Raw genomic sequence first — 57,671 nt, forward strand, 5'->3', positions numbered from 1 at the left:
AAGGAATTCTTGGAGAAGCAAGGCTTATTGAAAAAATAATCGATTGTTAATTCAGCTGTTCTCGTTCTGAAATCTGAGGACAGCTGAGATTCTTCTATAAGCTGGGGGTGAACGATGTGCCAAATGATGCAATTGTATTCGATAAAGTGATTAAGCAGTTCCCAAAGGCTCTGAAACCATCCGTAAATGAAACAACTCTACACATTGAAGAAGGAAGCTTTGTCACCATTCTAGGTGCATCCGGCTGTGGTAAAACAACTTTGCTCAAAATGGTGAATCGAATCTATGACACAACTTCTGGCCGAATTCTGGTGCATGGACAGGACATCACTAAGCTACCGATTAACGAATTACGTCAAGGCATCGGTTATGTCATCCAGCAAATTGGACTGTTTCCCCATATGACAATCGAAGATAATATAGCAACAGTGCCCAAAATACTTGGCTGGGATAAGAATAAAATCGCTGAACGTGTTGATTATTTACTAGAGCTAGTCCACTTGAAGCCTGCGGATTTTCGAAAGCGCTATCCTCGGCAGTTATCTGGTGGTCAGCAACAACGGATCGGTCTCGCACGTGCGATGGCAGGTAATCCATCGATCATGCTGATGGATGAGCCATTTGGAGCTATTGATGCGATTACACGCAGCAGCTTACAGGATGAAATGCTGGTAATCCAGCGCAAGCTGCATAAAACGATTTTGTTTGTTACGCATGATATTGAGGAAGCGCTTAAACTTGGGGATAAAATTGTGATTATGAATGAAGGCGTCATTCAACAATATGATACGCCATTAAATATTGTCACTAAACCAGCTAATGATTTTGTTAGTCAGCTTGTTCATTCTGAAGATGTTTTACAGCATTTAAGCCTGATGAGAGCTGAGAATGTGATGTCTCCTCTAGATACTATGGTTAGCGATACGGAGATAAGCGTACACCAAGATGAGAACTTGAAAACAGTGCTGACCCATATCTTAAATGGCACATCTGATTCGGTTATCGTTAGGGATGAACATCAAGCACCAGTGGGATATATCGCATTAGAACAGTTAAAAACGTATATTGCTAAGAGTAAATCTGTTTCTGCTTCGTGATGATAAAGGCAGGTGATCCAGCATGTTTGATTTTTTATTAAAATACTATGATCGTATGTTCACGTTACTCTGGCAGCATCTTATATTAACTGTAGCTACACTTGCTATTGCCTTAGCTATTGCCATACCTGTCGGTCTCCTGTTGTCACGCTATAAGTGGGCTTCTGTACCCGTGCTCTCCGTGCTTGGTATTCTCTATTCGATCCCAAGTCTTGCGATGTTTGCTTTTCTCATCCCGCTTATTGGGCTTGGTGCAAAGACAGCGATTTTTGCACTTGTGGCGTATAGTCAATTAATTCTAGTCCGTAATGTGATGGTTGGATTCCAATCTGTCGATCCTGCAATTGTTGAAGCGGGTAAAGGTATGGGGCTGAGTAGCCTAGAATTGTTTTGGAAAATCCAGATGCCACTTGCACTTCCTATCATTCTTGGAGGACTTAGAATTGCAACGATATCAACGATCGGAATTGCAACGATTGCGGCCTGGATAAATGCAGGTGGACTTGGCGTTATTTTATTTGAAGGATTATATCAGAATCATATGCCTAAGATGATGTGGGGTACAATCTTTGTATCCTTGCTGGCAATTACTGCAAATCAAACTTTATTAATGCTAGAGAGAAGAACACTTCTCAAAGCGAAGGGAGAGTTATAATCTCCTAAAGGTTGTTGTAGCTAAGATAAATTACGAGGTGAAATGGTGAACGGTACCCAGACATTAGAAAGAGCACTTGATATCTTATTCGCCTTAACTGAGGCAGACACGACACTTACGGTCAGCGAAATTGCAACTAAGGTTGCCATTCCTGAGAGTACTGCTTATCGGTTATTACAGACATTAGAACGTAAGGGAATCGTAGAGCGTAAATCAATCGGTCAGATTGGGCTTGGTTTACGGATTCTCGATATAGCCCGTAGTTTGCATCAACAAACGGATGGAGAACTATTCAACGTGGCTCGTCCTATTATGGAGAAGCTTACCGAACAGACGAATGAATCGTCACTGCTTTGTGTGAAGGCAGGTATGCAGGTTGTTTGTGTTCAGCATGTGGAAACACGTCATATGATTCGATTATCGATAGAGAATGGTAAAACAATGCCGCTATTCCGAGGTGCATCAGGTAAGGCAATCCTAGCTTTTGAAACCAATCGCGTAATCGAACAGGTACTCCTGCAAACAAGTAGTGACGACAAAGTAAGAAAAAGCATATATACAGAATTAGAGCAAACAAGAGAACTTGGCTATAGTTTCACTATTGGTGAGGTGGATCCTTATATTTTTGGGGTAGCAGCACCGATCTTTGATGCTAGCAGAAGAGTGATTGCTTCGCTTACAGTTGGTGGACCAACAGTGCGAATGCCAAGCGGAGATAATAATCAGACTATTCAAGCTGTTATTAAAGCAGCAGATGAAATTACGACTCGAATGGTTCAGTTATCCAAATTATCTTTCTAAAATAATCACTTATCACTTATTATTTCTCATTTTGGAGGGAATCCAGCCTTGTCTATTCAGATGAAAACAATCATTCTTGACGGAGAGACACTAACGTATAAGCAATTAACTGAGTTTATTGAAAATCCATCTATCCAAGTCCAAATCTCATCGAAGGCTAAGGATAGAGTTCACCTATATCGTTCGACTGTTGAAAAATGGCTGGTGGAAGAAAAAAAGGTGATTTATGGCATCACAACGGGCTTGGGTAAATTAAAGGATTTTGTTGTAGAAGAACAGGATCAAAGTAATTTTCAACAAAAGATTCTACGTTCTCATGCGGTAGGACTCGGTCCCTATTTCCCTGAAACGATCGTTCGACTTGCAATGCTGATCCGAGTGAATGTGTTTTGCAGAGGCAATTCTGGTGTCAGAGTTGAGTTTATAGAGCGTATTTTGGAGCTGTTAAATAATGGTGTATGTCCGTTAGTTCCTCAAATTGGCTCATTAGGTGTAGGCGATCTGCAACCGATGGCGCATATTGGACTTTGTTTAATTGGTGCCGATGAAGGGCGTGTTCGCTATCAAGGTGAGGAGGGAAGTGCAGCTCAATTATTAAGTAAAGCGCATATCATTCCCGAATTTCATCTAGCAGCTAAGGAAGCTTTGGCTCTGATTGATGGTAGTACCATGGTATTAGCAGCATCTGTATATGCCTTATATAAGGCAGAAAATCTATGTACGCTAGCAGATGTGGCAGTTGCACTTAATTTAGAAGCAACAAGAGGCGAGTTAGCTGCTTTTGATGTTAGGACACATGAATTGAACAATATTGATAAACAAAAGGAAACGGCAACGTTTATTCGGAATCAGCTAGAAGGAAGCGAATGGATCACACCAATTGGCAGACAACGTCTAGGCGAAATGAAGCCAAGAGTACAAGATGCTGTAAGTCTAAGATCAACCCCACAAGTCCACGGTGCGATTAAGGATGTGCTTCAGTATGTCGAATCTATTCTTGCGCGTGAGATGAACGCATCTAAAGATAATCCTCTAATATTCTATGATGGTTCTCAGTTTGAAAGCTTGAGTGGTGGGAATTATCATGGTGCTCACTTAGCCTATGCAATGGATTTCCTTGGTATCGTGATGACAGATCTAGCGGTAATTTCAGAACGGAGATCTGCTAGATTACTAGATCCAATTATGAGCTATGGTCTCCCTGCAAATCTAATTTCCAAGTCAGCAGGTTTAAATAATGGTTTCTCTCTCACACACGCGAATACGACAGCGATTATAGGAGAAATGAGAATACTGGCTACTCCAGCAAGTATCGGTTCTATTCCAGCCAAAAGTAATCAAGAAGATCACAACAGCATGGCAATGGGGGCTGTCCGTAAAGCTTTAAGCTTGATCGACTATATGGAGCAGGTGATAGCAATAGAGTTATTATGTGCTTCACAAGCAATAGACGTAATTTCTGTTCAAATGAACGGTTTACATTTAGGCAAAGGAACCGCACGAACATACCAAATTATTCGTGAATCGATTGAGCCAATGTGGGAGGATCGTTATATATTGGCAGATATTCAAGCCATGATCGAACTCGTAAAAGCCGGTCGCTTAACAGATGGACTCACCTAAGATTAGAAGTGAGGAGGGAACCAGACATGACACACGGGCTGGATATGAGATCAGCACTAGACTTGCTTAAGAAGCTGGGTCTTATATCAGCTCCGCGATCGTAATCGCCAAAGATCCCGTTACAGGTAAACGGAAAAATCATCCGCCAATTACTGACGGATGATTTTTGAATATTACATCATCTCATTAAACACTAAGTCCAGTCTTACCTTTACTTCCAGAGCTGTAGTTATCAAGCTCTTCATCTTGGCCAACAAGGTTGAAGGCTTCACGGTCGAATTCTTTCTCTGATACACCAACTACTAGAGCGGATACTGTTGTACCTGTAGCGTTGACAGCAGTACGCGCCATATCGAGAATCGCATCAATACCAAGTACAAGTGCCATTCCTTCAATCGGAAGACCTGCTGCGCCGAGTACGACAGTTGTAGATATCGAAGCTGGGCCAGGTACGCCTGCGGTTCCAACCGATGAGATTGCCGCCGCTCCAATAATGATTAAGTAATCAACAAAACCAAGCTGTATTCCGTAGACATTGGCAACGAAGACTGCAACGATTGCAGGATACAATCCACCACAACCGTTCATATTAATAGTTGCGCCAAGCGGTGCAACAAATGAAGCTACTCGCTCAGATACCTTTACACGTTTCGTGATCGTTTCTAGGTTAACAGGTAAAGTTGCATAGGAGCTACGCGTTGTGAATGCAACTGCAATAACAGGATAAATTTTACGTAAGAAGCGTAATGGGTTTACCTTGGCTACGAAGGTTACTAGACTACCGTAAGTAATAATCATGTGTAGGAGTGAAGCCCCATACACGGCAATGGTTACGCCAACTAATCCTTTTAAGGAATCTAGCCCGTATTTAGATGCCATTACGGTCATTAATCCGAATACGCCATAAGGTGTTAATTTAATGATAAACTTGGTCACTTGGAACATAATTTGAACGAACGAGTTAATGAAATCTTTCACTGGTTTTACCGATTCTGGCTTTTTTGCTCCTGCTACAATGATTGCAACCGCAATGAAGATTGCAAAGATAATAACGGGAATCACTTTGCCGTTTGCCATTTCATTAATCGGATTGGATGGAATGTTATCCGTGATAATTTTAGAGAATACAGGCACTTCGCGTTTCTCGAAACCAGCTACGGTGCTTTGAGGGAAATCACCACCTACATTAAGTAGTAGGGCGATGATGAGTCCGATGGTAGCAGCAACTGCTGTCGTTCCAATGAAAAGTGCAATTGTTTTGGTACCAATCGTGCGTAGCTGTTTTGGATCTGTCAGTGTCGTGATGGAAGAAATGATGGAAGTGAATACGAGCGGAATTACGATCATTTTAATTAAATTGATATAAGCAGTTCCAAATAGGCCGATATCTGTTGCATTTTTGCCAAAAATTGATCCAACTGCTACACCGAGAATCATGGCAAGCAGGACACGCCAGCCAAAGCTTACTTTCGTTCTACTTAAATAGTACAAACCAACTAGAATAATAATAGCTACACCCCAAGTTAAATAAACCATGTTAAGCCCTCCTTAGATTTTTAGTACAAATGGCTTTATTCCGTTAAAACCAATTAGTTTTGTTGGAATTAAATTTATTACGAGTAGGGTTGAATGTCAAGATATTTTTTTATGATTCAGTAAACTCAATTTATTTTATGAAGCTCTATAAACGAATAGAAGCCATCATCCCGCATTGTGCTTGGCACAGTTTGGATTGACAGCTTCTTGAAATATTCGTGCTTGTTCATTTATTTAGTGACTTCTAAATATTCTTTGTATTTACTGTAGTCGATGCCCTCTTGGTTTAGAAACTTAACTAGAAAGTTATGGTCTCGTTTAGGAGTAGCAAGTATGTATCCTCGAATGCAGTGATCAGTTGTAACTGATTTGGCATGATCTTCAAGAGCAACCTGGCCAATCTTGGCTGCGATTGAATGACGTGCAATATCGCGGAATGCATTAGGTACAGGTGAAACCAGTTTATCTAGCATGGCTTTGGAAGCATCTGTCCATAAGTGCCGTGAAGCCTCGACATAATGATTCTGCCAATCAAGCTTAGATTTACCATCTGCTTTAGGTAGCACCTTCAAAAACTTGCGGAACATAAAAAATCCACCAATCGACATGAAAAAAAGTAAAACAAAACCCCAAAAGAAAGTAATCCATCCGAAACCGTCACTAATATCTGGTACCATATTTATTTTCACCTCACCTGAATCATTATACTAGAAAGTCCTGTAAAACCCAATCCCTTTGGGACCTTAAATCTGGCATTATTGCAACTTTCAGAGTACAATTGTGAATAATGATTCGGATATAAAGGAGTATAAGCTAAATGTTAAAAATAGGATCACATGTTTCATTTTCGGACAAGGGGTTATTAAACGCAGCAGAAGAGGCGATTACTTATGGCTCTTCAACGTTTATGATCTATACGGGAGCTCCGCAGAATACAAGACGCAAGCCAATTGAAGAGCAGTACGTCGAAGAAGGCTTGAAAGTGATGAAGGACAACCAAATCAATGAGATTGTGGTACATGCTCCTTATATCATCAACCTTGGCTCATATAAGGAATCTACTTTTGAATTAGCTGTATCTTTCTTGCAACAAGAAATTCGTCGCACAGATTATTTGGGTGTACGTAATATTGTTCTGCATCCTGGAGCTTACACAGATAAAGATGCAGAGTATGGCATTAATCGAATTGCCGAAGGCCTGAATCAGGTGCTTGAAGCATGCAAGGATACGAATGTGAATATTGCCCTCGAAACAATGGCAGGCAAAGGGACTGAAATCGGTCGGAGCTTTGAAGAGCTTGCCGAAATTATGGACAAGGTACAATATAATGATAGATTGACCGTGTGCTTCGATACATGTCACGTTCATGATGCAGGATACGATATTGTGAATAATCTTGAAGGCGTAATGGACCATTTTGATCGAGTCGTCGGTTTGGACAAAATAGCCTTACTACACTTGAATGATTCCAAGAATCCACGAGGAGCAGGGAAAGATCGTCATACACCCGTTGGATCAGGCTATATAGGTTATGATGCGATGCAAGCCATCGTTAATAACGAGAGACTTCGTCATTTACCTATGATTCTAGAAACACCTTGGATCGGCAAAAATGATAAAACTCAGCGTCCTATGTATGAAGTTGAGATTGCACTGCTAAGCGATCGTTTACAGGAGAGATTCGGCGGTTCTTTCTTAGAGGATGTTGAGAAGCTTGCCTTCTTTGCTGATAAAGAAGGATTTCATCACAGAGATTATGTATTGAATACATGGGAATTGCTCAAAACAGATGCCAAAGCTAAGAAAGCAGATGGTCGTGAGCCACTCGAACGTCTGTACGATTGGATCGTAGAACATAGAATATTTTCAGAGCTTACAGAAGAACAAATTAATCAACGATTAACGGTGTGGTTAGCAGGTCAGACAGCCCTTAAGGAAGCTTAATAGTAATTGAACCTTTAGATGAGGCCTAATTTTTAATGGGAGAGAGAGAAATGGAAAATAAATTAAGCAACAGACCGCAGATTCAGTGCGAGACTTCAAATCGGGCGCGGATGTTAATCTCGTGCCCTGATGGCCCGGGAATTGTAGCGGCTGTATCACATTTTTTGTATGAGCATGAAGCAAATATCGTCCAATCTGATCAATATACGATGGATCCTGAAGGCGGCATGTTCTTTATGCGCATCGAATTTGATTTACCTAATCTTAGTGATCATCTAGCAGCTCTCAAAAGTGATTTTATACAAGTCGCGGAGAAGTTCACAATGGAGTGGATGCTACTACCGGTTAGTTATAAGAAACGATTAGCTATTTTTGTTTCGAAGGAAGATCACTGCTTACTTGAGTTATTGTGGCACTGGCGTGCAGGTGATTTAGATGCAGAAATTACGATGGTCATCTCCAATCATGATGATATGAGGGGCCTTGTTGAACCATTCGGAATTCCCTATCATCATGTACCGGTGACCGCCGCAACGAAACAAGAAGCTGAGAGTAGACATTTGGAGCTATTAGAGGGTCAAGTTGATCTGATCATTCTCGCAAGGTATATGCAGATTATTTCGCCTCGGTTTATTGCACACTATAACCATCAAATCATTAACATTCACCATTCCTTCCTGCCGGCATTTGTCGGTGGTAAGCCTTATACACAAGCCTATAATCGTGGAGTCAAAATTATTGGCGCAACGGCTCACTTTGTAACCGAGGAGCTAGATGGTGGACCGATTATTGAGCAGGATGTACAGCGTGTAAATCATGGGAATTCAGTGGATGATCTGAAACGGATCGGAAGAACGATTGAGCGTACCGTTTTGGCTCGTGCAGTCTCCTGGCATGTGGAGGATCGCGTTCTTGTGCATGATAATAAAACGGTAGTATTTAATTAGTTTATCGAATTTAGGAATGTCTGAATTTGGGTGAACTATACTTCTGGATTCAGGGGGAAAATGGTAATCGTTAAAGTTAGTAAATGCTTTATGGTAGCAAAGTCCAAAAGTAAATGATAAAATGGCGAATAAGTCATAATTAAAAGTATAATTTATTCTTAGTAGGAGGTAGTTTATTTACTATGACAACTACGATAAAAACAATTCAAGAAAAAGCGGTAAATTCCATCCGAACACTTGGAATTGATGCGATTGAGAAATCAAATTCCGGACATCCTGGTATCGTGATGGGTGCAGCTCCAATGTCTTATGTACTTTGGACACAGCACATGAAGCATAACCCAGTAAATCCGAACTGGATTAATCGAGACCGATTCGTTTTATCTGCAGGACATGGCTCCATGTTGTTGTACGGCCTACTACACTTGTGTGGTTATGATGTAACAATGGATGATATTAAGAATTTCCGTCAGTGGGGTTCCCGTACACCTGGGCATCCTGAGTTTGGTCATACTGCAGGGGTAGATGCTACAACTGGACCACTTGGTCAAGGTGTCGGTATGGCAGTTGGTATGGCAATGGCAGAAGCTCATTTAAGTGCGACATATAACCGTGAAGGCTATCCGGTGGTTGACCATAATACTTACGTAATTTGCGGCGATGGTGACATGATGGAAGGCGTGGCTTCAGAAGCAGCTTCCATGGCGGGACATCTTAAGCTGGGCAAGCTAATCATGCTTTATGATTCAAATGATATCTCATTAGATGGCGAACTTAGCATGGCATTCTCTGAGAATGTAGCGAAGCGCTTTGATGCATACGGATGGCAAGTTCTTCGTGTTGAAGGGGAAAATGATCTTGAAGCGATCTCCAAAGCGCTTGATGAAGCGAAAGCGGATCAAACTCGTCCAACCCTGATCGAAGTTAAGACAACCATTGGTTTTGGTTCACCGAATAAAGGCGGTAAAGGTGGTCATGTTGGACCACACGGTTCTCCACTAGGTAAAGAAGAAACTAAGCTTACCAAAGAATTCTATGGTTGGCCGCTTGAGCCAGATTTCTATGTACCAGAAGATGTGCGTGAGCATTATGCACAAGTGAAGGTTAATGGAGCTAAGGCAGAAGATGCTTGGAAAGCGATGCTAGCTGAATATACGAATGCACATCCAGAACTTGCAAAGCAGTTTAACACAGCTGTAAGTAACGAGCTGCCAGAAGGCTGGGATGCTGATTTACCAACTTATTCACCGAGCGATAAAGGTATAGCAACTCGCGCAGCATCAGGTAACGCAATCAATGCGATTGCTGGGAAATTGCCGATGTTAGTTGGTGGCTCTGCTGACCTTGCTTCTTCTAATAATACTGAGATTAAAGGTGAGTCCCCATTCCATGCAACGAATTATGCGGGTCGTAATCTCTGGTTTGGTGTGCGTGAATTCGCAATGGGTACCGCTCTAAACGGAATGAGCTTGCATGGTGGTCTGCGTGTATATGGAGCGACTTTCTTCGTATTCTCCGATTACTTACGCGCGTCAGTTCGTTTAGCTGCGCTTATGAAGCAACCTGTCATTTATGTATTGACGCATGATTCAATCGGTGTTGGTGAAGATGGTCCAACTCATGAACCAATTGAACAGCTACCAGCATTGCGTATTATTCCAGGCATGACAGTATTGCGTCCTGCTGATGCGAATGAAACAAGTGAAGCATGGCGTTATGCTTTGAAGAATACAGATGGACCAATGGCACTAGTACTTACTCGCCAAGCATTACCTAACCTTGAGGGCTCTGCGAAGTACGCTCGTACGCACTTTGAGAAGGGTGCTTACGTAGTTGCTGACGCACCAGAAGGTACAACCCCTGATGCGATGATTCTTGCGACTGGTTCCGAAGTACAACACGGTGTTGCTGCTCAGAAGCTGCTTGCTGAAGAAGGCATCCATGTTCGCGTTGTATCCATGCCAAGCTGGGAGTTATTCGAGAAGCAATCACAGTCATACAAGGACTCCGTCCTATTGCCTGACGTGAAGAAACGCCTCGCAGTAGAAATGGCTTATCCGCTCGGTTGGGAACGTTACACGGGCGATCAAGGCGATATCCTTGGAATTAGCACCTTCGGTGCATCTGCTCCTGGTGATATCTTGATTCGTGAATTCGGCTTTACCGCTGAGAATGTAGCCGCTAAAGTAAAAGCTTTACTTAAATAAGTTGAATATAAAATGCGGTTTAGCCTATGAATAGGGCTAAACCGTATTTTTTGTGCCCAAGGCTAGTTAGCCTGAAATGATGATTCCTTGAGCACCCACGCATTTACCCCTGAATTTGTGGTATTCTAGAAGGAGTTTCATTTGATAAAGGAAGGTGAAACCGCTTGATTCACGGGAGTGTGTGTGAAGCGGATGTGAGCATATGAATATTTTGACAGCAGAAGGATTAAGTAAAAGCTATGGAGTGAAAATGTTGTTCGACGGAGTCGCATTCAGTATGGATGAGACCGATCGGGTCGGATTAATTGGTATAAATGGATCAGGTAAATCTACGTTATTGAAAGTTATTGCAGGGATCGAGCCGCCTGATGCGGGGAATATTGCAGTGGGGAATCGGATTTCAATTGAATATTTACCACAGAATCCTGCATTTGATGGAGAGGCTACGGTACTTGAACAGATTTTCAGTGGTGACTCACCTATTATGGAAGTACTTCGAGAGTATGAATCTGCCCTTCAATTGATTAATTTGGGACTAGTGGATAAAGCGCTAGAGCAGCGTTTCATGGAATTGACTACGAAGATGGATACCTTAGATGCTTGGCAAGTGGAAAGCGACGCGAAGAAGATTTTGTCGATGCTTGGAATTGATGATACTGAAGCGAAGATGGAGACATTATCTGGTGGACAGCGTAAGCGTGTTGCCCTTGCAGGTGCACTGATTCGCCCAGCGGACCTACTTATTCTGGATGAACCGACCAACCATATTGATACAGATACAGTTGATTGGCTGGAATCGTTCCTTGCGAAGCGTAGAAGTGCGTTATTAATGATTACCCATGATCGTTATTTCTTGGATCGTGTTGCTAACCGTATTGTTGAGCTTGATAATGCCAAGCTGTATAACTATAGCGGTAATTACAGCACATTCTTAGAGCAGAAGGCAGAGCGCCTTAAGCTAGAGGCTGCTACGGAAGATAAGCGTCAGAATCTATATCGCAGGGAATTAGCATGGATTCGCCGCGGTGCCAAAGCACGTACAACGAAGCAGAAGGCACGGATTGATCGTTTCGAAGATCTACAAGCGGCAAAGCCAGAGAGCCGTGGTGGCGACGTCGATATTGCGCTATCAGCGAGTAGGCTTGGTAAGAAAGTAATTGAACTTGATCATGTGAACAAAACATTCGGCAATCGTACCGTGATTCGTGACTTCAGTTATATTGTCCAGCGGGATGATCGGATTGGTATCGTTGGTGAGAATGGACAAGGTAAATCGACACTTCTCAAAATGATCGCGAACTGGATCACACCAGATTCAGGCACAATTGATATTGGGCCTACAGTAAGGATTGGTTTTTTCTCACAGGAAAATGAGCAAATGAACGATAGTTTACGCGTAATTGAATATATTAAAGAAGCCGCGGAGAATGTTCGTACATCGGATGGTTCAGTAATAAGCGCTTCACAGATGCTCGAACGGTTCTTATTCCCTTCTGGTATGCAAGGGACTCGCATCTCGAGCCTGTCGGGCGGTGAGAAGCGCAGGTTATATTTATTACGTATTTTAGTAGAGGCTCCGAATGTACTACTGCTTGATGAGCCGACGAATGATCTTGATATCCAGACACTGACTGTTCTAGAGGATTATTTAGAAGACTATCCTGGTGCAGTTATTACGGTATCACATGATCGCTTCTTCCTCGACCGGACAGCAGAAACTATTTTCGCTTTTGAAGGTGATGGACAGATTGTCTATCATGTAGGTAATTATGCTGAATATAGTGATGTCCGCAAAAAACGATTAGCTGAATCGCAGGCGTTGGGTAAATCGGAGAAACGAGAACATCATAATAACGCTGGTACAGCTGCAACTCAGTCAACTAGTCAGTCTGTTACTCATAGTGTGAATAACACTGCCTCTGCTGGAGATCGTAGTCCAGGTAGACCACTGAAGCTGACCTTCAAGGAACAGAAGGAATTTGACGAAATCGATGATCATATTTCAGCTACTGAGCAGCAACTTGCGGAGGCTAATGAGGGAATAGGGAATGCAGGAAGTGATTATGGACTGCTGCAAGAGTTAACCGCAAAGCAACAAGAGCTTGAAGCCAAGCTAAGTGAGTTAATGGAACGTTGGACCTATTTGAATGAGCTGGTTGAAGCAATTGAGCAAAGTAAGGGCAGAATCTAATAAGAATCTAATGATTTCGGGAGAAAATCGATGATGAAGTTTGTCTGAATATAGAATGAAATTAGATTCATGTGAAATGCTGCACTTGCAAACCTCATACAGACCAAGTATGCTATAGAAAAATCACAAATAGAGACTAAAAGGAGAGAAACGATAACATGAAACTTAAATTTGATTACACTCCAGCGCTTGCATTTCTTTCTCAACATGAAGTGGACTATCTAACAGATCAGGTGCGAACAGCACACGACCAATTACATAATAAGACAGGTGCAGGCTCCGATTATCTAGGGTGGATCGATCTTCCTGTTGATTATAACAAAGAGGAGTTTGTACGGATTCAGCAGGCAGCTAAGCAGATTCAATCTGACTCTGATGCACTTGTTGTCATTGGTATTGGTGGATCCTATCTTGGTGCTAGAGCAGCAATCGATAGCTTATCACATTCATTCTATAATTTGATGCCTAAGGATAAGCGTAAGACACCAGAAATTTATTTTGTAGGACAAAATATTTCTTCCACATATGTAACTCATTTGCTTCAATTATTGGAAGGTAAGAATTTCTCGGTTAATGTAATTTCTAAATCAGGAACTACAACTGAGCCTGCGATTGCTTTCCGTATTTTCCGTGAAGTTCTAGAGAAGAAATATGGTAAAGAAGAAGCACGCAAACGGATTTACGCGACAACAGACGCTTCCCAAGGTGCACTTAAGAAGCTTGCCGATGCGGAAGGCTATGAGTCTTTCATCATTCCTGATGATGTAGGCGGAAGATACTCTGTTCTTACACCTGTAGGCTTGTTACCAATCGCGGTAGCAGGTATTGACATTGAAGCTATGATGCAAGGTGCTGCAGATGCACGTGAGAAATATTCCAATCCTAATCTAAGCGAAAATGAGAGCTATCAATACGCAGCAGTGCGTAATGTACTTTATCGCAAAGGTAAAGCGATTGAAATTCTCGTAAACTACGAGCCATCCCTACACTATGTATCCGAATGGTGGAAGCAGTTGTTCGGTGAAAGTGAAGGTAAAGATAGCAAGGGGATCTATCCTGCATCGGTTGATTTCACAACTGATTTGCATTCCATGGGTCAATTTATTCAAGAAGGCTCTCGCAACCTATTCGAGACTGTCATTTCTGTAGATAAAGTAGCAGAAGAAATTGTAATCGGTAAAGATGCGGATAATCTGGATGGCCTTAATTTCCTAAGTGGTAAAACAATGGACTTTGTTAACAAGAAAGCTGCTCAGGGAACAATGCTAGCTCATACAGATGGCAACGTGCCTAATCTGAATGTGACATTGCCAGAACTAACTCCGTATACATTTGGTTATATGGTCTATTTCTTCGAGAAGGCTTGCGGGATTTCCGGTTATTTGATGGGTGTTAATCCATTTGACCAACCTGGGGTTGAAGCATATAAGAAGAATATGTTCGCGCTACTAGGTAAACCAGGATTTGAGAAGGAAAAAGCAGAACTTGAAGCACGTTTACAAAAGTAAGTTATTAATTAAATTCCAAGCGGCTCATTCCATGAGGATGAGCTGCTTTATTTGTGATATAGAATTTATAACTTTAAGATCATAAATTCTAACTATTTAATTTCATTGCAATAATATTCTGATTTATGTAAAATATATTAAATGGATCGTAGGGAAAGGTCGATTATGATTTCACAATATAGAACACTTAAACAGCAAAATTCAGCAGAGATTGTGATTAAGAAATCGCGTTTCATTGGTCATGCAAGACCAGTTGATTCGGAGGAAGAAGCAATTCGATTCATCGAAAGTATTCGGAAAGAACACTGGTCAGCTACACATAATTGCTTTGCGTACATGATTGGGGAGCAGGATCAAATCCAGAAGCAATCCGATGATGGAGAACCAAGTGGAACAGCAGGTAAGCCAATACTTGAAGTTATTAAGCATAAAGGCTTAAAGAACGTAGTGGTCGTTGTGACTCGCTATTTTGGCGGGATTATGTTAGGTGCTGGTGGGCTAATTAGAGCTTATACAGACGGAGCAGTTGTTGGTATAGAAGCTGCAGAGCCGATCTTACAAGTACTTCATCAAGAGATACTAATAGAAGTTGATTATACATGGCTAGGTAAATTAGAGAATGAGCTGCGCAATCGGCATACGAGGATGGGCGAGACGCGATTCGCTGATAAAGTAACATTAGTGTGTTATCCAACAGCAGAAGAGGCTGAACAATTCATTCTTTGGTTAACTGATTTAACGCAGGGACAGGGTCTGATTGTTCAGGGACCACAGCATTATTTAACGCATCAAGAAAATTTAGCATAACTAAATTTGGCTCTGAATCATAATCAGTGCTTGCTAAAGACAGAGCCATATGTAGATGTAGCGGAGGGGACGGAATTGTCCTGGAGAAGCGAAGCGTTCGCCTACAAGTTTTCCGAAGGAAAACTACTTCGTAAGCGTATGCTTTGCCACCGGATTTTTACCGCTATAGGCGGTATACGATCAAGAAATCTGGGGGCAACAGCGATCGTAAGGACAATCCGTCCACGCAGCGGTCATCTATCGGCACTATTACAATTTTTCAAGCACTAATTTTGGTGTTGAGCCCTAAATTTATGAGAATAGTTGAGCGGAGGTAATTCTATGGCAAGGAAAGTTGTTGCTGAAGAGCTTAACCGCGATCGCATATTGTCAAGTGCCCGGGAATTATTCGGCACTTGCGGCTATCGCGCTTTAACGATGAGAAGCATTGCCAAGTCACTAGGTTACAGTCATGGAGCGTTATACTATCATTTTAAAGAGAAGTCAGAGTTGTTATATGAACTTATAGTCGGTGATTTTAATGAGCTCCAATACAGGCTTCGTCGACTTATTTCTGAAGCGGCTTATACCAATCATGTGTTGCTTAAGAAAATGATGATTGAGTTTATTAGATTTGGTCTTGAGCATCCTCGTCATTATGAGATGATCTATATGATGGGTGATGAAGAGCTGCAGATTTATGCGAATCGGGAGCAAACGAGATGCTTTGAATTGTTCTCACTGGTTTTAAAACAACTTGCTGGGGGTAAATTAAATACAGAGCTAACAGAGCAGAAAAACTTATCGTGGAATCTATTTATGAGCTTGCATGGTTTTATTTCCTATAATATTTATTATGGGTACAAATTTGTGGATATTGAGAATATTGTAGAGGATCATATTCAATTCTTGTGCGGAATGATTGAAGTGAACCGTATCGAGAAAAGCCCCAGCATTCCACTACGCAATCATGTAATTGCTTAATAAATTTCCTATATCCTACTGTAGCATGATACAATAAACGCATAATAACGGTAAGAGGGTGGAAATAAAGTGGATTTATCTAAATGGTCCGAAGAAAATGTTACATTCATGTTCGATGAAATCAAAAAAAAACTACGAATGGCTACAGGCGGTTCGATATCAGGTGCTCACTTTGATGCAGCGATGTACGAGGACTTTAAAGATTTATATGAAATGGTGAACAGTAAAAATTCATTTTCGATTTCAGAAATTGATGCGATAACCTCGGAACTCGGTAAATTACGTAAGGTGTAACTTCATTTGAAATCATACAAGGCGATCTTATGATCGCCTTATTTTTATGCTTGATTTGATGGTCTTGTTCTGAATGTAATCGTTCTATGCCCTAGATAGTTCAATATGGTATACATACCGTTTCCAAACAGTATAGCGAAGTTATGAGTGAGCTGAGTGGAAGCCTTAGGCCATATAACATAAAGTATTTGTGATAACCATAAGGAAACACCATAAGAGATGAAATAACAGATCACGATAATAATCGCGAACTTCCACCAAGAGGAAGCTATGGACACACTAGACCTAAAAGTAAATTTACGATTGAGAAAATAGCTTGCAATGGCTCCAACTGTATTCCCACCGAAGGTCGACACCCAGTAGTCGAGTTCAAATACATTAAAAAGTATAAAACTCATCGATAACCCAATGATTGTATTTAGTAAGCCAACAAGCAAGAAACGTACGAACGATCCATTTAACATGGATAGTAGTTTACTCATGGCTATACCTTGGAATGTTCATATTCAGATTCTAGTGAAGCTGGTGTATACTTGGCTTGTTTATTGTCTGCTGATAGAAATTGTTCGATAATATAGAGTGGGCGGTGTTTAACTTCCCTATAAATTTTACCGATATATTCACCTATTAAGCCGATACCAAGGAGTTGTATACCGCCAATGAACCAGACCGAGATCATAATTGAGGTCCACCCAGACACGGTACTTCCCATGAATTTGCTGATAAGTGCATATATAGTTGCTATAACACTCATGACAAATAACAGGATTCCAATTAATGATACAAGTCGTATAGGTTTAATACTAAATGAGGTGATCCCATCTAGAGCAAAGGATATCATTTTCTTAAGCGGATACTTAGATTCACCTGCGAACCGTTCACTCCGATCATAGTATACCTCTGTTGAACGAAAACCGATAAGTGGTACGATTCCCCTAAGGAACAAGTTAACCTCACGGAACTCTTCAAGATGTTCAAGTGTACGTTTACTCATTAGACGATAATCTGCATGGTTATAATGTATTTGTACACCAAGCCCTGTCATGAGCTTGTAGAAAGATTGTGCAGTTGCACGCTTGAATTTGGTATCAGTTGTGCGGTTGCGTCTTATTCCATAGACGATTTCATATCCTTGATGATATTTCATGATAAATTTACGAATAGCTTCTACATCATCCTGTAGATCAGCATCAATCGAAATCACACAATCAGAATATTCTTTCGCTTGCATTAATCCAGAGAGTAGTGCACTCTGATGACCACTGTTACGTGCAAGCTTTAAACCTGTCACGAATGGATGTGTACGATGTAAAGCTTCGATTAGTTCCCAGGTTCGATCCCTACTGCCATCATCGACGAATAACACCGTACTGGTGTCAGCAATAAGCTTGTCTTGAATTAATCCGTGAAGCATGGATTCTAGTCGTTTGACAGTCTCAGGCAATACTTCTTCCTCATTATAGCAAGGTACAACAATGGTAATAATAGGTATAGATATATCGCTCATCATCAATACTTAACTCCATCCTTTGTTGAAAATCATAAATAATGCTACGAATTGGTCTTTATCTACCTCAATATTATAACTCAAATAATGACAAGATGGCAGTTGCCTATAACAAGCAATCCTATATTAATTTCTTTAATTGCATTATACTTGAGATATTTCATCATGAAATCATAGGAGTGTGTAAATACAATGAGTCAAGTTGTGATTGAAACCGTACAAACTGAGTTATGGGGAAATTGTGTTCAAATTCGTAATGACCATTATACGATAATTGCTTCGCTAGAATTTGGTCCTCGAATTCTACATTTTAGTCTTAAAGATGGAATAAATGTACTCAAAGTAGATGAAGAGAGACAACTAGGCAATGATGCGAAGGAATTAGAAGTATTCGGCTTAGGACCATTCAAATTGTATGGTGGTCATCGATTATGGACAAGTCCAGAAGAAATGCCAAGAACTTACTATCCAGATCATCAAGATGTAGCTTGTGAAATCATTCCTGATGGTGTTATTCTACGCGCTCCAATTGAATGTTGGACGAATGTACAAAAAGAAATCAAAATTGTTTTTGATCAAGACAAAGTCCATGTGAATCATGGTGTTCGTAATATGGGACCATGGCCAATTGAGCTAGCACCTTGGGCTTTATCGGTTGTCAAAACAGGTGGTGTAGCAGTTGTACCCCATGCACGCCGCGAAACGGGCTTACTCCCTAATCGTACAATCTCACTCTGGCCTTATTGCAATATGGCAGATACAAGATTACAATGKGGTGAAAAATACATAAAAGTAAAACAATGTATAGATGCAGAAGGACCTTTTAAACTAGGAACCAATAATGAAGAGGGTTGGGTAGGCTATCATGTTGACGAAGTGCTATTCCGTAAGCAGCATCATCATGATGTTCAGAGTGTATATCCTGACAATGGTTCATCGCTTGAAATTTATTCATGTGCTGAATTCCTTGAGGTAGAAACACTTGGCCCGCTAGTTACCCTTAAACGTGGTGAAGAAACTCGTCATCATGAGGTGTGGGAGCTTATTCCTGTTACTGATTTGGATGCGTACCTAGCTGCATTGTAATACAGAAAGGAAATTATGAAATCGTTATTTCGTTCCAATCGCGGTATACTATGGAGCATTCTGATTGTATCATTTGTGCTTAAAGTACTTGTAATTATTTTGAATGGACATCAATATATGTTAGATTCCGATGATGTTTCGTATTTGAATACAGCAAGAATTTGGTTGGACACAGGTGAATTTACTTATAATGATCCTGATCGACCTACGGTATTCATTACGCCTGCTTTTCCAGCATTTATTGCTGTGTTAATGAAGTTAGTCGGAGAGGGTTATGTACTCGAGCAAACCATTCGGATCATTCAAACGCTTATCATGACCTTCTCGCTGTATTTACTCTACGTCATTGGCAAACGTATATGGAATGAACGTGTCGCATTATGGGCTGTTGGGATCAGCGCATTTTACTTACCACTGTGGTTAGTATCTAATTTTATTCTGACTGAGGCTTTGTTCGTATTAGCACTTATGATTCTTGTTTATTGTGCACTGCGGGCGAAGGAGCAGCCAACTGTACTTTGGGCAGTCGCATTTGGGCTCGCATGGGTATTTGCTACCTATATAAGACCGACGATCGCTCTTTGGCCCGGTATATTCTTACTTCTATTACTTATATGGAAGCAAATTCCGTGGCGAAAGGTTGTTATGTGTGGTACTGTTGCTGCAGTGATTTTTGTGGCACTCCTTGCTCCGTGGTGGATACGGAACTATGAAGTATCAGATGGGCAGTTTATTCCACTAACGAAATCGGGTGGAAATCCACTTCTTCTGGGAACCTTCCCTTATGGAACTCCTCCTATTGAGGAGCAGCGCACTTGGCATAAAACGAACAATCTTTGGGAGAATGATGAGTTTGATAAGAAATGGGCCATTGAACGGATAAAGACAGGCTTTACTGAAGCTCCTCTACTTTATTTATCTTGGTATACTGTAGGTAAGTTCAGTTTCTTCTGGGGCGATGTTTATTACTGGAAACCAATAGCAAACATTCCACTGTTAGTTCCAATTGTCATGCACTATATTCTACTTGTGTTTGGAGCTATAGGGATATGGTTGTCCCGCACAAACCGTGGGGCGATTCTACTTATGACGATCTTCGCTTATTTCTCCTTGTTATATATGATTTATCTGGCTCACTCACGGTATTCAGTCGTGTTAATGCCACTATTAGCGTTATTTGCAGCGGTGGGGATAACTCATTTATTGAACAAGAGACAAAGTCACAAAACCAGGTAATCTCTAAGGTGAGAGCCTGGTTTTTTTATTGTAATCATTTAGCGACTTTGTTCAGTTTTCTTACGTTCATTATTTATGATATTATTGTAAATATTACCATTATTTATCAGAGTATCGAACATGATAAAGACCGGAATTTATTAATTTATAAAAAATGAGAAATGATGGTATGATGGTATGATGGTATGATATTTAAAAATCGAGATAAAATTTATTATGCTAAACTATTTTGCCTCCAAAAGGGCTTGAACTATAAAAACTAGACTTAAGTAGGGGAAATTGTCCGGCCAAGAGTCTGTTATGCTTTATCTTGAATAGGAATACAATAGAGACAAGAGTAAGACAAAGAAGGGGATGCAGGATAATGGAAATGAATGAGAAAATAATAATCCTGACAGGTAACTTTGGAGATGGACATTTGCAAGCAGCTAATGCTGTTCGTAAATTTTTAAATAATCGTAATCCTAATGCAGAGGTAATCGTCATCGACTTTATGGAGCTTGCTCATCCATTAATGCATTCTATATCACGGTATTTCTTCATACAGAGTCTTAAGAGGTTTCCTTCAATCTATGGATACATTTATAACAAGACAAGGGAAGTGAATCATTTATCCCTATTACTTAAGAAGACCAACAAGTTAGGAATGAGCCGATTATTTAAAATGCTTCAAGATGAGCGTCCGACAGTTGTCGTATCGACGTTCCCACTTGCATCAGGCACCATGTCTGCGATTAAAGCTGTTGGTGGTTTATCCAAAGTTCCAACGATGACAGTTATAACCGATCATACGGATCATAGCTATTGGCTATATCCATATACGGATAAATATTTTGTAGGCTCTGAGGTTGTTCGGGATGGACTAATTCGATCGGGCATATCACCTGATAAAATTGAAGTAACGGGTATTCCAGTACGACAAGAATTTAACCAATCGTATGATCGCTGTTCACTTATTCATAAGCATGGACTTGATCCCAATAAGCCAATTGTTTTTATTATGGGCGGCGGTTGTGGGATGTTCGGTGGCGAATTACTGAAGAAAATTAATGAGTTTGAGCAAATAGCACAGACCGTTCAATTTCTAATTGTTTGTGGTAGTAATGAAAAAATGAGACAGCAGCTATTAGAGGATACGAAGCATTCAAAGCACGACTATGTGATCATGGGGTATATTGATTTCGTACATGAATTAATGGCGATAGCTGATTTAATGATTACGAAGCCAGGTGGGCTGACCATATCAGAAGCGATGGCAATGCAGCTTCCAATGCTGCTTTATAAACCACTTCCTGGGCAAGAGGAAGACAATGCGCGGTTTCTTCTCGATTCAGGTGTTGCATTTAAGGCGGATTCAGTTGAGGAATTAGTCTTCACTTTAAATTACAGCTTAAGTAATAAAGCTTTACTTAGTGGAATGAAGATTAAATTAGCAGCACTGCATGACCTAACAATTGATACTGATTTTGCTGAATTAGTTCTTAATACTACAGTAGCACGGCAATTTGAAGAACGTTATGTCATGTGATTGGATATAATATCATTAATTAAATGATCATTAATGGGGATGTTCGTACAAGCGGATATCCTTTTATTTTGTTACACAGTCTTGAGTCATATTTACTCCATTTTAATTGGATGTTTGATCCGATCTTCATATAAATCAAAGTGCAAATTTCCATTCGTCCCTTTCACCGCATAGAAAACCTGGCTTAAGCTTAATCCCCTCTTACTTAGCTGCTCATCAAGCCACTTGGGACTTAGTCCATCTTGATGAATGTTATTGGTAATGATTTGCCCATCCATGATGAGTTCGATAGGGAAGCTGTTTTTGTCTACACTTAAGATTGCGAGGTCTTTGCGTGTAATATGTCGGTAATCTGGTTTTTTAAGAACAGATAGCTTACCATTCAACTCAAGTACAGCAAATTCTACTTCTTCAATGTCAAAAATGTTTTTTTCTCGTAGCTCTTGATTCAATGTATCCATCGATAGTGTTAGTTTTCGTAAGTTTTCTTCTAGAACCTTGCCGTTTTCTATTAAGATTGTAGGTCTACCTGATAACAATTTGCGCATGGTTCGACTTTTCAATGAAATTTTTGCGACAGTGTATGCGGCAAGACTGAATGCCACAAGAGCAACAATTAAATACTGTGATTTGATAGCTGTATTAAAGGCGATGTTCCCTGTTATTGCACCGAGCGTGATGGATAAAACAAAGTCATTGTAAGTTAATTGTGTAATCGTGTGCTTGCCGAGAATACGTGCAATGATCATAATCAGTGTAAAAGCAATCAAACTTCGAATAATAATTTCAAAGAATATACTCATTGCTGCACCTCTTGGATGAGTTTGGTAAAGCCCTTTATTAGAATTACCAAGCTGTGTTACTGTTATTCTTTCCTTAGCACCAGAGAGCGTGAATATAATCTCTGCGTTAAATCAAAAAGTGGATGTGCAGGATACTATCCTGCACATCCACTTTAGGTTTATTTGTTTATAACTTCGTATCATCCACATTGTCTAACCAGTTCTCAATTACACCAATAACAGACTCAACACATCCATCATTAAATGGAGAGATTAGATTCGCGTATTCGACTAGCTCTGTAAAGGACTTGCTTCCACCAGCTTGACATAATCTTAGGTAATCAGCCCACGCAAGTTCGCGATTCTCATGCATCCCTTTCCAGAATTGGAAAGCGCAGATTTGAGCCAGTGTATAATCGATGTAGTAGAATGGTGAACGGAAAATATGGGACTGCTGATGCCAATATCCACCACGTTCCAAATACTCATTCTCACTGAAATTGCGATGAGGGAGATATTTTTTCTCAATTTCACGCCATGCTGCTTTGCGTTCTGCCGGAGTTGCCTCAGGATTCTCGTAAACAAAGTGCTGAAATTCATCAACGGTTACGCCATAAGGGATGAAGAGTAATGCTTCAGCCAAATGATTATAGCGGTATTTATCCGTATCTTCCTTGAAGAAGAGCTCCATCCAAGGCCAAGTGAAGAATTCCATACTCATGGAGTGAATTTCGCAAGCTTCATATGTAGGGAAATTATATTCTGGAACTTCATAATTGCGACTCTGATACACTTGGAAAGCATGACCTGCCTCATGCGTAAGCACGTCAATGTCCCCTGATGTTCCATTAAAGTTAGAGAATATGAAAGGGGCACTATACTCGCTGATATAAGTACAATAGCCGCCGCCCTGCTTACCTTTCTTACTTACAAGATCCATGAGATCATTCTCAATCATGAAATTAAAGAACTCCGACGTTTCATCAGATAGCTCGGTATACATCTTTTTACCACCGTCAATAATCCACTCTGGACTTCCCTTAGGTGTAGCATTACCTGTTTTGAAGCTGAATTTATCATCGTAAAACTGTAGCTCATCGACACCAATACGGTTTTGTTGACGTTCCTTTAGCTTAGAAGCCACGGGAACGATATGCTCAAGCACTTGTGCTCTAAAGTTAGCAACCATCTGTGCATTATAATCCGTGCGATTCATACGATCGTAGCCAAGTTCTACATAATTCTTATACCCGAGCTTATGAGAGATTTGCGTTCTTACTTTAACGAGCTGATCATAGATATCATCGATTTTTTGTTCGTTTTCAGCGTAGAACTGATATTTTGCTTCAGCAGCACGTTTTCTCATGTCACGATCTGGGGATAAAGCGAATGGTCCGAGTTGTGATAGGTTACGTTCTTCACCTTCGAACATAATTTTGGCTGAAGCGGTTAATTTCGAGTATTCTGAGGCAAGACGATTCTCTAGCTGTAAATCCTCGATGATCTCTGGTTTGAACGTCTTCAGTGAAAGCTCAGCTAATTGAAATAACTGGTTACCCCACTTTTGTTCAAGCTGTGAGCGAAATGGAGAATCAATGAGGGCTTGATAATATACAGTTTCTAAGCCTTGAATAAGAGGTCTGAAGTCATCGATAAAATCTTGTTCCGCTTTATAGAATTCGTCATTCGTATCAATCGAGTGGCGAATCTCAGCGATTTGGATCGTGGAGTCTATTTTACCCCGCAGTTCATTAATAGCGCTCATCATGCTATCTTGCTCTTCAAAACTTGTTGACTCATTAAACTGTTTAAGTAGGGAGTTAAAGCGTTCCTCTGTTTCCTTAACATCGAGACGTTGATAAGGATATTGACTGAATTTTAACATAGAATTAATTCATCCTTTCCATACAAATAGATATAAATATCAATTCGATTAAGAAGCGTCCAAATCCTGTTTCTTGACTAAGAATATCCGGGTGTTTTACTTCTTCTTCACGATAGCTACTGTACATCTAGATACGCAGATCAGCTTACCTTCTTCGTCCGTAATTTGAATATCCCATATCATCGTTGTTCTACCTTTGTGAAGTGGTGTACCAACAGCAGTAACTATACCCTCTTGCTTGCCACGGATATGATTGGCATTGATTTCAAGACCAACAGCGAGTTCATTAGCTTGATCGATCAAATTCCATGTTCCTACACTAGCAATTGTTTCTGCAAGAACAACTGAAGCACCACCATGCAGCATGCCGAATGGTTGGCGTGTGGCATCATGTACGGGCATTGTAGCGACAACTCGATCTTCCGTAACCTCTGTTATTTGAATACCTATTACTTCATCAATAGTCCCTTTGAATGTTAAGTCCATTTGAATCGCCTCCTAATTTACATCCCATATAGTAAGAATATTCAATTTATTATTGAGATATCCTTTAACTTAATCTTGAAAGATTCTCTCTCACACAAAATATATAGGTAAATATACCTAAATAATTTCATAATTACGACTGTAATAGACATAAATGATGTAAGATGTATGCTATAATATTCCTGCTATCGACATAATTAGAGGTGGTTCAATGAAAAAGTACAAAGATTCGCTGATTTTATCGATTAAGAGACAACTAGAGACATGGCTTGACAGTGCAGAATTAGTTGCAAATGAAGATGTTTATCGGTTCATTCATTCGCTTAAGGGGACTGCTGCAACCATTGGTTTAAATGATCTATCTGAGATTGCTGAAATAGTCATGACTCAATTAACTGAGCACAACTACGAAGAATGGGACGCTGAACAACTACGACAATTACTATTCATGTTTATCAAATATAGCTATGAATACGAGATCAATCAGGAAGCTGACTGGGTAGATGAGGAAAATAAGCAACTGGAGCATGATACGGATAAACCAGTTATTCTTATTCTTGACGATGATATTACCCTCCTCATGTTTCTTAAAGAAGAGCTAGAGAAACAAGGTTGGGGTGTATTAACAACCAATGATCCAGACAAAGCGATTACATACTTCTACGAATTACAGCTCGATTGCTTTGTGACAGATCTTCATATTCCGTTTAATAATGGTTTTCTAGTAATTGACACTGTACGCAAGCACAATAATAAACAAACTGTTCCTATTATCGTCATTAGTGTTGATAGTGAAAAAGAGACTAGACTTAAGGCGTACCGCATGGGAGCAGATGATTTTCTGACTAAGCCTCTTGAAATGGAAGAGTTAATTGTTCGAATGAGGCGTCAATTAAACAGGAAAAAGACACTGGATAAGTTACTTTTTCTGGACGAATTAACAGGAGCATTTAATCGTAAATATCTCAGAGGAATTTTTGAAAGACAACGAACAGAATTGATGAGAACGAAACAGATCTTTTGTATCGCAATGCTGGATCTGGATTACTTTAAGCGTGTGAATGATCAATATGGACATTTGGTAGGCGATCATGTATTAGCTAGCTTTGCTTCATTAATGAAGCAAAAAATGAGAGGCACAGACATTCTATTCCGTTATGGCGGAGAAGAATTTGCAATGATTTTGCCCAATACGAGAAAGAAAGAAGCGAAGCTTGTGCTTGAACGACTGCTGTCTGAATTCTCGCAATTGTGCTTTGATGGTAAGGGTGATTCCTTTCACGTTACCTTCTCTGCTGGTATTGTCGAAGTAACAGGTGTGGAAGAAACCTGTGATCAATGGTTGAAATTAGCAGATCAAACACTATATGAGGCCAAAACACTTGGAAGAAATCGAATTGAAACAGCCAAACTCAGTACAAGCTTATCTTATAAACGTGTACTAAAAATAGCGATTCTTGATGATGATGCGATCATCCGGACCATGCTGTCAGAGAGTCTTAAGCATATTGGTTCTGAAAATATGGAAGTGGAGATTCGTTCTTTCCGTGATGGGGAGGAATTCTTTCAAGATCCATGGCATTCAGGGAATGAGCCATATGTAGTCGTTCTCGACGGTATTATGCCACGTATGGATGGGATGGAGGTTCTAGAACGCCTCCGCTCAATGCCGAGTTCTAAGCAGTATACAATTGTAATGTTAACGGGGCAGAAAAGTCAGCAAGATATCGCTAAAGCACTACATATGGGTGTGGATGACTATATTACGAAACCATTTAGCATTGAAGAACTCCAGCTAAGAATTAAAAGATTAATCCAGCAGCGCATCCATTAATATTTCATTCTATATACAAGGGGAATTTTGAGATGTATAAAATTTTATTAGCTGAAGATGAACCGGTAATTCGGATGCTCATTACAGATACTTTAGAAGATGAAGGGTACGATATCGATATTGCAACAGATGGTGCAGAAGCAATGACCTATATTGAGAAAAATCAATATGATCTACTCATTCTCGATTATATGATGCCGAGAATGACAGGTATGGAAGTGATTGGTAAGGTAAGGGAGATGCCTGAGAATCAACAATTAAAAATTCTTATGCTATCTGCGAAGAATCAGCATTCAGAGCGTGAGCGTGTTATGCAAATCGGAGCAAATGAATTTATGTCGAAACCGTTCAGTCCGATGGAACTCATCCGGAGAGTGAGGGAGATGTTAAGTGGAGCGAGTGTTTAATTATATGCGCCGAAGCCTAACAAGGCGGTTTGTGTTCCTGATGGTTGTATTAGTCCTACTCATTACGATTGGGGCAATATTCGTATTACAAATGAATAAGAACACACGTGAGCAGTATCGATTGACACTCCAGGATTCCAATCATAAACAAGATATCATTCGTAATATTGAAGTACATACGAATGGGATTTTTTATCGGGTGCGAGGCTATTTTGCTTATCAGGACAAGCAGGAGTATGACCGAATATATAGTGAGCGGGATAAATTGAAGAAATCCATTGATCAATTTAAACAATATCCCCTCAAGGATTCAGAGTTAGCCTTTGTATCTTCAATCGAGCTTTTTGTAAATACTTATTTTGCAAACACGTTAGAGCAGTCCATTAGATACATGGAAGACGAAGACTGGGCTAATTTGCGTAAGCTATCCGTTGGTACAAATACGATGATAGACGATATGCTAGTCGAAGCCGAAAACTTTCGCAGCGATGGCCGTAAGTTGTTAAATCAACAAAGTGAAAAAATGCTAGATGATTTGGCATCTCAGGAGCTATGGTTCATTGTTTACATTCTGTTTATTTTACTAGTAGCGATGTGGGTCACGTTCAAATCGACAAGAGACATCGGCCATCCATTAGCAGCCTTATCGACCAATGCAGAGGATTTTGCACGAGGAAATTACACGAATCTAGCGGGTGTTTCTCGTAAGGATGAAATCGGTATGCTAGCCAAATCGATGAATTACATGATGACCACGATTCAATCCAAAGAAGAGGAATTAGTAGCTCAGAATGAAGAGTTGCAAGCCCAGCAGGATGAGCTTCAAATGCAGCAGGAAGAGCTTCAGCAAGCGATGAGTAAAATGGAGGATAATGAGCAATATCTAGAACGTCGTAACTTGCTTATCCAGTCCCTTATGAACACGCTTGATCAACAAGAGCTACTCGAAAGTATCGCTCGTAACCTAGTTGAGGTGACACAAGCAGATAAAGGTATGATTGTACTGCTTAATCGCGAACGTAACTATGCAGCATTCGGGATCTCAGAGCAAGGTATTCAGCAATGTATGGATGAACTTGAGGATAGTATTCTTGTGCGTGTGATCCAAACCAAAGAAGCCTATAGCGTTACGAGAGAAAGTAAGTCTAATGAAAAGGGCTACCATCTAGAATCATCTCGTACATCTGATTTATATGTTCCCATTCTGAATGCTGATGGCGTTGTGATTGCATGTGCAATGCTCACTCATATTGGAAAACAGATGACTAAGCAAGCAGAAGTAGAAACGATGAGTCTTGCAACGCAAGTTTCACTATCACTAGAGAAGCTAGAGATGTATAAAGCAACAGAACAACAACGTCAAATGACGAGAGATATGCTCAATACAATCCAAGAGGGCGTACAGCTAGTTGATAAAGAAGGTAGTGTATTGCATATCAACACGAAGCTTTGCGATTTATTTGGGTGTGATGATGAACATAAGGCTGCTGGTATTTCCTTAGAGAAATTCTTTGAGGAAAAATCGTATCGTTTGAAGGATAGCGGCAAGTTGATGAACTTCATCAGTACGATTTATGATGAGCAAGAAATGAATGCAAGAAGTGCAATCTATGAAATGATAGAACCTGAGAAACGCGTGCTGCAGGTCTATTACGAACCCTTATATCGTGCTGGTAAAAGATTCGGTACCGTCATTGTGCACCGAGATATTACCAAAGAGTATGAAGTGGATCAAATGAAATCAGAGTTTGTAAGCACCGTGAGTCATGAACTGAGAACGCCTCTAGCAAGTGTACTAGGGTTTACAGAACTCTTGCTATACAAAGAATTAAAACCAGAGCGTCAACATAAATATTTAACGATGATTCATCAAGAGGCTACTCGATTGACAGCGCTGATTAATGATTTCCTTGATCTACAACGTATGGAATCAGGAAAACAAGCTTATGATCTACAAAAGGTTGATCTGTTCCCAATCATTGAAGAGATAATTGAGTTCTATAAGATCAACTATACGAAGCATGTATTTGAAATAAGTAGAGATACACCTCACACGTATGTTCTAGGAGATAAAGATAAATTAAAACAAGTTTTCATGAATTTACTTAGCAATGCAGTTAAATATTCTCCAGAAGGTGGAAGGATTAAGCTGATCTGTAAACAACAGGATCATCAATTAATCGTTGATATCGCTGATGAAGGCTTAGGTATCCCTCAGGATGCTATCCCTCATTTATTCACGAAGTTTTACCGGATCGATAATACAGATCGGAGACAAATCGGTGGAACTGGACTTGGTTTAGCAATTGTTAGTGAAATTATGCATGCTCATAATGGTCATATTGAAGTGAAGTCAGTGTTTGGACGCGGAAGTACATTCTCTCTTATTTTTCCGTTACTGACACTAGATTACACATTGGCGCCTATAACGGAGCTGACCAAAGTGGCAGGTGATACCTACCTAATCGCAAGTAAGAATCCAACTATTATGATTGTTGAAGATGACTTAAGTCTAACAGAGCTACTTACGGCAGAATTACAGGATAATGGCTTTCAAGTCGTACATTTCACGAATGGTAAGGAAGCGATTGAAGCTGCTGTAAATATTAAGCCAGATGCAATCGTAGTTGATATCCTACTGAAGAATAGCATTGATGGTTGGGAAATTATTCGTGAAATGAAAAGACATGAGGTACTATCCCAAGTGCCAATCTTCATTTCTAGTGCGCTTGAAGAAAAAGAAGAGAAGGATAAAGGGGTTGAGCTTGGTGCAAGAGGCTATCTTGTAAAGCCTTATCATCCTCACAAATTATCACAAATTATTTTTCAAACCTTACTTGATATCGAAAATTAAATACGGTAGCAAGAGTTAAACGCACACAATAGGTAGAGTTAAACACGGGTAGCGAGAGTTAAAACAAAATAAGAGCCGCAAGGTACGAAATTCATCGTACTTTGTGGCTCTTTTGTTATGCACTTCATGACAGCACTTAGTTAGAGTTGCTTGTTGAGACAGGCCGCATGAGTTTTCCAGGGATTTGGGTTTCAAAGCGTAAGACCTCACCTGTCGTAGGATGATGAAATGCAAGAATACGTGCATGTAGTCCTAAGCGACCAATTATATTTTTCTTCGAGCCATACTTCTTATCTCCGATGATTGGATGGCCGATATCCTTCATATGCACACGGATTTGATTTTTTCTACCCGTCTCAAGTGTGACTTCCAATAAGGAAAATTCACGAGTAGACTCTATTACTTTGTAGTGAGTAATGGCTTCTTGTCCATCATTAGGAGTATGGCTAGAATACATGAGAAGTGTTTTGCTCTCTTTTAGCCAGGATTTAATGGTACCTTGGGATTTCTTAACCGCTCCTTCAACAAGGGCTACATAGCTCCGTTCAAGGACTGCTTCTTGCCATGCGTTCTGCAGCGTTTGCTGTGATTTTTCATTCTTGGCAAATAGCATAACCCCAGAAGTATCCCGATCTAAGCGATGAACAACAAAAATGCGATTGCTCGGATTAGCTCTTCTTACATGTTCAGTTAATTGTCTGTAGGCGGTAAGCTCTTTTTCTGTAGGTGAAGCAATAGATAATAAACCAGCCTCTTTATTAATAACAATGATGTCATCATCTTCATGCATAATTTTGAGACCAATCAGTTTCATTTCCTCAACGACACGTCCCCAATGAATGGTGACTTGTTGGCCAGGTTGCAGAGGATGGTTATATTTCGTAACGACTTTCCCTCCTACAGCTACTTGTCCGCGAGCAAGTAATGATTTTATGCTATTCCGTCCATGCTTAGGTAATTTATCTAATAAATAGATCATTAGTTCTGATGGTTCTTTGACAATCAGATTAGTTGTTTTGTCTTTGTCTTGATTGATTGCTGGCTGTGCCTTAGGTTTTCGTTTATTCATTATGTGCTCCCTTTATATCCGATGTTCTAATTCACTATCTATACGGTGTATTATATCACAAGTCACATTTCTTCTATAATTAATCTGATGTTATAATGGAAGAGGATGGAAATCAGGAGGTGAAGCTGGGTGTCTAATAAGGAATTGATGATTGAAGTCAGTGGTTTATATAAACAATACGGTAGTTTTGTTGCTGTGGATGAAGTTAGCTTCGATGTTCATAAGGGTGAGGTATTCGGACTACTAGGCCCTAATGGCGCGGGCAAAACGACTACGATGGAAATGATAGAGGGACTGCGAAAGCCTGATAGTGGGTTTGCTAGAATTGCGGGCTTCGATACGGAAAATGATTTACGTAAGGTGAAAGAACTGATAGGTGTTCAGTTACAATCAACCTCCTTGTTTGAACTGCTAACTGTTGAAGAAATTATTAACATGTACGCAAGTTTCTATTCGAAATCTGTGGAGATAGAGCCGTTACTCACAGATATGATTCTGCAGGATAAAAGAAAAGGGCAGGTTAAGCATTTATCTGGCGGGCAAAAACAACGTCTCGCTATTGCAATTGCGCTAGTCAACGATCCACTTGTGTTGTTTTTGGATGAACCGACGACTGGGCTTGATCCACAAGCAAGAAGAACCTTATGGGATATCGTGCTACGTCTCAAATCGTTAGGTAAAACGGTAATCCTCTCCACGCATTATATGGATGAAGCCCATATCCTGTGTGATCGGATATGTTTAATGGATCAAGGCAAAGTTGTTGCTTTGGATACACCGGACAACTTAATTCAATCTCTTCAATCCGAGAATGCAATTGAATTCCGATTACCGGAGCATGTTGTTAGTTCTGAAGAACAGAAGCGGCAGCTAATGACTCTATTACATACAATTGATGGAATTGAAGAGGTTGACTTGCGCAAGGATAGATATGTTTTGTATACAAGTGAATTGCAAGCTACACTCACAGGTTTAATTACTGCGTGTTCAGAGCATCACATCAAGCTTATTGATTTGAGAACACGAACTGCAACTCTAGAGGATGTCTTTATTGATATGACCGGAAGGAGTTTGAGAGAAGAATGAAAGCTTATTTTCAATTAACGCTTGCCCAGCTAAAGCTATTTATCCGGAATCGTCAAACACTAATCTTCTCGCTATTATTTCCGGTATTTTTTATGTTTGTGTTTGGTTTTCTATTCAACTCCAATAATTCGATGTCACTTGATGCTGCCATTATCGATCAGGATCGAACGGAAGCATCACAAACCTTAGCACGCGGATTCGAGCAAACGGGCGTCTTGCTTATGCAAAATTATGAGAATGAGGAAGCTGCATTAGAGGCATTAAAACACAGTGATATCGGTGTAGTTATTGTTATTCCACAAGGCTACGGGGATCATTTAAAGCAATTTACTGACAATGCTCAGAATACTGATCGTGCTAAGAATACTCAGGATACAAGTGCTTCAGTTCAATCAGCGCAAATTCACCTCTATTATGATCAAACGAATCTCACGACGGCAAGCGTAGCCAAAGCCGCGGTTAATGGTGTTGCAGATGGCGTCTCTAAGCAGCTAGCACATTTCACACCTGCGATTACGGTTCAAGAGGAAGGCGTGCAAGCACTTAATCTCGCCTATATTGACTTTGTTGTGCCAGGTATTGTAGCCATGATGATTATGACGAATAACCTCAACATGGTAGCGGGACAAATTGCTTCTTGGCGTGAGCGAGGCGTACTGAGGCGCATGCAAAGCACAACACTTCGAGCATCTACGTTCATTGCTGCACAAATCAGTGCAAGACTTGTCCTAAGTGGATTGCAAACGATTATTCTTCTCCTTATTGCACAATTTGTATTTGATGTTCAGGTTGCAGGCTCATGGCTGTTACTATTATTCTTCGTAATCATTGGTACACTTGCCTTCATGTCCATTGGCTTTATCGTTGCCAGCTTAGCCAAAACACCAGAAAGCGCGAACCCAATTGCAGGTATGATTTCATTTCCGATGATGTTTCTAGGGGGCGTATTCTTCCCCATTAAGAGTATGCCGGAATTTTTGCAGCCGATCGTAAATGTGCTACCGATTTCACATTTGTCAACCGCTTTACGCCAGGTCATGAATGTTGGTGGGAGTATAGCAAGCTTATCAACTGAAGCGATAGTCCTTGGATGCTGGATGATCGCGGCTTTCCTTGTCGCTTCAATTACATTTAAGTGGGAATGATTGCGACTTTCCTCAGGGCCTTGGTTACATTCATGTGGGAATGATTGCGTTTAATTTTCTTTTATTAGGGGTAAATTGAATATGCAGCAGTTGAGTGCAGTTGAGTGCAATTGCTTGCAGATACCTACAGTATCGCCTGTTGTGATACTTACCCCTAGTGTTAAAGGAGTGCTCTATTCCCATGATTCTATATCAACTTACGAAGCAACTCGAACAGCGGACTGTGCTTCACACTGCACTTAAGCAAGCCAATGAGGAGCACTTGATTCCAGAATTAATGAATCAGTTGCATGCGGTGCAAACGCAATTATTACTTCAAACAGAAGAATGGATGTCTAATGTACCTCCCGTTATTCAGACAGATTTCCCCAAATCTCTCCCACTAGCTTCATTTGTTGATGATGGAAATTTTGTTACATTCCTATGATCGCTCTGTAATCCCACCTCGTAATATGGTAAAAGTTATCGATAATTTATTTGACAAAAACGATAAATTCTATATAACTATAAGAGGTACAAGTGAATTTGAATTGAAAACGGGGTTATAGGATATGAAAATTGTTGTCAGTACATTAAATGCTAAATATATACATACCTCACTAGCACTTCGTTATTTGAAAGCCTTTAGCGAAAAAGATTTTGATATTGAGATAGCTGAATATACGATAAAAGACCCGGTTATGCATGTTGTTTCTGATTTGTTTCAGAAGCAGCCTTCTGTACTCGGGTTTTCTTGCTACATTTGGAACATTGAAGAAACCATTGCAATTATTCGTACCATCAAGAAAATTATGCCTGAGCTCATCATTGTACTTGGGGGTCCAGAAGTGTCTTATGACACTGACTATTGGATGGAACGTATACCTGAAGTAGATTTTATCGTAATGGGTGAAGGTGAAGAAACTTTTCATCATCTACTTCAAGAAATTTCAACAACACGCAAATATCACTTAGTGTTTGGTATAGCATATCGCAAAAAAGTTCAGGGTAATGATGGGGCGGTGGTAGACGAAGTTATCATTAGTCCAGGGCGACCTAAACTAGATCTCAATCAAATACCATCTCCGCATCGTTTTGAGGAAGACTTGCCAGCCTTGCCTAATCGCATCGTTTATTTTGAGACGAGTCGTGGTTGTCCTTTCTCATGTCAATTCTGTCTGTCATCCATTGAGGTTGGCGTACGTTATTATGATATTGAATGGACCAAGCAAGAATTATTGTATTTAATTGATTCCGGTGCGAAGCTCATTAAATTTGTTGACCGGACCTTTAATATTAAGCGTGAATATGCGATGGAGATGTTCCAGTTCCTTATCGAGAACCATAGAGGCTGTGTTTTCCAATTTGAGATTACAGCAGATATTATGCGCCCAGAGGTACTCGAATACCTAGCCGAACATGCACCACCCGGAATTTTCCGGTTTGAGATCGGTGTTCAGTCGACGAATGAATTAACCAACTCGCTCGTTAAACGTAAACAGAACTTTGCCAAGCTTACGCGTACCGTGTCTATCATTAAGAATAGCGGCAAAATCGATCAGCATTTGGATCTTATTGCTGGCTTACCTGAAGAGAATTATGATTCGTTTCGCAACACCTTTAACGAAGTGTTCGCACTTGGACCTGAGGAATTACAGCTTGGCTTCTTGAAAATGCTGCGTGGTACGGGACTACGGATCGATGCCGAGAAATATGGTTATACCTACATGGATCATGCCCCTTATGAATTCCTAGGGAATAGCGTTATGTCCTTCGCCGATTTGGTTCGGATTAAGCGAGTGGAGGATGTGCTAGAGAAATATTGGAATGCACATCGACTCGATCATACGATGAATTATTTAATTCATCATCAGTTTGCATCGGCTTTTGATTTCTTCCAAGAGTTTGGAGACTACTGGGAAAAACGCGGTTGGCAGAAAATTGGTCAACAGCTTGAGGATTTATTTACGCGTTTACATGGATTTCTGGTAGAGCGAGGAACCCATCAGATGGATGTAATTGAAGGTCTTATGAAGATGGACTATTTCATGGGACATAAATATAAGCCGCGTAAAATCTGGTGGGATGTATCGCTCGATAAATCACGTCAAGCAGCATGTATACGACTTCTGGCAGAACAACCTGGAATCGTTCCAGATCATAGCTTCGCTGAGCTTAAGGCATCTGAGAAGGAATTACACAAACATGCGATGATCGAAGTGGTACCGTTTGATCTTCATCAATACTTAACTGATGGTACGCTTAATCAAGCTTCATCGTACTTGCTAGTTGCATGGTTCCAGCCTGAAGGTGGAGAGAAGGCGCTAGTGTTTGGAACTCCGCTATCTGAAGTATTGGTCTAGGTTCTACTTTAGACATCTAGACAGTTAGTGCTAGTCGTCAGTGGCTTGCAATTACGATGGATTGTTTAAGAGGATAAGCAAACTAGCAGACGAGCAGACGAGCAAACGAGCAAACGAGCAAACAAACAAAAAGGAGCTGCACATGAGTAGAATTTTCTACTTAAATGGGCATGCTCCTTTGCATGTAAATAGCTTTTAGTTTCGATTAATTTACATAAAATGCAGAGGGATAGAGCGAAATCTCGTTAGGTGTAAGATGTCGCATTTGGTACCTAACGTTGATTATATGGCATTTATTTAACACGTTAGGCGTTAGGCATTTAATTATTAGCTTGGAGTACTTGGCATTGTTACTTAACGTCGGGAGTGGAACCTCGCCATTTGACAGTACGCTTTATTAACTGGAAAATATCCTGTTAATATCTTTGAATTCGGCTTAAGTCAGGATAATAACAGGAAATTCTCCTGTTATTTATTGGATTGCGTAAACCGAGCGGCTGTTTGTATTGAAATAGACGGAGTATTTCCCTTTATTTCAATTTATCGCAATGATCTTGTGAAATTAAAGGGAGAAACTATTTAGCCCCCTAATCCACTTGGACACTCTATCTACTTCAGATACAATATAATAGTGGGGGAAGAAGTCCATGAAGAGAAGATTTAGGTGCCCTGTAACAACGAAGAAGGAATTGGTAGCGGAAGTGATGTCAGGCTTTCGAACCGAACAAATGAAACAAGATGCAGCTGAATTCGGTGATCTCCAAAAGAAATATAAAGATGCAGTAAGGCTACTTGGAGAGAAAGAACTGGAGAACAGCATCTTAAAAGACCTATTAAAAAAAACGAATCCTGCCGCTTTGAAAGACTTGAAGTAGCACTTCATTGGATAAAGAAAGGCTATCCAGCGAGAACCGTGCTGCGTATTTGTCATGTACCGCGCTCAACCTATTACTATCATCTTCAACACCCAGAGCGCCAGCAACCGATAAGTAAAGGCCGGCCGATCCCAGGTAGCTCGTTTACTGTGGATGGAAAAAAGGTTTCAGATACACGAATAAAAGGTTATTTACTTAAACTTATACAAGGTCCTAACGCCGCATTTGGGTATCGAAAACTAACGGTACTCCTACGTCGAAAGTACCAGCTCATCATTAACAAGAAGAAGGTTTATCGGCTAAGTAAAGAGCTACGTATTCTCGCGCCTCAACGTGAAAGAACTAATATTGTACCAAGGAGAGTCGCAAATAACCGTGTAGTAACAGGTCCAAATCAACTGTGGCAAATGGATATAAAATATGGCTACGTGGCCGGTAAACGACGTCACTTCTTCTTAGCAAGTATTATCGATGTTTATGACCGTGCAATCGTGTCTTACCATAAAGGAAAAGCGTGCAGTACGCAAGATATCCTTCGCGCCGTACAACGAGCGCTACTTCAGCGTCAGATCTATGAGCAATCACATCGACTAGTGATTCGGACAGATAATGGTCCTCAATTCGTTAGCAAGGCGTTCTACACGTTCTGCGAGGCAACCGGAATTGAACACGAGCGTATACCGATCAAGACACCGAATAAGAATGCCTACATTGAATCTTTTCACAGCATTTTGGAGCGTGAATGTTACCAACAAAACTGCTTTGAAAGTTATGAGCAGGCCTTCTTTGAAGTAGATCGGTTCATTCGTTACTACAATACTGACCGGATTCATGGCAGTTTGAAAGATTGGCCACCGAAGGAGTACCTTCGTTTAGTGCAGCAAGGAGTCCTAAAACCGCGAGATATTGCGCTATAATACGATTGCTTCAGTATGAGTGTGGACAGTGTCCAGATTTAGGGGGCTGAACCGTCCTTAATTGAAAAAATGATTGGTTATAGGAAATTAGCGTTTATTGCTTCTCGACTGCAATTAGGTATGCAGCGTTTGCGCCGCGATTCGTAAAGCGGTACGTTAGTACTTGGTAAGCTTCCTTCGGAAGCGCAGCCGCCCAAGCGGCGACGGCGTCAGCTTCGACGTCGCCGCCTTCGTGACCGGGATACACGATCACGGTCACGATCCCACCGCTGCGCAAGAGGCGCAGCGCAGCATCAAGCGCGGGCAGAGTAGACTCTGTCCGCGTAATTACAGCAGCCTCGGCTCCCGGTAGGAAGCCGAGGTTGAACATGACCGCTCCGGCGGTCCCATGAAATGGAGGCGGGATCACCGCCTCCATTTCTTCGTGACTGCGGAGCGTGAACGTTACCGAGCCCGCGGCGGGCTCGGTAGCTATGCGCTGGTGCGCTGCATCCAGCGCCGCCGCTTGCACGTCAAAGCCGTATACGCGGCCTTTGACGCCGACGACACGCATCAAAAATAGCGTGTCCACTCCATTGCCGACGGTCGCGTCAACGACCGTCTCTCCTTCATGAACGCGATCCTTCACAAATGCCTGTGCCTGACTAAGTACGGACATAAAACCCATGATAGATCACACCTCACTTTGTGAATCATCTATATGGGAATCAGCTATATCCTTCTCGAAGCCCTTCCATTTCTTTCCTTGCCAAGTATCACGTCTGCGAAGCTCATCATCGAATGCATTAAGAACTTCCCATTTCTTTAAACTCCACATAGGTCCGACAAGTAGATCCCGCGGTGCATCGCCTGTTAATCGATGAACGATCATTTCAGGCGGAAGCATTTCTAATGAATCAACAATTAAATTAACGTATTCGTCTTTTTCTAAGAATTGCAATAACCCGGCATTATATTGCTTAACCATCGGCGTTTTGCGCATGAGGTGAAGCAAATGAATTTTAATACCCTGCACATCCATTTGTGCGACCCTACGAGTTGTCTCAAGCATCATTTCGTGGGTTTCTTGAGGTAATCCATATATGATATGTGCACAAGTCCGTATGCCATGTTTACGCAGCTTGGCAACACCATCAATAAAGCACTGAGTATCATGCGCACGATTAATAAGTTCGGAAGTTTCATCATGAACCGTTTGCAATCCCATTTCAACCCATAAATACGTTCGTTTATTTAAATCAGCTAAGTACTCCACAACATCGTCTGGCAAGCAATCTGGACGAGTGGCGATCGATAAACCGACAACACCAGGCTGTTGCAAAATAACTTCAAAATATTCCTTTAGCTGTTCAACTGGTGCATATGTGTTTGTATACGCTTGGAAATAGCCAATGTATTTGGCGTCTGGCCATTTTTGATGCTGCAAATCACGAATTTTATTGAATTGTGTTACTAAATCATCGCGCCTAGATCCTGCAAAATCACCTGATCCACGTGCTGAACAGAAGGTACAGCCGCCAATGGCAATATTTCCATCTCGGTTTGGGCAAGTGAAACCAGCGTCCAGCATGACTTTGAACACCTTGGTACCAAATTGCTCGCGCATTTCATAATTCCATGTATGAAAACGTTTATCTCCCCATATAAGCGGAGTTATTGTTTGTAGTGATTGCTCCATATTCATTTCTCCTTGTTATTCGCTTAAATCAGCATTTCTATTGTAGCCTAATTTGCACTTTAACGAGAAGCCTCAATTTCCCGTATTTGAATTTAACTAAATCGGTAATGCTAAGAAAGCTTGATTATTTATCATTTTAACATATTGAAAGGGGACAGATGCATGAACAAGTTTCATTTAACAGCAACAGCATTAGCATTAACAGCAGTTGTAAGTATTTCAGGTGCAGCCCTTGCCGAAACAACAGCGGATCAGACTTTTACGAAGACTGTCTTTAACACGCAAGCTACAGGTACACCTACGAACATAATCAATGACGTCACAGGTACAACTACCAATGTAGTTCGTGATGTTGGACAAGGAACAAAAAATTTGGTGAACGATGTCAAAACAGGTACAAACAATTTGATGAATCCTGGTGCAACGCCTGTACCACCTGCATCACCTGTGCCACCTGCAACACATGTAACACCTGTACCACCTGCAACACATGTAACACCGAATACGAATATGAATTATAACATGAGTGGTATACGTCCTTATAATACCGTGCCTCAAAACGGAGTAACACCATTAAACAACACAACAAACCCGAATGGTGTACATCCATATAACACGACTACAAATCGTAACGTTAAGGCAGCAAATACTACCGGTGGTTTTAATTGGGGTTGGTTAGGCTTACTTGGTTTATTCGGCTTAGCTGGTATGGGTGGCAGAAGCAAAGAAAAGCATCATTAACTTTCTTAGCTAACTGACTAATGATACCTCTGCCCATTAGGGTAGGGGTATTGTTGTTGTTTTCTTTGATTTTTTCTTAGTAATCGACTATGATGGAGCAGGTTATTTATACATGGGAACTTAATGTTTGAGGAGGATAAAAATGCGATTAAGAGGCAGAAAAGGGATTCGTGAGAATATTGAAAGTCAATCGGATCTTGTTATTCTAAATCCACAGCAATATAAAGGGAAGTGGCATGAGGTTTTCGGTAACGATAAGCCCATTTATGCAGAGTTAGGAATGGGTAAAGGACGGTTTATAAGCGAGCATAGCCGACTAGACACAAATGTGAATTTTATTGGTATCGATATGTACGATGAACTTATCCGTAGATCAAGTGAGAAAGCTCGAGAGGCGCATACCTTAGAGGATGGTTCTTGTGATATAAGCAATATTCGAATGGTTCTAGGAAATATCGAGAAAATAGAGGATATATTTGCGCCTAATGAATTACGACGCATTTATTTGAATTTTAGTGATCCTTGGCCAAAGAAGAAGCATGCACGCCGACGTTTAACTCATGCGGGGTTTGTTCGTAAATATATCGATATTTTGGATGAATGGGGAGAAATTCATTTCAAAACTGATTCCCAAAGTTTATTCGAGTTCTCATTGAATTCATTTGCTGATTTAGGACTACGGATGCGTAATATTTCACTTAACCTGCATGAAGAGGGACCTAATCTCGATCATGTGATGACGGAATACGAAATGAAGTTCTCTTCAAGAGGTGTTAACATCAATCGGTGTGAAGTTGTCATTGGGACAGAAGCACTTGCCGCTCATCTTGATACCCTTAAGAATAATAAAGACCTCAAATAGACGGTATTGCCGTCTATTTTAAGTATATAAGAGAAGATATGAAATTGATTCAAGAAAGTACAAGTTTTCATACTTACCTTTACTCTTATATACCTTAAGAAACGTATCCGTCTTTATAAAGACGGATACGTTTCTTCTTGTGTATAAATAATAAAAGCACTTTTAGGTATGGAGTAAATCAATAATTGCTTGTGAACAGTCCTTAGGGTCAAAATTCTCTACTTGATTGCTGCTATGCGATGGGCGTTCTTCTTCACTAGCTTCGTCGTTATTGAATTCATTTATGAGTTGTTGAATGCGGATGTCGATCGTTTGCCCAGATACAATCTGTTCACCAAAACCTTGATCAAGGAAATACTGCATGTTTTCTTCCTCTTGACCTGGGATTGGTTTATAGAAGAGCATCGGAATGCCTTTGGCTAATCCTTCTGTACAGGTTATACCGCCTGGCTTGGTAATGAGTAAGTGAGAAATCTCCATTAACTTACCAATTTCCTTCGTGAAACCCAACAACCTTATATGTTCATGTTGAAAACGGGGATCCTCTGATAATTGCTGAAGAATTTTCTCATTACGACCCAAACAAATAATTAATTGAATTTGATCTCGCCACTTAATTAAGTCATCCATGAATAGATTATTATCAAAAAGTCCCCAACCACCACCCATAACAAGAACAGTAGGAATCGATTTGAGATTGTATTGTTTACGAATCTCCTCGCAATCATGTCTCTGCCAGAAGGATGGATGAATGGGTATGCCTGTGATCTCAATCTTGTCGGATGGGATACCGCGACTAAGTAACTTATTTTTTACATTACTTGTAGATACGAGATAACGGTTAACTTCTGAACTAACCCATGTACCATGAGCATCATAATCGGTAATAACCGTGCAGAGTGGAACAGAGAGTCCTGCTTTCTTAAGTCTAGATACGACCAAGTTAGGAAATGGATGAGTACAAACAATGATATCTGGTCGTAAATGACGAATGACTTCGTCTGTCTGACGGTAAAAAATCCGATGTAAGGCCATTTGAGTCAATGGGTTAAGTGATTTCTTATATTGAAAGCGATATAACTTGCCGTATAAATGCGGCTTATTAGAAACAGTTCTACGATAGGCATTGAATATCCATGGTGCGAGAGTTGGATGTAAAAAAGCACCAAGCTCAATGACGCGAGTCTGAATTCCTGGATGGTATTGGCGCAGGGAAACCGCCAGCGCTTGTGCCGCTTGGGTGTGTCCGGCGCCGAACCCTTCAGATAATAACAGGATCCTTTTCTTACGCAAGCTGATTTCACCTAACCTTGTCCCCAGTATACTTAATCTTACATTACCTTTTTTAACCTTATATTGCAACATGTGATGGAGTTCATCCGTATAATGAATATGGGATAAATAAGCATACAACAGATTTGTTCTTTCAATTTAGGGCTAAGGAGAGTTGTAACTTATTTATTCGTGCATTATAATAGTGCAGGTCGACATAAAGAGAGAAATTCGACCGGATCTTTAAAATATAGAGATAGAGAAAGCTTTATGTAGGAGATCACTAAAAGGGGGACATACTTATGCTAGACCGTTTTTTACTGGCGGTACAGGTTGTTTTGGCATTGATCGGAGCGTATCAGCTAATATTAGCTTTTTTTGGCTATCGTAAACCGAAGAAAGTTAAACAACATGCACCTAAAAAGACATTTGCAGTATTGATTGCTGCTCATAATGAAGAGCAGGTAGTCGGAGCTTTAATTGAAAATTTGAAGACTTTAAATTACCCAAAAGAAATGTTTGATATTTTTGTGATTGCTGATAATTGTACCGATAGAACAGCTGATATTGCTCGTGAAATGGGCGTATATCCTTGCGAAAGATTCAATGATAAGCTGCGTGGTAAGGGTTATGCGATTGAATGGATGTTGAAGGAGTTATGGAAGCGTCCGAAATCTTATGATAGTGTCGTGATTCTTGACGCTGATAATTTAGTAAGTCCAGATTTCTTGTTACATATGAATAACGACTTATGTAATGGCTCGAAAGTTATTCAAGGATATTTGGACACTAAGAATCCACATGATTCTTGGGTTACGTCTGCATATGCAATATCTTATTGGTATTGTAATCGTTTGTGGCAGATGCCTCGTCGAAATCTAGGAATGGCTAATTATCTTGGTGGTACAGGCATGTGCTTTGACTCAGCCCTCCTGAAGGAAATGGGATGGGGAGCAACATCACTAGTAGAGGATTTGGAATTTACGATGCGTTGTGTGCAGCGCGGAATCTATCCAACACTTAATTATGATGCTAAGGTTTATGATGAGAAGCCTCTTTCTTTCAAGGCTTCATGTAAGCAAAGACTACGCTGGATGCAAGGACATTTCCATGTTGCGCGTCGTTATTTCTTCCCTCTACTATGGCAGGGGCTGAAGGAACGCAGTTGGACTAAAATTGATACAGCGCTTTATGCTGTGAATGTATATACACTATTTCTTGGTTCGATTATGACTGTTTCACTTTGGATTGATATTGTAATTCCAGGTAGCTCACATATGCCATCGTTATTTGTTGAATCACCTGTATTGTTCAATCTGTTAACGGTTTTAATTTATGCTCAATTTCCGATTGCATTAATATTGGAGAAAGCACCTAAGAAGATGTTTCGTTCGTTGCTGTCGTTTGTTATATTCCTATTCTCATGGTGGCCTGTAACGTTCTATGCGTTCTTTACGCAGAACAACAAGCAATGGAGTCATACTGAACATACACGTGTGATCCGCCTTGAAGACGTCCACAGTAAACAAGCTAGCTAGCTTGTAATTATGAAACAATACAAAACCCCGTAGTTATCGGCCATTAAGGCGATATCTACGGGGTTTTTTCTTCATATAACCTGCGAAAACTTATGAGCGGGTTAGATGTCTATAATTAGATTGTTGCTATAGGGTGGGACGGAGAGCAAAGTAATGAATGGAAAAGTGAAGCGGAAGCGACACGGTAGCCTTTTGAGTTTCGAAATATCCTTAAAATATAATCAAAGTTTCGAAACGAAAACAGCTATTGGAATTCATTACTTTGGCTCGGAGCCCCAACCGATTGCAATAATCAAGTCATTACTTCTGGCCCGTCAAAATTCTAGCATACGGTGAATCAATCGGCATCATAATAACCGGTTCACCCTTAAATGTCGTTAAATAACTTTCAAGTGTGCGGTATAACTGATAGAACTGTGGGTCTTTACTATAAGCTTCATTATAAATTTTGGCTGCTTCCTGCTCGCCTTCAGCGATGATTTTCTTGGCATCAGCATCTGCTTGGGCTTTGAGCTCTGTCGCTGTACGATCGGCTTTAGAGGTGATTTTACGGGATTCTTCATCACCTTCAGATAAGTAGCTTGCAGCAATCGATTGTCTATCCGTAATCATTCGGTTGTATACGCTTTGCTTGTTCTCTTCAGGCAAGTCAGTCCGTTTAATCCGAACATCGATAATCTGAATGCCAAACTCACTTTTTTCTAATTGCAAGGCAACTTCTTTTGTTATTTCATCATTTAAGTTACCGCGTGTCGTATTTTCACTGATAATATTTCCATATTCAATCTCAGATAGCTTTCTGCGAACTACGTTGTATACTGCGGCATCGATTCGACCTTCACCGTAAGATACGGTTTTGAGTGTGCGCAGGAACTTCCCAGGGTCATTGATACGCCAAACAGTATAGTTATCAACAAGGATTGGCTTCTGATCTTTGGTCAGAATCGGAGTTGGTTCGCTGTTATATACTTTTTGATATTTAGGCATGGATGTTGTCGTTTCAATGAACGGAATTTTAAAGTTGATTCCTGGTTTGTCATGGACACGAACAAATTCCCCGAATTTCATAACAACCTTATATTCACCTTGCTGTACGATAAATAAAGAGCTTCCGGCTAAGATTCCGACGAGAATGATTCCTATTATGATTGAAATCCATTTATTCATGGGGTAGTCACTCCTTTAGCAGAGCCTTTTAACATTTCATTGAGTGGCAAATATTTAACGGTACCATCATTTGAGTCACTAACAATAATCTTAGCGTTCGGTAATATTTTCTCAAGTGTTTCAAGAATTAGACGATTTTCAGTAATTGCTGGATTCTTGGCATACTCTTGTTGTACAGCATTAAACTTGGCAACGTCACCTTCTGCGTTCAAAATTCTTGATTTTTTGACTCCTTCAGCATTCTCAAGAATGGCTTGAGCTTCGCCTCGCGCTTTCGGAATGATGTCATTTTCATATTTCTTAGCATTATTAATTTTAGTGTTCTTTTCTTCACGTGCATTGGTTACTTCTTTAAAAGCAGTTGAAACTTCACCATCTGGTGGCTCGATATCTTGGAATTTAATATCTTGAATGAAAATCCCTGTATCATATAGTTGATTTAACTCAACTAGCTTTTCTTTTACTTTAATTTGTACTTCTGTTTTTCCATCTGTAATTGCAGAATCTAATTTGGTTGCACCGATGACTGTTCGGATTGCAGCAATAGATGCATTGCGTAAGAAGAGGTCTGGCTCTTCTATATTAAATAAGTATTTCTCAATATTGCTGATCTTCCATTCCACAACTGCATCAGCGGATACAATGTTTTCGTCACCTGTGATCATAAGTGATTCGGCATCCTCAGAGACGGGTTTACCTTGATTCTCTGTGTAACCAATATGTATTTTTTGTGTAATCTCAGCAGGAACTTTAACAACCTGTTGAATCGGGTAAGGAAGTTTAAAATGTAAACCTGCTTTTTCTTCTCCAGTGAATTTACCGAATGTAATAATGGCTGCACGTTCTTGCTCTTGCACAGTGTAGAACGTAGTAGAACCTAGTCCAATAACAATCAGAAGAAGTATACTGATGATCGCAATTTTGCCGCTACCTTTGGGTAACTTGGGCATTTGTGGCATCTGTGGTTTTTGCGGCTGTTGTTTGGGCTCGTTGTCAAAAATGTTCATGAACTGTTGACTCCCTTCGTTATTATATTCATAATTAGTACGAATCTTATGTAAATTAGGTTTCGTTTTATGACAGTTAAACTAACTGTTGACTTGGGTTAGGTAAACATGATATATTACTTGAGTAATAAACTTCGCAAGCAGAGGCGCCCGCTTCTCACCTGTCCGACAACACCGTTGGCTGGTTTAATGGAGATCACTTTAACATGACTGTCATGTGAGTATGCGATCGATGGGATGTGGGCATTTATGCACACATCCCTTTTTTATTTGAAAGCCGGTTAACGGATCATCTTCGGAGGTGACAAGCTATTAGTAAGGAACATATGATTAACGATGAAATTCGTGTCAAGGAAGTACGTTTGATCGGAGCTGAAGGAGAGCAACTTGGTATTACGTTGACTCGTGAAGCAATGCAGATGGCTATCGAAGCTAACCTTGATTTAGTCAATGTGGCACCAACGGCTAAACCGCCAGTATGTCGCATCATGGATTACGGAAAATTTCGTTATGAGCAGCAGAAGAAAGAGAAGGAAGCTCGCAAGAATCAAAAAGTGGTGGATACCAAAGAAATCCGCCTAAGTGCGACAATTGATGAGCATGACTTCCAAACGAAGCTGCGCAATGCGATTAAATTTTTAAATGACGGAGATAAAGTCAAAGCATCAGTTCGTTTCCGCGGACGTGAAATTGCCCATGCCGAAATCGGCAGAAAGGTACTTGAACGTTTAGCTACTGAAACAGCTGAAGTCTCCAGCATGGAGCGTGCACCTAAATTAGAAGGCCGCTCAATGATTATGATTTTGACACCTAAATCGTCATAATATTTTTCTAGGAGGAATTCCCTATGCCAAAAATGAAAACACATAGCTCGCTCAAAGACCGTGTCAAAATTACAGGCACCGGTAAAGTTAAAAGATTCAAGGCGTACAGAAACCACTTGCTTTCACACAAATCAGGACGCCAAAAGCGTAACCTAGCTGGACACCCAATCATGGCTACTGGTGACGTTAAACGCTTAAAGCAATCTTTAGCAAACCTTAAATAATTCGGTCCTTAAGTAAGGGCACACTTTTCTAACATATCTAGGAGGTATTTACTATGGCAAGAGTCAAGGGCGGATTTACTAACCGTCGTCGTCATAAAAAAGTTCTTAAATTAGCAAAAGGTTATTTCGGCTCCAAGCACCGTCTGTTTAAAACAGCGAACGAGCAAGTAATGAAATCCCTTATGTATGCATACCGTGACCGTCGTCAAAAGAAACGTGATTTCCGCAGATTGTGGATCACTCGTATCAATGCGGCAGCTCGTATTAACGGCATGACTTACTCCACAATGATGCATGGCTTGAAGCTTGCGGGTATCGAAGTTAACCGTAAGATCCTTGCTGATATCGCTGTAAATGATGCAAAAGCATTTGCTGATCTAGCTACTGCAGCTAAAGCAAAAGTGAACGCATAAATATAGTTTATTAAGCACCCTACAGTCTTATAGATTGTAGGGTGTTTTGTTTTTTGTTCATAAACATTTGAATCAGATGATTCGTATATATTTAGAAACTTTAAATAATAGTATTGACTATGGAGATTCGCGCGCATATAATAATCTTTAAATCATAAGCAAACGCATTAAAAGTAATCGGCTATGAAGAGGACGAAGTGTTAAGGGCTCTTATGCTCAGAGAGTGATGGATCAGCTGAAACCATTACCTTAAACCCTTACGACGAGCTCACCTCGGAGCCATTTTCCTGAAAAGCACCCGCTTATTAGGGAAAATCGGATTTGCACACGTTACTGTGCTAAAGGTTTGGAGTAATCCGAACCTGCTGAGGTTTTGTGTTGCGAGACATGAAACAAAGCTGGGTGGTACCACGGAAGATAATCCCTTTCGTCCCGTCAGACACATATTTTGTGTCCGGGATGAAAGGGTTTTTTTGTTATATAAGAGCATTTATTTTTCGAGAGGAGGATTCACATGAACGTTGACACAGCGCCAAATTTGTCAAAAGAAGTATTGTTAGAAAAATGGAAACAACCAGAATTAATTACGGGTTCAGAAATCTTATTACGTTCGCTTGTTTTGGAGGGTGTAGATTGCGTCTTTGGTTACCCAGGTGGAGCTGTACTTTACATCTACGATGCACTTTATGGATTTTCTGATTTCAAGCATCTGCTTACTCGTCATGAACAAGGTGCGATTCACGCAGCGGATGGTTATGCGAGGTCTACAGGGAAGGTTGGCGTTTGTATTGCAACATCAGGCCCAGGAGCGACCAACCTGGTCACAGGTATTGCTACGGCATACATGGATTCCGTACCACTCGTTGTAATAACAGGTAACGTTGCAACAACCTTGATCGGAACGGATGCTTTCCAAGAAGCGGACATTACCGGCATCACAATGCCGATTACCAAGCATAGCTACCTTGTACGCGATGTGAATGAATTACCGAGAATTATTCATGAGGCATTCCATATTGCGAATACGGGGCGTAAGGGTCCAGTATTGATCGATATCCCGAAAGATGTATCTGCTCAGAAAGCAATGTTTGAGCCTGTATCAGAAATAAGCATTCGTGGTTATAACCCAACTGTTCAACCGAACAAAATGCAAGTAGATAAGCTGATCAAAGCCATTGAAAAGGCTGAGCGACCAGTAATCATCGCAGGCGGCGGTGTTGTCTACGCAGATGCAAGTGAACAATTAATTGAATTTGTTAATAAAACGCAAATTCCTGTAACGACTACATTCTTAGGTCTAAGTGGATTCCCAAGCGGGCATGAATTGTGGATGGGAATGCCAGGTATGCATGGAACCTATACGGCGAACATGGCAATTCAAAACGCAGATTTATTGATCTCGATTGGTTCTAGATTTGATGACCGCGTGACGATGAAGCTTGATGGATTCGCACCACAAGCTAAATTAATTGCACATATCGATGTGGATCCAGCTGAAATTGGTAAGAACATTAAGACTGATATTCCAGTTGTTGGTGATGTGAAAGCTGTTCTAGAATTTGCTAACACAAAGGTGAAACAAGCGAACTCCAAAGCGTGGATTGAAACGATTCAGTCTAATAAAGTGGAATTCCCACTGAGCTATGAGGATTCGAATGAGGAGCTTAAGCCGCAATACGTTATCGAGATGATTAACGAAACGACCAAAGGTGAAGCGGTTATTACAACGGATGTTGGTCAACATCAAATGTGGACAGCACAATACTATAAATTCAAAAATCCACGTTCGTTTGTTTCTTCTGGTGGACTTGGCACGATGGGCTTTGGTTTCCCTTCAGCTATCGGTGCACAGATGGGTAATCCGGATAAACTCGTTGTTTCAATTAATGGTGATGGTGGTATGCAAATGTGCGCACAAGAGCTTGCAATTTGTGCAATCAACAATATCCCGGTTAAAATTGTCATCATTAATAATCAAGTATTGGGAATGGTTCGACAATGGCAAGAAATTCTGTACGACAATCGTTATAGTCATATCGATCTTGCTGGTAGTCCTGATTTTGTTAAGCTTGCTGAGGCTTATGGAGTGAAGGGGCTAAGAGCTTCGAATAAAGAAGAAGCGAATCAGATCTGGCAAGAAGCACTCGATACACCTGGACCAGTCGTTCTTGAATTCGTAGTTCGTAAGCATGAGAACGTGTTCCCAATGGTTACACAAGGTTGCACACTGAGCGAAATGCTAATGGGGGATTCCAAATGATGATACGTCGACACACGATTTCCATTCTCGTTAATAATCAACCTGGTGTTCTGCAGCGTGTATCTGGATTATTCGGTAGAAGAGGTTTTAATATCGAAAGTATTACCGTTGGTGAATCTGAGGAGCATGGACTTTCTCGAATGGTCATTGTCACCCAAGGTGATGAGAAGACACTCGAGCAGGTATCCAAGCAGCTCTACAAATTGATCGATGTTATCAAAGTTATTGATCTTAGCTCCAATCCAATGGTATCCCGTGAACTTGCACTTATTAAAGTAAATGCAGATGCAGCTGCGCGCCCTGAAATTCTAAGTGTTATTGAGACATTCCGTGCGGCAGTCGTAGATATCGGGCCAAACTCATTGGTTGTTCAAGTTGTAGGTGATTCGGATAAGATCGATGCGATGGTCGAACTTCTTACACCATATGGTATTAAAGAAATGTCAAGAACAGGTGTTACAGCAATGATTCGCGGCTCTGTAAGATAATAAAATTTATTTGTTATAGCTCTTGAGCGGGCATTTGAATGGGAATAGTAGTGGGCTCGAACCTACGGTAATATTACCTACAGCAATTCCTTATAACTTAGGAGTGTAATGCGGTAATCCGTTGAAATGCCCGCTCAAGGGTCGATGTATACAATTTATGTTTTCTACATTTAAAGGAGGAATTATTATAATGGCAGCAAAAATGTATTACGAAAAAGATGCAGACTTAGCAATTTTAAAAGGGAAAACAATCGCAATCATTGGTTACGGATCACAAGGACACGCACAGGCACAAAACTTACGTGATAGCGGTTTGAATGTTGTTATTGGTCTTCGCCCAGGTAAATCATGGACAACAGCACAAAATGATGGCTTCGAAGTTCTAACAGTTGATGAAGCTACTCGTCGTGCTGATGTCGTTCAAATCTTAATGCCAGATGAAGTTCAAGCTAGAATTTACAGAGAGTTAATTGAGCCTAACCTTAAGAATGGTGCAGCTATTATGTTCTCCCATGGTTTTAACGTAAATTTCGGACAAATCGTTCCATCCGCTGATCTTGACGTATTCATGATCGCACCTAAATCACCAGGCCACATGGTACGTCGTACATATGTTGAAGGCTTTGGTGTTCCAGCGTTGATCGCTGTTGAGCAAGATGCTACTGGAAACGCATATGCAATTGGACTTGCATATGCTAAAGGAATCGGTTCAACACGTGCAGGCGTAATCGAAACTACATTCCGCGAAGAAACAGAAACCGATTTGTTCGGTGAGCAAGCTGTACTTTGTGGTGGTACTAGCGAACTAGTTAAAGCTGGTTTCGAAACATTAATTGAAGCTGGATACCAACCAGAGATCGCTTACTTCGAGTGCTTGCATGAGCTTAAGCTAATCGTTGACTTAATGTATGAAGGTGGATTGTCCAGCATGCGCAGTTCCATCTCCAATACAGCTGAGTACGGAGATTATGTAACAGGACCTCGTATTATCACAAGTGAAACTAAGAAAGAAATGAAAAAAGTTCTTGAAGATATCCAACAAGGTAAATTTGCTCGCGACTTTATTTTGGAGCAAACAAACGGAGCATTCTTCCATGCAACTCGTCGTAAAGAGTCCGAACATCCGCTTGAGGTTGTTGGAGCTGGCTTGCGTGATATGATGCATTGGATTAAGAAATAAATTTGCCTTTGAGAAACGCTACCGTACTTTTAGGACGGTTAACCGTTTCATTCTTGTCCAGAGAAAACGGATTTGTTGGAGTTTGGCGGCAAAGCCGTTTTTCTCATATTATCAGGGGGTGACAGCATGAGAAAAATCTATATTTTCGATACTACTCTAAGAGATGGAGAACAGTCTCCGGGTGTAAACCTTAATGTGCATGAAAAGGTGGAAATTGGCTTACAGCTTGAAAAGCTAGGTGTCGATCGCATTGAAGCTGGCTTCCCAGCAGCATCTCCTGGAGATCTGGAAAGTGTAGCAGCTGTCGCAAAAGCCATTCATAATGCCACAATAGTTGGCCTTGCTCGTTCAAATGAGAAGGATATTAATGCGGTTCGAGAAGCACTCAAGAACAGTCAAGATGCTTGCTTGCATATCTTCCTTGCAACTTCTCCCATTCATAGACAGCATAAACTACGGATGAGTAAGGAGCAGGTGCTCGAAACTGCAGAAGCAGCAATTAAATACGGCAAACGCTATTTTGACAAACTGGAATTTTCACTTGAAGATGCAGGTCGCACCGAGATCGATTTCATCTGTCAAGTAACGGATATGGCGATTCGTGCTGGCGCATCGGTTGTTAATATTCCTGATACAGTTGGATATTTGTCACCATATGAATATGGAAACATTTTTAAAACAGTTAAAGAAACGGTTCCTGGCGTTGAGAAAATTCAGCTTAGCGCTCACTGCCATGACGATTTAGGAATGGCCACGGTTAATGCACTCGCTGCAATCATGGGCGGTGCTGATCAAGTCGAAGGAACGATCAACGGAATTGGAGAGCGCGCGGGCAATACAGCGCTTGAAGAGGTTGCGTTAGCGCTTGAGACGAGAGCGGATTTTTTTGGAGCCAAAACCTCACTTGTTTTAAGTGAAATTGCACGTACATCACGACTTGTAAGCAAGCTTACAGGTATGGTTGTGCCAGGCAATAAGGCGATTGTAGGAGCAAATGCATTCGCGCATGAGTCCGGCATCCATCAAGATGGCATGCTAAAGGAAAAGACGACTTATGAAATCATGACACCAGAAACAATCGGGCTTAAAGAAAGTAAGCTTGTGCTTGGTAAGCATTCTGGACGTCATGCTTTCCGCGAAAAGCTGGTCGATTTGGGATACAACCTGACAGATGAGCAAATGAATAATGCATTTATAAAGTTCAAAGAGCTGGCAGACAAGAAGAAGGATGTTCTGGATGAAGATATTCGAGTAATTGTAGAAGAGAAGCTGATTACAACACCTGAAGTCTTTACTCTTGATGCATTCCAAATATCTTATGGCACACAGTCTGTGCCTACTGCAACGGTTAGAATCAAGACAGAAGATGGTTCTGTGCTTGAAGAAGCTGCGATCGGCAATGGTTCGGTTGATTCGATCTTTAAAGCAATTGATAAGGCGACCCAGGAAGATATTGAACTGGAAGATTACACGATTAAGTCGATATCACATGGTAAGGATGCCATTGGCGAAGTGCACCTCATCATGCGTCAAGGTGATTTATCCGTTCAGGGGCGCGGAGTATCAACCGATATTTTAGAAGCAAGTGCCAAAGCTTATATTCATGCCATTAATCGATTAATTGATAAACGGAAATCGGTGAACAATAGCCGTAACAATATGACTATAAGCTAAGTATTTCACATTATGTTATTTATCTGTCATAATTATTAAGCACCTCATCTCAAGCAAGAACGAGAGTGGGGTGCTTTTTCAAAACATGTTCTGGAGGCGTGCTTATGCAATACCAATTTTCCAAATCATTAGAGGGATTTAAATCATCCGCAGTACGCGAGATTCTGAAGTTAACACAGGGCAAATCAATTATTTCATTCGCTGGCGGCTTGCCTGCTGAGGAGTTCTTTCCGCTTGATGCGGTAAATGAAGCTTTTCAAAGAGTTATGGCTAACGGTAAGTCAACGCTTCAGTATGGATTAACAGAAGGATATACTCCGCTAAGAGAAAGCATATGCAAATGGATGGAGCAAAAAGGGATTCATGTTACACCGAATGAGATGCTGATTACTACTGGCTCTCAGCAAGCAATTGATTTGCTTACTCGCATCTATATTGATCCAGGAGATGTTATTCTGGTAGAGAGTCCAACTTATTTAGCGGCTATACAAGTATTTCAGTCACGCGGCGCACACATCATTTCGGTAGATAGCGATAACGATGGAATGAACCTGGATGATCTAAAAGCTAAAATCGCACAGCATAAACCCAAAATGGTATATGTCATTCCGACATTCTCTAATCCTACAGGCAAGGTTTGGAACTTAGAGCGCCGAAAGGGCTTGCTGTCTATATGCCGAGAAGCAAATGTACTTATACTTGAGGATGATCCGTACGGTGAGTTGAAGTTCGGTGATACGCAAGTGTATCCATCGATTTTCTCACTTGATGAGCATCCGCATAATTCGTGTGTAGTATACACGAGTACGTTCTCGAAAACTGTTGCGCCTGCACTTCGGACAGGTTGGGTTATGGGAGATCCAAGAGTTATTAGCAACATAACTCGTGCTAAGCAGGCGGCTGACTTGCACTCTTCGACTCTTGATCAGCAAACGCTGTATCAGTTGCTTGAGCATTTTGATTTGAACGGTCATATTCAATTAATTCGCAAGCATTATGAAGAGCGTATGCGCTTGATGGCGGATTTGCTGTCTCAATACAATTGGCCTGGAGTAACATGGAATGAGCCTAAGGGTGGAATGTTCTTTTGGGTTGAGATGCCAGAATCAATCAATACGACAGAGCTGATGAAAACTGCAGTAGAGAACGGCGTTGCCTATGTACCTGGATTTTCATTCTATGCAGATCGGCCGAAATACAACACAATGAGATTAAATTATACGTTTGCAGATAATGATACGATGAAGCTGGGGATGGAACGGCTTGATCGCGCTATAACATCCGTTTTACAGAAAACAAGCATATAAGTAGAAAATGCCAAAAGCCGTGATTCCCTCTCCTATGAGAAGAAATCACGGCTTTTATTTGTGTTACACTGTCACCTCCTAGGCTATCGTGCAATATGATGCTGATATGGGCAAATGACCATTGTTTGAGATCAAACTGGAGGGAGGTTATTGAAGTGGCAGTAATTAAGGCAAATTCTGAAGATGTGAAGCTGCTGGCTAGACTAATGAGGGCAGAAGCGGAAGGAGAAGGTGAATCTGGCATGCTTATGGTTGGTAATGTAGGTGTTAATCGCATTCTTGCCAACTGCCTGGATTTTATGAATCTACGTTCTGTCAGTGATATGGTCTATCAGAGTCCCGGTGGATTTGAAGCGATACAGAAGCCATATTTTTATCAAGCAGCGAGAGATCGAGATATCCGTCTTGCACAGCGTAATATAGATGGTGAGCGAGTTTGGCCTGCTTCATATTCATTGTGGTTTTTCCGCCCAACGGGTGAATGTCCAGGTACCTGGTTTAATCAAGAACATTCAGGCCGCTATAAGAACCATTGTTTCTATAGCCCCACAGGAGAAGATTGTCCTGCTGTGTACAATACGTATTAAAAAAGAGGAGGATTACCAAAGTTATGATGAATTATCCTTTAAGACCTGTCATGAATGATCCATATATGATGCCGCCCGGGATGCAGTGGGGACCAGGAGGCATGCAACAAGGAATGCCTATGCCATCAGGAATGCCTATGCCATCAGGAATGCCTATGCCATCAGGAATGCCTATGCCATCGGGAATGCCTATGCCATCGGGAATGCCTATGCCACAAGGAATGCCACCATCAAATGCTGCGAGTGGACAAATGATAGCACCGTCAGGAACTGTTTTTCCTCCACCAGCGGTAGAAACATCCTTTATTGAAAATATTTTGAGAATGAACCTTGGAAAGACAGGGACATTCTATATGACATATGAGCATAACACGCAATGGAATGCCAAAATTTTCAAAGGGGTTTTGGTCGGTGCTGGTAGAGATCATATCATTATTAAAGATTCAAACACGGGATTAACTTACTTGCTATTGATGGTTAATTTTGATTATGCGACATTTGAAGAGCCGCTTAACTATACTTATCCATATCAAGGTGGTGCAGGCGTGGCTCCGCGTAAGAAGCCAGCTGGCAGTTAGATCGTGGCAGTTTCTTTATAGTTAACGCTTTGTGATCTGCAAATTGCAGGTTATGAAGCGTTATTTGTTTATAAATGGTAGTCTCTATGAACGTTATAGATATAGCCTATAAATACAATAGATTTTATATCTTTGAACTAATAGAGGATATATGTTACAAAGGTAGAAAGGAAACTATTAGAGGAGTGGGGATAAATGACGGAAATTAAGAAAATTGCAGTGGTATCTGGAGATGGAATTGGTCCTGAAGTTGTAGCAGAAGCGATCAAAGTGATGAAACGTACAGAAGAAATGTTTGGTTATAAATTTGAGTTCGAGCATGGTTTATTTGGCGGGATTGCTATTGATAAGAAAGGCACACCAATGCCACAAGAAACGCTTGATATGTGTAAGAGCGCTGACGCTGTCCTACTAGGAGCAGTTGGTGGACCTAAGTGGGATAACAACCCACATGCAACTCGTCCTGAGACAGGTCTTCTTGGTATGCGTAAGGCACTAGGTTTATATGCTAATATTAGACCTGCATTCATTTTTGATTGCTTGAAAGAAGCTTCCACATTGAAGCCTGAAGTATTAGAAGGAACTGATTTAATCGTTGTTAGGGAATTAACGGGTGGTATTTACTTCGGAGAGAAATTCCGCCGCGATACAGATAATGGTCAAGAAGCAGTAGACACTTGTGTCTACAATGTAACCGAAGTGGAACGTATCGCACGTAAAGCGTTTGAAGTAGCAAGAACGCGTCGCAAGAAGCTTACATCAGTTGATAAAGCCAATGTACTTGAAACTTCACGTTTATGGCGTGAAACAGTCATTCGTGTCGCGGCTGACTACCCAGATGTTGAGCTTGAGCATGTACTTGTTGATAACTGTGCAATGCAGTTACTTCGTAGACCTTCATCATTCGACGTAATTGTTACGGAGAATATGTTCGGTGATATCATCAGTGATGAAGCGGCAATGCTTACTGGTTCCATTGGTATGCTATCCTCTGCTTCACTTGGTGAAGGTGCGTTCGGATTATACGAGCCCGTACATGGTTCAGCACCTGATATTGCGGGTCAAGGCATCGCTAACCCGATTGCAACAATTATGTCCGTAGCGCTAATGTTCCGATTGACATTCGGTTATCATGAAGCTGCTGATGTCATCGACCGTGCTGTGAAAGAAGTGCTAGATAATGGCCACCGTACATCTGATATCGCTGTCGATAAGAGTAATGCTGTTGGAACGGTTGCGATGGGAGATTTAATTATTGCTGCTATGCATAAATAGTTAAAATTATTTAAATATAGTTATTCCTTATTAATAATAATTATTATCTTGACATTTATTTAGTCGAATGGTAGGATTTTTTGTATAGGAAATACATAATAACGAGGAGGACATTAATAATGACACAACGTTTAGTAGGAAAACCAGCTCCAGATTTCACAATGGAAACTGCAGAAGGTAACGGTGTAGACTTCGGAAAAGTTTCATTGTCAGATTATAAAGGAAAATGGTTAATCCTTTTCTTCTACCCTCTTGATTTCACTTTTGTTTGTCCGACTGAAATTACATCTATGAGTAATGCAGTTGAAACTTTGAAGGGCATGAACTGTGAAGTTGTCGGTGCATCTACAGATAGCGTACATTCTCACCGTGCTTGGATCAACACTCCAGTTGACCAAAACGGACTTGGTAAATTAAACTTCCCTCTTGCTTCTGACCTTACAAAGAAAGTTGCAAGCGACTATGGCATTTTAATTGAAGAAGAAGGCGTAGCACTTCGTGGACTATTCATTATCGATCCTGAAGGCGAACTTAAATATCAAGTTGTAAACCATAACAATGTTGGTCGTTCCGTTGATGAAACACTTCGTGTACTTCAAGCGCTTCAATCAGGCGGCTTGTGTGGCATGAACTGGAAACCAGGCGACAAGAACTTAGTTGCTCAATAATAGTACATTTATTGGACAAGAGCTCCTTGTACCGTAGTTATTTACGGCAAGGGGCTCTTTGTACAAGGAAAGAACAAATATTACTTAGCTCATCCATTCTTAGAAAATAAAAAAAATATTATTTGATTAAAGAGGAAATTTATAATGTAATCGCGAATACATTTTCTCAACAATAAATATTTAGTTCATTTCATTTCACTCTTTGAGAAGCGGAAGAGAGGGCGGATATCATGAGCTTTTGCTGCGGTGCTAGTATGATTGGAACGAAGGGAACACTTAAACATTTTCGAACACAAATTAATAATGTACCAATCG

55 protein-coding genes (2 of these 55 running past the window's edge) are annotated in these 57,671 nt (G+C 40.7%); 42 read left to right on the plus strand and 13 right to left on the minus strand.

The features are described 5' to 3' along the window. The 5 genes from AC1DOK_RS08590 to AC1DOK_RS08610 all read left to right on the plus strand — a co-directional run. On the plus strand, positions 1-39 hold the 3' end of the coding sequence (locus AC1DOK_RS08590; protein WP_477553843.1) for a glycine betaine ABC transporter substrate-binding protein. 864 nt of this gene lie to the left of the window's left edge; 39 of the gene's 903 nt are visible here — the last part of the coding sequence; the start codon falls outside the window, past its left edge; its stop codon occupies positions 37-39. 77 nt (positions 40-116) lie between these two features. Beyond that, positions 117-1,097, plus strand: coding sequence for an ABC transporter ATP-binding protein (locus tag AC1DOK_RS08595; protein ID WP_477553844.1), 981 nt, complete (start codon positions 117-119; stop codon positions 1,095-1,097). A gap of 22 nt (positions 1,098-1,119) precedes the next feature. After that, positions 1,120-1,752, plus strand: coding sequence for an ABC transporter permease (locus AC1DOK_RS08600; RefSeq protein ID WP_477553845.1), 633 nt, complete (start codon positions 1,120-1,122; stop codon positions 1,750-1,752). A 45-nt stretch (positions 1,753-1,797) separates the two neighbouring features. After that, a complete protein-coding gene (locus AC1DOK_RS08605) occupies positions 1,798-2,553 on the plus strand; it encodes an IclR family transcriptional regulator (RefSeq protein WP_477553846.1) in 756 nt (251 codons plus the stop codon). Positions 2,554-2,613: 60 nt separating this feature from the next. Then, on the plus strand, positions 2,614-4,176 hold the full coding sequence (locus AC1DOK_RS08610) for an HAL/PAL/TAL family ammonia-lyase (RefSeq protein WP_477553847.1): 1,563 nt from the start codon (positions 2,614-2,616) through the stop codon (positions 4,174-4,176). Positions 4,177-4,362: 186 nt separating this feature from the next. Here the strand turns inward: AC1DOK_RS08610 and AC1DOK_RS08615 are convergent, their stop codons facing one another. Both AC1DOK_RS08615 and AC1DOK_RS08620 read right to left on the minus strand, forming a co-directional pair. Beyond that, the gene (locus AC1DOK_RS08615; protein WP_477553848.1) at positions 4,363-5,712 is read right to left on the minus strand and encodes a dicarboxylate/amino acid:cation symporter; all 1,350 of its coding nucleotides are present in this window, start codon (positions 5,710-5,712) and stop codon (positions 4,363-4,365) included. Between the two features lie 230 nt (positions 5,713-5,942). After that, positions 5,943-6,389, minus strand: a complete 447-nt coding sequence (locus AC1DOK_RS08620; protein ID WP_477554116.1) for a DUF2621 domain-containing protein — start codon at positions 6,387-6,389, stop codon at positions 5,943-5,945. A 140-nt stretch (positions 6,390-6,529) separates the two neighbouring features. On the opposite strand from AC1DOK_RS08620, the gene AC1DOK_RS08625 reads away from it, so the two are divergent. From AC1DOK_RS08625 to AC1DOK_RS08665, 9 genes are all read left to right on the plus strand, one after another. Beyond that, a complete protein-coding gene (locus tag AC1DOK_RS08625) occupies positions 6,530-7,657 on the plus strand; it encodes a deoxyribonuclease IV (RefSeq protein ID WP_477553849.1) in 1,128 nt (375 codons plus the stop codon). Between the two features lie 50 nt (positions 7,658-7,707). Beyond that, on the plus strand, positions 7,708-8,604 hold the full coding sequence (purU, locus tag AC1DOK_RS08630) for a formyltetrahydrofolate deformylase (protein ID WP_477553850.1): 897 nt from the start codon (positions 7,708-7,710) through the stop codon (positions 8,602-8,604). 182 nt (positions 8,605-8,786) lie between these two features. Further along, positions 8,787-10,811, plus strand: a complete 2,025-nt coding sequence (tkt, locus tag AC1DOK_RS08635; RefSeq protein WP_477553851.1) for a transketolase — start codon at positions 8,787-8,789, stop codon at positions 10,809-10,811. A gap of 202 nt (positions 10,812-11,013) precedes the next feature. Continuing rightward, the gene (locus tag AC1DOK_RS08640) at positions 11,014-13,002 is read left to right on the plus strand and encodes an ABC-F family ATP-binding cassette domain-containing protein (RefSeq protein WP_477553852.1); all 1,989 of its coding nucleotides are present in this window, start codon (positions 11,014-11,016) and stop codon (positions 13,000-13,002) included. Between the two features lie 158 nt (positions 13,003-13,160). Then, complete coding sequence (locus AC1DOK_RS08645; RefSeq protein ID WP_477553853.1) at positions 13,161-14,510, plus strand: glucose-6-phosphate isomerase; 1,350 nt, start codon at positions 13,161-13,163, stop codon at positions 14,508-14,510. A 165-nt stretch (positions 14,511-14,675) separates the two neighbouring features. Beyond that, the gene (locus tag AC1DOK_RS08650) at positions 14,676-15,317 is read left to right on the plus strand and encodes a YigZ family protein (protein ID WP_477553854.1); all 642 of its coding nucleotides are present in this window, start codon (positions 14,676-14,678) and stop codon (positions 15,315-15,317) included. A 30-nt stretch (positions 15,318-15,347) separates the two neighbouring features. Continuing rightward, entirely contained in the window at positions 15,348-15,587 is a 240-nt protein-coding gene (locus AC1DOK_RS08655; protein ID WP_477553855.1) for a hypothetical protein, read from the plus strand. Positions 15,588-15,638: 51 nt separating this feature from the next. Continuing rightward, positions 15,639-16,280, plus strand: a complete 642-nt coding sequence (locus tag AC1DOK_RS08660; RefSeq protein WP_477553856.1) for a TetR/AcrR family transcriptional regulator — start codon at positions 15,639-15,641, stop codon at positions 16,278-16,280. A 69-nt stretch (positions 16,281-16,349) separates the two neighbouring features. Further along, complete coding sequence (locus AC1DOK_RS08665; protein WP_477553857.1) at positions 16,350-16,574, plus strand: DUF1128 domain-containing protein; 225 nt, start codon at positions 16,350-16,352, stop codon at positions 16,572-16,574. A 44-nt stretch (positions 16,575-16,618) separates the two neighbouring features. Here the strand turns inward: AC1DOK_RS08665 and AC1DOK_RS08670 are convergent, their stop codons facing one another. Together AC1DOK_RS08670 and AC1DOK_RS08675 are read right to left on the minus strand one after the other, a co-directional pair. Then, positions 16,619-17,056 carry a GtrA family protein gene (locus AC1DOK_RS08670; protein ID WP_477553858.1) on the minus strand — a complete coding sequence of 146 codons (438 nt, stop codon included), beginning with the start codon at positions 17,054-17,056 and terminating at the stop codon, positions 16,619-16,621. Positions 17,057-17,058: 2 nt separating this feature from the next. Further along, positions 17,059-18,084 (minus strand): glycosyltransferase family 2 protein, encoded by a 1,026-nt coding sequence (locus AC1DOK_RS08675; RefSeq protein WP_477553859.1) that lies wholly within the window; start codon positions 18,082-18,084, stop codon positions 17,059-17,061. A gap of 189 nt (positions 18,085-18,273) precedes the next feature. Between AC1DOK_RS08675 and AC1DOK_RS08680 the strand changes: the two genes are divergently transcribed. The 3 genes from AC1DOK_RS08680 (at position 18,274) to AC1DOK_RS08690 (ending at position 21,931) form a co-directional block, all read left to right on the plus strand. Next, positions 18,274-19,167: a hypothetical protein gene (locus AC1DOK_RS08680; RefSeq protein ID WP_477553860.1), complete on the plus strand. Its 894-nt coding sequence runs from the start codon at positions 18,274-18,276 to the stop codon at positions 19,165-19,167. 15 nt (positions 19,168-19,182) lie between these two features. Further along, positions 19,183-20,403 (plus strand): ArnT family glycosyltransferase, encoded by a 1,221-nt coding sequence (locus tag AC1DOK_RS08685; RefSeq protein ID WP_477553861.1) that lies wholly within the window; start codon positions 19,183-19,185, stop codon positions 20,401-20,403. Positions 20,404-20,773: 370 nt separating this feature from the next. Beyond that, positions 20,774-21,931: an MGDG synthase family glycosyltransferase gene (locus AC1DOK_RS08690; protein ID WP_477553862.1), complete on the plus strand. Its 1,158-nt coding sequence runs from the start codon at positions 20,774-20,776 to the stop codon at positions 21,929-21,931. A gap of 92 nt (positions 21,932-22,023) precedes the next feature. Here the strand turns inward: AC1DOK_RS08690 and AC1DOK_RS08695 are convergent, their stop codons facing one another. The 3 genes from AC1DOK_RS08695 to AC1DOK_RS08705 form a co-directional block, all read right to left on the minus strand. Then, positions 22,024-22,734, minus strand: a complete 711-nt coding sequence (locus AC1DOK_RS08695) for a DUF421 domain-containing protein (protein ID WP_477553863.1) — start codon at positions 22,732-22,734, stop codon at positions 22,024-22,026. A gap of 166 nt (positions 22,735-22,900) precedes the next feature. Beyond that, entirely contained in the window at positions 22,901-24,598 is a 1,698-nt protein-coding gene (locus AC1DOK_RS08700) for a M3 family oligoendopeptidase (protein ID WP_477553864.1), read from the minus strand. A gap of 96 nt (positions 24,599-24,694) precedes the next feature. Then, positions 24,695-25,084, minus strand: a complete 390-nt coding sequence (locus tag AC1DOK_RS08705; RefSeq protein ID WP_477553865.1) for a PaaI family thioesterase — start codon at positions 25,082-25,084, stop codon at positions 24,695-24,697. A gap of 211 nt (positions 25,085-25,295) precedes the next feature. Between AC1DOK_RS08705 and AC1DOK_RS08710 the strand changes: the two genes are divergently transcribed. Genes AC1DOK_RS08710 through AC1DOK_RS08720 form a run of 3 tightly spaced genes read left to right on the plus strand, consistent with a single transcriptional unit; the run spans position 25,296 to position 30,179 of the window. After that, positions 25,296-26,918: a diguanylate cyclase gene (locus AC1DOK_RS08710; RefSeq protein WP_477553866.1), complete on the plus strand. Its 1,623-nt coding sequence runs from the start codon at positions 25,296-25,298 to the stop codon at positions 26,916-26,918. A 32-nt stretch (positions 26,919-26,950) separates the two neighbouring features. Beyond that, the gene (locus AC1DOK_RS08715) at positions 26,951-27,325 is read left to right on the plus strand and encodes a response regulator transcription factor (RefSeq protein WP_477553867.1); all 375 of its coding nucleotides are present in this window, start codon (positions 26,951-26,953) and stop codon (positions 27,323-27,325) included. Then, complete coding sequence (locus tag AC1DOK_RS08720; protein ID WP_477553868.1) at positions 27,309-30,179, plus strand: ATP-binding protein; 2,871 nt, start codon at positions 27,309-27,311, stop codon at positions 30,177-30,179. Before AC1DOK_RS08715 ends, AC1DOK_RS08720 begins: the two co-directional genes overlap by 17 nt. A gap of 136 nt (positions 30,180-30,315) precedes the next feature. Here the strand turns inward: AC1DOK_RS08720 and AC1DOK_RS08725 are convergent, their stop codons facing one another. Continuing rightward, complete coding sequence (locus tag AC1DOK_RS08725) at positions 30,316-31,248, minus strand: RluA family pseudouridine synthase (protein ID WP_477553869.1); 933 nt, start codon at positions 31,246-31,248, stop codon at positions 30,316-30,318. 147 nt (positions 31,249-31,395) lie between these two features. Here AC1DOK_RS08725 and AC1DOK_RS08730 point away from each other — a divergent pair, with 147 nt between their 5' ends. From AC1DOK_RS08730 to AC1DOK_RS08755, 6 genes are all read left to right on the plus strand, one after another. Then, the gene (locus tag AC1DOK_RS08730) at positions 31,396-32,334 is read left to right on the plus strand and encodes an ABC transporter ATP-binding protein (protein ID WP_477554117.1); all 939 of its coding nucleotides are present in this window, start codon (positions 31,396-31,398) and stop codon (positions 32,332-32,334) included. Then, on the plus strand, positions 32,331-33,479 hold the full coding sequence (locus AC1DOK_RS08735; protein ID WP_477553870.1) for an ABC transporter permease: 1,149 nt from the start codon (positions 32,331-32,333) through the stop codon (positions 33,477-33,479). Before AC1DOK_RS08730 ends, AC1DOK_RS08735 begins: the two co-directional genes overlap by 4 nt. Before the next feature lie 181 nt (positions 33,480-33,660). Further along, positions 33,661-33,906 (plus strand): hypothetical protein, encoded by a 246-nt coding sequence (locus tag AC1DOK_RS08740; RefSeq protein WP_477553871.1) that lies wholly within the window; start codon positions 33,661-33,663, stop codon positions 33,904-33,906. A gap of 124 nt (positions 33,907-34,030) precedes the next feature. After that, the gene (locus AC1DOK_RS08745) at positions 34,031-35,821 is read left to right on the plus strand and encodes a B12-binding domain-containing radical SAM protein (protein ID WP_477553872.1); all 1,791 of its coding nucleotides are present in this window, start codon (positions 34,031-34,033) and stop codon (positions 35,819-35,821) included. Between the two features lie 647 nt (positions 35,822-36,468). Continuing rightward, positions 36,469-36,696 (plus strand): hypothetical protein, encoded by a 228-nt coding sequence (locus AC1DOK_RS08750; protein ID WP_477553873.1) that lies wholly within the window; start codon positions 36,469-36,471, stop codon positions 36,694-36,696. Then, entirely contained in the window at positions 36,654-37,613 is a 960-nt protein-coding gene (locus AC1DOK_RS08755; RefSeq protein WP_477554118.1) for an IS3 family transposase, read from the plus strand. Before AC1DOK_RS08750 ends, AC1DOK_RS08755 begins: the two co-directional genes overlap by 43 nt. A 94-nt stretch (positions 37,614-37,707) precedes the next feature. Here AC1DOK_RS08755 and mnmM read toward each other — a convergent pair whose 3' ends face one another. Continuing rightward, complete coding sequence (gene mnmM / locus AC1DOK_RS08760) at positions 37,708-38,280, minus strand: tRNA 5-(aminomethyl)-2-thiouridylate-methyltransferase MnmM (RefSeq protein WP_477553874.1); 573 nt, start codon at positions 38,278-38,280, stop codon at positions 37,708-37,710. Between the two features lie 6 nt (positions 38,281-38,286). After that, positions 38,287-39,291, minus strand: a complete 1,005-nt coding sequence (gene mnmL, locus AC1DOK_RS08765) for a tRNA modification radical SAM protein MnmL/YtqA (protein WP_477553875.1) — start codon at positions 39,289-39,291, stop codon at positions 38,287-38,289. 162 nt (positions 39,292-39,453) lie between these two features. On the opposite strand from mnmL, the gene AC1DOK_RS08770 reads away from it, so the two are divergent. Together AC1DOK_RS08770 and trmB are read left to right on the plus strand one after the other, a co-directional pair. Continuing rightward, positions 39,454-40,032 (plus strand): WGxxGxxG-CTERM domain-containing protein, encoded by a 579-nt coding sequence (locus tag AC1DOK_RS08770; RefSeq protein ID WP_477553876.1) that lies wholly within the window; start codon positions 39,454-39,456, stop codon positions 40,030-40,032. Between the two features lie 142 nt (positions 40,033-40,174). Then, positions 40,175-40,894: a tRNA (guanosine(46)-N7)-methyltransferase TrmB gene (gene trmB, locus AC1DOK_RS08775; RefSeq protein WP_477553877.1), complete on the plus strand. Its 720-nt coding sequence runs from the start codon at positions 40,175-40,177 to the stop codon at positions 40,892-40,894. A gap of 162 nt (positions 40,895-41,056) precedes the next feature. Here trmB and AC1DOK_RS08780 read toward each other — a convergent pair whose 3' ends face one another. Beyond that, the gene (locus AC1DOK_RS08780) at positions 41,057-42,187 is read right to left on the minus strand and encodes an MGDG synthase family glycosyltransferase (protein ID WP_477554119.1); all 1,131 of its coding nucleotides are present in this window, start codon (positions 42,185-42,187) and stop codon (positions 41,057-41,059) included. Positions 42,188-42,468: 281 nt separating this feature from the next. On the opposite strand from AC1DOK_RS08780, the gene AC1DOK_RS08785 reads away from it, so the two are divergent. Beyond that, positions 42,469-43,704 carry a glycosyltransferase family 2 protein gene (locus tag AC1DOK_RS08785; protein WP_477553878.1) on the plus strand — a complete coding sequence of 412 codons (1,236 nt, stop codon included), beginning with the start codon at positions 42,469-42,471 and terminating at the stop codon, positions 43,702-43,704. A 300-nt stretch (positions 43,705-44,004) separates the two neighbouring features. Here AC1DOK_RS08785 and hflC read toward each other — a convergent pair whose 3' ends face one another. Beyond that, positions 44,005-44,871 carry a protease modulator HflC gene (gene hflC, locus AC1DOK_RS08790; RefSeq protein ID WP_477553879.1) on the minus strand — a complete coding sequence of 289 codons (867 nt, stop codon included), beginning with the start codon at positions 44,869-44,871 and terminating at the stop codon, positions 44,005-44,007. Next, positions 44,868-45,878, minus strand: coding sequence for an FtsH protease activity modulator HflK (gene hflK, locus AC1DOK_RS08795; protein ID WP_477553880.1), 1,011 nt, complete (start codon positions 45,876-45,878; stop codon positions 44,868-44,870). The genes hflC and hflK overlap by 4 nt, the downstream gene beginning before the upstream one ends. A 326-nt stretch (positions 45,879-46,204) precedes the next feature. On the opposite strand from hflK, the gene infC reads away from it, so the two are divergent. The 13 genes from infC to AC1DOK_RS08860 form a co-directional block, all read left to right on the plus strand. Further along, on the plus strand, positions 46,205-46,702 hold the full coding sequence (infC, locus tag AC1DOK_RS08800) for a translation initiation factor IF-3 (protein WP_477553881.1): 498 nt from the start codon (positions 46,205-46,207) through the stop codon (positions 46,700-46,702). Positions 46,703-46,725: 23 nt separating this feature from the next. After that, positions 46,726-46,926 carry a 50S ribosomal protein L35 gene (rpmI, locus tag AC1DOK_RS08805; RefSeq protein WP_477553882.1) on the plus strand — a complete coding sequence of 67 codons (201 nt, stop codon included), beginning with the start codon at positions 46,726-46,728 and terminating at the stop codon, positions 46,924-46,926. 53 nt (positions 46,927-46,979) lie between these two features. Further along, the gene (gene rplT, locus AC1DOK_RS08810) at positions 46,980-47,339 is read left to right on the plus strand and encodes a 50S ribosomal protein L20 (protein ID WP_477553883.1); all 360 of its coding nucleotides are present in this window, start codon (positions 46,980-46,982) and stop codon (positions 47,337-47,339) included. Between the two features lie 514 nt (positions 47,340-47,853). Then, positions 47,854-49,599: a biosynthetic-type acetolactate synthase large subunit gene (ilvB, locus tag AC1DOK_RS08815; RefSeq protein ID WP_477553884.1), complete on the plus strand. Its 1,746-nt coding sequence runs from the start codon at positions 47,854-47,856 to the stop codon at positions 49,597-49,599. Then, a complete protein-coding gene (ilvN, locus tag AC1DOK_RS08820; protein WP_477554120.1) occupies positions 49,599-50,087 on the plus strand; it encodes an acetolactate synthase small subunit in 489 nt (162 codons plus the stop codon). Before ilvB ends, ilvN begins: the two co-directional genes overlap by 1 nt. Positions 50,088-50,277: 190 nt before the next feature. Then, positions 50,278-51,267 (plus strand): ketol-acid reductoisomerase, encoded by a 990-nt coding sequence (gene ilvC / locus AC1DOK_RS08825; RefSeq protein ID WP_477553885.1) that lies wholly within the window; start codon positions 50,278-50,280, stop codon positions 51,265-51,267. Positions 51,268-51,393: 126 nt separating this feature from the next. Then, complete coding sequence (locus AC1DOK_RS08830) at positions 51,394-52,941, plus strand: 2-isopropylmalate synthase (RefSeq protein WP_477553886.1); 1,548 nt, start codon at positions 51,394-51,396, stop codon at positions 52,939-52,941. 104 nt (positions 52,942-53,045) lie between these two features. Further along, positions 53,046-54,248, plus strand: coding sequence for an aminotransferase-like domain-containing protein (locus AC1DOK_RS08835; RefSeq protein ID WP_477553887.1), 1,203 nt, complete (start codon positions 53,046-53,048; stop codon positions 54,246-54,248). Between the two features lie 155 nt (positions 54,249-54,403). Beyond that, the gene (locus AC1DOK_RS08840) at positions 54,404-54,835 is read left to right on the plus strand and encodes a cell wall hydrolase (protein ID WP_477553888.1); all 432 of its coding nucleotides are present in this window, start codon (positions 54,404-54,406) and stop codon (positions 54,833-54,835) included. A gap of 23 nt (positions 54,836-54,858) precedes the next feature. Continuing rightward, positions 54,859-55,413, plus strand: a complete 555-nt coding sequence (gerQ, locus tag AC1DOK_RS08845) for a spore coat protein GerQ (protein ID WP_477553889.1) — start codon at positions 54,859-54,861, stop codon at positions 55,411-55,413. A 195-nt stretch (positions 55,414-55,608) separates the two neighbouring features. After that, a complete protein-coding gene (gene leuB, locus AC1DOK_RS08850) occupies positions 55,609-56,688 on the plus strand; it encodes a 3-isopropylmalate dehydrogenase (RefSeq protein WP_477553890.1) in 1,080 nt (359 codons plus the stop codon). 119 nt (positions 56,689-56,807) lie between these two features. Then, on the plus strand, positions 56,808-57,356 hold the full coding sequence (locus AC1DOK_RS08855; protein ID WP_477553891.1) for a peroxiredoxin: 549 nt from the start codon (positions 56,808-56,810) through the stop codon (positions 57,354-57,356). Between the two features lie 230 nt (positions 57,357-57,586). Further along, positions 57,587-57,671, plus strand: the 5' end (the start) of a protein-coding gene (locus tag AC1DOK_RS08860) for a hypothetical protein (RefSeq protein WP_477553892.1). The gene runs 347 nt beyond the window's last position; only the first 85 of its 432 coding nucleotides appear in the window; its start codon is at positions 57,587-57,589; its stop codon lies beyond the right edge, outside the window.

This window comes from Paenibacillus sp. P5_B5, assembly GCF_056400365.1.

Coding starts and splice junctions, on each gene's coding strand:
- AC1DOK_RS08600 (WP_477553845.1), top strand. CDS start 1,120: ATGTTTGATTTTTTATTAAAATACTATGATCGTATGTTCACGTTACTC.
- AC1DOK_RS08610 (WP_477553847.1), top strand. CDS start 2,614: ATGAAAACAATCATTCTTGACGGAGAGACACTAACGTATAAGCAATTA.
- AC1DOK_RS08615 (WP_477553848.1), bottom strand. CDS start 5,712: ATGGTTTATTTAACTTGGGGTGTAGCTATTATTATTCTAGTTGGTTTG.
- AC1DOK_RS08620 (WP_477554116.1), bottom strand. CDS start 6,389: ATGGTACCAGATATTAGTGACGGTTTCGGATGGATTACTTTCTTTTGG.
- AC1DOK_RS08625 (WP_477553849.1), top strand. CDS start 6,530: ATGTTAAAAATAGGATCACATGTTTCATTTTCGGACAAGGGGTTATTA.
- purU (WP_477553850.1), top strand. CDS start 7,708: ATGGAAAATAAATTAAGCAACAGACCGCAGATTCAGTGCGAGACTTCA.
- tkt (WP_477553851.1), top strand. CDS start 8,787: ATGACAACTACGATAAAAACAATTCAAGAAAAAGCGGTAAATTCCATC.
- AC1DOK_RS08640 (WP_477553852.1), top strand. CDS start 11,014: ATGAATATTTTGACAGCAGAAGGATTAAGTAAAAGCTATGGAGTGAAA.
- AC1DOK_RS08645 (WP_477553853.1), top strand. CDS start 13,161: ATGAAACTTAAATTTGATTACACTCCAGCGCTTGCATTTCTTTCTCAA.
- AC1DOK_RS08650 (WP_477553854.1), top strand. CDS start 14,676: ATGATTTCACAATATAGAACACTTAAACAGCAAAATTCAGCAGAGATT.
- AC1DOK_RS08660 (WP_477553856.1), top strand. CDS start 15,639: ATGGCAAGGAAAGTTGTTGCTGAAGAGCTTAACCGCGATCGCATATTG.
- AC1DOK_RS08670 (WP_477553858.1), bottom strand. CDS start 17,056: ATGAGTAAACTACTATCCATGTTAAATGGATCGTTCGTACGTTTCTTG.
- AC1DOK_RS08675 (WP_477553859.1), bottom strand. CDS start 18,084: ATGATGAGCGATATATCTATACCTATTATTACCATTGTTGTACCTTGC.
- AC1DOK_RS08685 (WP_477553861.1), top strand. CDS start 19,183: ATGAAATCGTTATTTCGTTCCAATCGCGGTATACTATGGAGCATTCTG.
- AC1DOK_RS08690 (WP_477553862.1), top strand. CDS start 20,774: ATGAATGAGAAAATAATAATCCTGACAGGTAACTTTGGAGATGGACAT.
- AC1DOK_RS08695 (WP_477553863.1), bottom strand. CDS start 22,734: ATGAGTATATTCTTTGAAATTATTATTCGAAGTTTGATTGCTTTTACA.
- AC1DOK_RS08700 (WP_477553864.1), bottom strand. CDS start 24,598: ATGTTAAAATTCAGTCAATATCCTTATCAACGTCTCGATGTTAAGGAA.
- AC1DOK_RS08705 (WP_477553865.1), bottom strand. CDS start 25,084: ATGGACTTAACATTCAAAGGGACTATTGATGAAGTAATAGGTATTCAA.
- AC1DOK_RS08710 (WP_477553866.1), top strand. CDS start 25,296: ATGAAAAAGTACAAAGATTCGCTGATTTTATCGATTAAGAGACAACTA.
- AC1DOK_RS08715 (WP_477553867.1), top strand. CDS start 26,951: ATGTATAAAATTTTATTAGCTGAAGATGAACCGGTAATTCGGATGCTC.
- AC1DOK_RS08725 (WP_477553869.1), bottom strand. CDS start 31,248: ATGAATAAACGAAAACCTAAGGCACAGCCAGCAATCAATCAAGACAAA.
- AC1DOK_RS08730 (WP_477554117.1), top strand. CDS start 31,396: ATGATTGAAGTCAGTGGTTTATATAAACAATACGGTAGTTTTGTTGCT.
- AC1DOK_RS08735 (WP_477553870.1), top strand. CDS start 32,331: ATGAAAGCTTATTTTCAATTAACGCTTGCCCAGCTAAAGCTATTTATC.
- AC1DOK_RS08740 (WP_477553871.1), top strand. CDS start 33,661: ATGATTCTATATCAACTTACGAAGCAACTCGAACAGCGGACTGTGCTT.
- AC1DOK_RS08745 (WP_477553872.1), top strand. CDS start 34,031: ATGAAAATTGTTGTCAGTACATTAAATGCTAAATATATACATACCTCA.
- AC1DOK_RS08750 (WP_477553873.1), top strand. CDS start 36,469: ATGAAGAGAAGATTTAGGTGCCCTGTAACAACGAAGAAGGAATTGGTA.
- mnmM (WP_477553874.1), bottom strand. CDS start 38,280: ATGGGTTTTATGTCCGTACTTAGTCAGGCACAGGCATTTGTGAAGGAT.
- mnmL (WP_477553875.1), bottom strand. CDS start 39,291: ATGGAGCAATCACTACAAACAATAACTCCGCTTATATGGGGAGATAAA.
- AC1DOK_RS08770 (WP_477553876.1), top strand. CDS start 39,454: ATGAACAAGTTTCATTTAACAGCAACAGCATTAGCATTAACAGCAGTT.
- trmB (WP_477553877.1), top strand. CDS start 40,175: ATGCGATTAAGAGGCAGAAAAGGGATTCGTGAGAATATTGAAAGTCAA.
- AC1DOK_RS08785 (WP_477553878.1), top strand. CDS start 42,469: ATGCTAGACCGTTTTTTACTGGCGGTACAGGTTGTTTTGGCATTGATC.
- hflC (WP_477553879.1), bottom strand. CDS start 44,871: ATGAATAAATGGATTTCAATCATAATAGGAATCATTCTCGTCGGAATC.
- hflK (WP_477553880.1), bottom strand. CDS start 45,878: ATGAACATTTTTGACAACGAGCCCAAACAACAGCCGCAAAAACCACAG.
- infC (WP_477553881.1), top strand. CDS start 46,205: ATGATTAACGATGAAATTCGTGTCAAGGAAGTACGTTTGATCGGAGCT.
- rpmI (WP_477553882.1), top strand. CDS start 46,726: ATGCCAAAAATGAAAACACATAGCTCGCTCAAAGACCGTGTCAAAATT.
- rplT (WP_477553883.1), top strand. CDS start 46,980: ATGGCAAGAGTCAAGGGCGGATTTACTAACCGTCGTCGTCATAAAAAA.
- ilvB (WP_477553884.1), top strand. CDS start 47,854: ATGAACGTTGACACAGCGCCAAATTTGTCAAAAGAAGTATTGTTAGAA.
- ilvN (WP_477554120.1), top strand. CDS start 49,599: ATGATACGTCGACACACGATTTCCATTCTCGTTAATAATCAACCTGGT.
- ilvC (WP_477553885.1), top strand. CDS start 50,278: ATGGCAGCAAAAATGTATTACGAAAAAGATGCAGACTTAGCAATTTTA.
- AC1DOK_RS08830 (WP_477553886.1), top strand. CDS start 51,394: ATGAGAAAAATCTATATTTTCGATACTACTCTAAGAGATGGAGAACAG.
- AC1DOK_RS08835 (WP_477553887.1), top strand. CDS start 53,046: ATGCAATACCAATTTTCCAAATCATTAGAGGGATTTAAATCATCCGCA.
- gerQ (WP_477553889.1), top strand. CDS start 54,859: ATGATGAATTATCCTTTAAGACCTGTCATGAATGATCCATATATGATG.
- leuB (WP_477553890.1), top strand. CDS start 55,609: ATGACGGAAATTAAGAAAATTGCAGTGGTATCTGGAGATGGAATTGGT.
- AC1DOK_RS08855 (WP_477553891.1), top strand. CDS start 56,808: ATGACACAACGTTTAGTAGGAAAACCAGCTCCAGATTTCACAATGGAA.